This is a genomic window from Candidatus Nitrotoga sp. 1052 (assembly GCF_927312905.1).
Lineage (GTDB): Bacteria > Pseudomonadota > Gammaproteobacteria > Burkholderiales > Gallionellaceae > Nitrotoga.
The window spans coordinates 1-57671 of record NZ_CAKMHQ010000053.1 but is presented as its reverse complement, the minus strand read 5'-3'; the positions used below and the strand labels follow the sequence as shown (position 1 = coordinate 57671).

General features: G+C 48.8%; 45 protein-coding genes, 3 tRNA genes and 4 pseudogenes (1 of these 52 running past the window's edge). 18 read left to right on the top strand and 34 right to left on the bottom strand.

Features of this window, described 5'->3' with window-relative positions; all coding sequences use genetic code 11:
* Positions 1-2382: the 5' portion of an alanine--tRNA ligase gene (gene alaS, locus MJ768_RS11345; protein ID WP_239291915.1), read on the bottom strand. Its footprint begins 312 nt before the window's first position; 2382 of the gene's 2694 nt are visible here — the first part of the coding sequence; its start codon is at positions 2380-2382; its stop codon lies beyond the left edge, outside the window.
* Between the two features lie 374 nt (positions 2383-2756).
* Here alaS and MJ768_RS11340 point away from each other — a divergent pair, with 374 nt between their 5' ends.
* Positions 2757-3866: a DUF3616 domain-containing protein gene (locus tag MJ768_RS11340; protein WP_239291913.1), complete on the top strand. Its 1110-nt coding sequence runs from the start codon at positions 2757-2759 to the stop codon at positions 3864-3866.
* A 191-nt stretch (positions 3867-4057) separates the two neighbouring features.
* Here the strand turns inward: MJ768_RS11340 and MJ768_RS11335 are convergent, their stop codons facing one another.
* The 3 genes from MJ768_RS11335 to MJ768_RS11325 are packed head-to-tail and all read right to left on the bottom strand — an operon-like array spanning position 4058 to position 8482.
* Positions 4058-6505: an EAL domain-containing protein gene (locus tag MJ768_RS11335; RefSeq protein WP_239291911.1), complete on the bottom strand. Its 2448-nt coding sequence runs from the start codon at positions 6503-6505 to the stop codon at positions 4058-4060.
* The gene (locus MJ768_RS11330) at positions 6502-6954 is read right to left on the bottom strand and encodes a response regulator (protein WP_239291909.1); all 453 of its coding nucleotides are present in this window, start codon (positions 6952-6954) and stop codon (positions 6502-6504) included. Before MJ768_RS11330 ends, MJ768_RS11335 begins: the two co-directional genes overlap by 4 nt.
* 31 nt (positions 6955-6985) lie before the next feature.
* On the bottom strand, positions 6986-8482 hold the full coding sequence (locus tag MJ768_RS11325; protein WP_239291907.1) for an ATP-binding protein: 1497 nt from the start codon (positions 8480-8482) through the stop codon (positions 6986-6988).
* A 415-nt stretch (positions 8483-8897) separates the two neighbouring features.
* Between MJ768_RS11325 and MJ768_RS11320 the strand changes: the two genes are divergently transcribed.
* A complete protein-coding gene (locus tag MJ768_RS11320) occupies positions 8898-9593 on the top strand; it encodes a VIT1/CCC1 transporter family protein (protein WP_239291905.1) in 696 nt (231 codons plus the stop codon).
* Between the two features lie 8 nt (positions 9594-9601).
* Here MJ768_RS11320 and MJ768_RS11315 read toward each other — a convergent pair whose 3' ends face one another.
* The 6 genes and pseudogenes from MJ768_RS11315 to MJ768_RS11290 form a co-directional block, all read right to left on the bottom strand.
* Positions 9602-12874, bottom strand: coding sequence for a UvrD-helicase domain-containing protein (locus MJ768_RS11315; RefSeq protein ID WP_239291903.1), 3273 nt, complete (start codon positions 12872-12874; stop codon positions 9602-9604).
* Positions 12875-12905: 31 nt separating this feature from the next.
* Entirely contained in the window at positions 12906-15704 is a 2799-nt protein-coding gene (locus MJ768_RS11310) for a PD-(D/E)XK nuclease family protein (RefSeq protein WP_239291898.1), read from the bottom strand.
* Between the two features lie 268 nt (positions 15705-15972).
* Positions 15973-16293 (bottom strand): annotated as a pseudogene (fdxA, locus tag MJ768_RS11305) (ferredoxin FdxA); the annotation flags it as partial.
* 105 nt (positions 16294-16398) lie between these two features.
* Positions 16399-17118: a transposase gene (locus tag MJ768_RS11300; protein ID WP_239291897.1), complete on the bottom strand. Its 720-nt coding sequence runs from the start codon at positions 17116-17118 to the stop codon at positions 16399-16401.
* A complete protein-coding gene (locus tag MJ768_RS11295; RefSeq protein WP_239291896.1) occupies positions 17102-17734 on the bottom strand; it encodes a hypothetical protein in 633 nt (210 codons plus the stop codon). The genes MJ768_RS11300 and MJ768_RS11295 overlap by 17 nt, the downstream gene beginning before the upstream one ends.
* 1264 nt (positions 17735-18998) lie before the next feature.
* On the bottom strand, positions 18999-20624 hold the full coding sequence (locus MJ768_RS11290; protein ID WP_239291895.1) for an alginate export family protein: 1626 nt from the start codon (positions 20622-20624) through the stop codon (positions 18999-19001).
* A 344-nt stretch (positions 20625-20968) separates the two neighbouring features.
* Between MJ768_RS11290 and metX the strand changes: the two genes are divergently transcribed.
* From metX to ald, 4 genes are read left to right on the top strand one after another with little or no spacing between them, the layout of a single operon-like run.
* On the top strand, positions 20969-22108 hold the full coding sequence (gene metX, locus MJ768_RS11285; protein WP_239291893.1) for a homoserine O-succinyltransferase MetX: 1140 nt from the start codon (positions 20969-20971) through the stop codon (positions 22106-22108).
* Positions 22105-22719 carry a methionine biosynthesis protein MetW gene (gene metW, locus MJ768_RS11280; protein ID WP_239291892.1) on the top strand — a complete coding sequence of 205 codons (615 nt, stop codon included), beginning with the start codon at positions 22105-22107 and terminating at the stop codon, positions 22717-22719. The genes metX and metW overlap by 4 nt, the downstream gene beginning before the upstream one ends.
* 3 nt (positions 22720-22722) lie before the next feature.
* A complete protein-coding gene (locus MJ768_RS11275) occupies positions 22723-23982 on the top strand; it encodes an AmpG family muropeptide MFS transporter (RefSeq protein ID WP_239291891.1) in 1260 nt (419 codons plus the stop codon).
* Positions 23983-24027: 45 nt separating this feature from the next.
* Positions 24028-25143, top strand: a complete 1116-nt coding sequence (ald, locus tag MJ768_RS11270) for an alanine dehydrogenase (protein ID WP_239291890.1) — start codon at positions 24028-24030, stop codon at positions 25141-25143.
* 8 nt (positions 25144-25151) lie between these two features.
* Here the strand turns inward: ald and MJ768_RS11265 are convergent, their stop codons facing one another.
* The 6 genes from MJ768_RS11265 to gshA all read right to left on the bottom strand — a co-directional run bounded on the left by MJ768_RS11265 (position 25152) and on the right by gshA (position 31178).
* Positions 25152-25979: a class II glutamine amidotransferase gene (locus MJ768_RS11265; RefSeq protein ID WP_239291889.1), complete on the bottom strand. Its 828-nt coding sequence runs from the start codon at positions 25977-25979 to the stop codon at positions 25152-25154.
* Between the two features lie 207 nt (positions 25980-26186).
* Positions 26187-27914: a phosphoenolpyruvate--protein phosphotransferase gene (gene ptsP / locus MJ768_RS11260; protein ID WP_239291887.1), complete on the bottom strand. Its 1728-nt coding sequence runs from the start codon at positions 27912-27914 to the stop codon at positions 26187-26189.
* Positions 27911-28180, bottom strand: coding sequence for an HPr family phosphocarrier protein (locus MJ768_RS11255; protein WP_239291885.1), 270 nt, complete (start codon positions 28178-28180; stop codon positions 27911-27913). Before MJ768_RS11255 ends, ptsP begins: the two co-directional genes overlap by 4 nt.
* Positions 28152-28577 carry a PTS sugar transporter subunit IIA gene (locus MJ768_RS11250; RefSeq protein WP_239291883.1) on the bottom strand — a complete coding sequence of 142 codons (426 nt, stop codon included), beginning with the start codon at positions 28575-28577 and terminating at the stop codon, positions 28152-28154. The genes MJ768_RS11255 and MJ768_RS11250 overlap by 29 nt, the downstream gene beginning before the upstream one ends.
* A gap of 115 nt (positions 28578-28692) precedes the next feature.
* Positions 28693-29772 carry an FAD:protein FMN transferase gene (locus MJ768_RS11245; RefSeq protein ID WP_239291881.1) on the bottom strand — a complete coding sequence of 360 codons (1080 nt, stop codon included), beginning with the start codon at positions 29770-29772 and terminating at the stop codon, positions 28693-28695.
* Positions 29773-29906: 134 nt separating this feature from the next.
* Entirely contained in the window at positions 29907-31178 is a 1272-nt protein-coding gene (gene gshA, locus MJ768_RS11240; protein ID WP_239291880.1) for a glutamate--cysteine ligase, read from the bottom strand.
* 117 nt (positions 31179-31295) lie between these two features.
* Between gshA and MJ768_RS11235 the strand changes: the two genes are divergently transcribed.
* Entirely contained in the window at positions 31296-32894 is a 1599-nt protein-coding gene (locus MJ768_RS11235; protein WP_239291879.1) for an ABC-F family ATPase, read from the top strand.
* Positions 32895-33176: 282 nt separating this feature from the next.
* Here the strand turns inward: MJ768_RS11235 and MJ768_RS11230 are convergent, their stop codons facing one another.
* Positions 33177-34442 carry a hypothetical protein gene (locus MJ768_RS11230; protein ID WP_239291878.1) on the bottom strand — a complete coding sequence of 422 codons (1266 nt, stop codon included), beginning with the start codon at positions 34440-34442 and terminating at the stop codon, positions 33177-33179.
* A 497-nt stretch (positions 34443-34939) separates the two neighbouring features.
* Positions 34940-35521, bottom strand: a complete 582-nt coding sequence (locus MJ768_RS11225; protein WP_239291877.1) for a redoxin domain-containing protein — start codon at positions 35519-35521, stop codon at positions 34940-34942.
* A gap of 340 nt (positions 35522-35861) precedes the next feature.
* On the opposite strand from MJ768_RS11225, the gene MJ768_RS15240 reads away from it, so the two are divergent.
* The 3 genes and pseudogenes from MJ768_RS15240 (at position 35862) to MJ768_RS11195 (ending at position 38925) form a co-directional block, all read left to right on the top strand.
* On the top strand, positions 35862-37328 hold the full coding sequence (locus MJ768_RS15240; RefSeq protein ID WP_305855927.1) for an SEL1-like repeat protein: 1467 nt from the start codon (positions 35862-35864) through the stop codon (positions 37326-37328).
* Positions 37329-37712: 384 nt separating this feature from the next.
* Entirely contained in the window at positions 37713-38027 is a 315-nt protein-coding gene (locus MJ768_RS11205; protein ID WP_239291876.1) for a hypothetical protein, read from the top strand.
* 362 nt (positions 38028-38389) lie between these two features.
* Positions 38390-38925: pseudogene (locus MJ768_RS11195) on the top strand (flavin reductase family protein).
* 48 nt (positions 38926-38973) lie between these two features.
* Here the strand turns inward: MJ768_RS11195 and MJ768_RS11190 are convergent.
* From MJ768_RS11190 to mltB, 4 genes are all read right to left on the bottom strand, one after another.
* Complete coding sequence (locus MJ768_RS11190; protein ID WP_239291873.1) at positions 38974-40335, bottom strand: sigma 54-interacting transcriptional regulator; 1362 nt, start codon at positions 40333-40335, stop codon at positions 38974-38976.
* Positions 40336-40349: 14 nt separating this feature from the next.
* Positions 40350-40904: a dihydrolipoamide acyltransferase gene (locus MJ768_RS11185; protein ID WP_239291868.1), complete on the bottom strand. Its 555-nt coding sequence runs from the start codon at positions 40902-40904 to the stop codon at positions 40350-40352.
* Positions 40901-42484 (bottom strand): sensor histidine kinase, encoded by a 1584-nt coding sequence (locus MJ768_RS11180; protein ID WP_239291866.1) that lies wholly within the window; start codon positions 42482-42484, stop codon positions 40901-40903. Before MJ768_RS11180 ends, MJ768_RS11185 begins: the two co-directional genes overlap by 4 nt.
* A gap of 245 nt (positions 42485-42729) precedes the next feature.
* A complete protein-coding gene (gene mltB / locus MJ768_RS11175) occupies positions 42730-43683 on the bottom strand; it encodes a lytic murein transglycosylase B (RefSeq protein WP_239291864.1) in 954 nt (317 codons plus the stop codon).
* 387 nt (positions 43684-44070) lie between these two features.
* Between mltB and trxB the strand changes: the two genes are divergently transcribed.
* Entirely contained in the window at positions 44071-45030 is a 960-nt protein-coding gene (gene trxB / locus MJ768_RS11170) for a thioredoxin-disulfide reductase (protein ID WP_239291862.1), read from the top strand.
* A 7-nt stretch (positions 45031-45037) separates the two neighbouring features.
* The gene (locus MJ768_RS11165) at positions 45038-45595 is read left to right on the top strand and encodes a Smr/MutS family protein (protein WP_239291861.1); all 558 of its coding nucleotides are present in this window, start codon (positions 45038-45040) and stop codon (positions 45593-45595) included.
* 300 nt (positions 45596-45895) lie between these two features.
* Here MJ768_RS11165 and MJ768_RS11155 read toward each other — a convergent pair whose 3' ends face one another.
* Entirely contained in the window at positions 45896-46147 is a 252-nt protein-coding gene (locus MJ768_RS11155) for a hypothetical protein (protein ID WP_239291860.1), read from the bottom strand.
* 501 nt (positions 46148-46648) lie between these two features.
* On the opposite strand from MJ768_RS11155, the gene MJ768_RS11150 reads away from it, so the two are divergent.
* Positions 46649-47215 (top strand): lytic transglycosylase domain-containing protein, encoded by a 567-nt coding sequence (locus MJ768_RS11150; RefSeq protein ID WP_239291858.1) that lies wholly within the window; start codon positions 46649-46651, stop codon positions 47213-47215.
* A 134-nt stretch (positions 47216-47349) separates the two neighbouring features.
* Here the strand turns inward: MJ768_RS11150 and MJ768_RS11145 are convergent, their stop codons facing one another.
* Both MJ768_RS11145 and MJ768_RS11140 read right to left on the bottom strand, forming a co-directional pair.
* The gene (locus MJ768_RS11145) at positions 47350-47529 is read right to left on the bottom strand and encodes a TlpA disulfide reductase family protein (protein WP_239291856.1); all 180 of its coding nucleotides are present in this window, start codon (positions 47527-47529) and stop codon (positions 47350-47352) included.
* 43 nt (positions 47530-47572) lie between these two features.
* Entirely contained in the window at positions 47573-48814 is a 1242-nt protein-coding gene (locus MJ768_RS11140; RefSeq protein WP_239291854.1) for a YihY family inner membrane protein, read from the bottom strand.
* Positions 48815-48878: 64 nt separating this feature from the next.
* On the opposite strand from MJ768_RS11140, the gene wrbA reads away from it, so the two are divergent.
* The 4 genes from wrbA to MJ768_RS11120 all read left to right on the top strand — a co-directional run bounded on the left by wrbA (position 48879) and on the right by MJ768_RS11120 (position 52102).
* The gene (wrbA, locus tag MJ768_RS11135) at positions 48879-49481 is read left to right on the top strand and encodes an NAD(P)H:quinone oxidoreductase (RefSeq protein ID WP_239291851.1); all 603 of its coding nucleotides are present in this window, start codon (positions 48879-48881) and stop codon (positions 49479-49481) included.
* A 78-nt stretch (positions 49482-49559) separates the two neighbouring features.
* Positions 49560-50255, top strand: a complete 696-nt coding sequence (locus MJ768_RS11130; protein ID WP_239291850.1) for a HugZ family pyridoxamine 5'-phosphate oxidase — start codon at positions 49560-49562, stop codon at positions 50253-50255.
* A 123-nt stretch (positions 50256-50378) separates the two neighbouring features.
* On the top strand, positions 50379-50990 hold the full coding sequence (locus tag MJ768_RS11125; RefSeq protein WP_239291849.1) for a DUF938 domain-containing protein: 612 nt from the start codon (positions 50379-50381) through the stop codon (positions 50988-50990).
* Positions 50987-52102 carry a GNAT family N-acetyltransferase gene (locus tag MJ768_RS11120; protein ID WP_239291848.1) on the top strand — a complete coding sequence of 372 codons (1116 nt, stop codon included), beginning with the start codon at positions 50987-50989 and terminating at the stop codon, positions 52100-52102. The genes MJ768_RS11125 and MJ768_RS11120 overlap by 4 nt, the downstream gene beginning before the upstream one ends.
* Positions 52103-52447: 345 nt before the next feature.
* On the opposite strand, the pseudogene MJ768_RS11115 reads toward MJ768_RS11120, so the two are convergent.
* A pseudogene (locus tag MJ768_RS11115) lies at positions 52448-52831 on the bottom strand (transposase); the annotation flags it as partial.
* Positions 52832-52976: 145 nt separating this feature from the next.
* On the opposite strand from MJ768_RS11115, the gene MJ768_RS11110 reads away from it, so the two are divergent.
* Entirely contained in the window at positions 52977-53231 is a 255-nt protein-coding gene (locus MJ768_RS11110) for a hypothetical protein (protein WP_239291847.1), read from the top strand.
* Positions 53232-53338: 107 nt separating this feature from the next.
* On the opposite strand, the gene MJ768_RS11105 is transcribed toward MJ768_RS11110, so the two are convergent.
* The 8 genes and pseudogenes from MJ768_RS11105 to MJ768_RS11075 form a co-directional block, all read right to left on the bottom strand.
* Positions 53339-53415 (bottom strand) — tRNA-Pro (locus MJ768_RS11105).
* A gap of 66 nt (positions 53416-53481) precedes the next feature.
* Positions 53482-53555, bottom strand: a tRNA-Cys gene (locus MJ768_RS11100).
* Positions 53556-53612: 57 nt separating this feature from the next.
* Positions 53613-53688: transfer RNA gene (locus MJ768_RS11095), tRNA-Gly, on the bottom strand.
* Positions 53689-54430: 742 nt separating this feature from the next.
* Positions 54431-54877: a hypothetical protein gene (locus tag MJ768_RS11090; protein WP_239291845.1), complete on the bottom strand. Its 447-nt coding sequence runs from the start codon at positions 54875-54877 to the stop codon at positions 54431-54433.
* The gene (locus MJ768_RS15485; RefSeq protein ID WP_445082994.1) at positions 54855-54953 is read right to left on the bottom strand and encodes a hypothetical protein; all 99 of its coding nucleotides are present in this window, start codon (positions 54951-54953) and stop codon (positions 54855-54857) included. Before MJ768_RS15485 ends, MJ768_RS11090 begins: the two co-directional genes overlap by 23 nt.
* A gap of 295 nt (positions 54954-55248) precedes the next feature.
* Positions 55249-55380: a hypothetical protein gene (locus MJ768_RS15175; RefSeq protein ID WP_256449857.1), complete on the bottom strand. Its 132-nt coding sequence runs from the start codon at positions 55378-55380 to the stop codon at positions 55249-55251.
* A gap of 178 nt (positions 55381-55558) precedes the next feature.
* Positions 55559-56140 (bottom strand): hypothetical protein, encoded by a 582-nt coding sequence (locus tag MJ768_RS11080; protein ID WP_239291844.1) that lies wholly within the window; start codon positions 56138-56140, stop codon positions 55559-55561.
* A 241-nt stretch (positions 56141-56381) separates the two neighbouring features.
* Positions 56382-57605, bottom strand: a pseudogene (locus tag MJ768_RS11075) (IS3 family transposase).
* Positions 57606-57671 lie beyond the last annotated feature (66 nt).

Here is a 57671-nt window from a genome sequence, read left to right as displayed (position 1 = left end):
CTTGACGCCATTAATTTCTATAGCCTGACTTGCCAAGTCTTCACCTTGCGAAGAAGCCAATTTAGATTTCAAGGTAGTGAGTTCTTTTTCCAGCGCCTTTATCGCATCCTGCATTTGCGCAACACGCTGGGTTAGTTCGTGTGGCTGCACCTTAAGCGTGGTGGCGACTTCATGCACTCTCGCATCTAGCTGTTGCACCCAGTTCAGCGCGCCCTCCCCGGTGACCGCCTCAACACGGCGGATGCCAGCAGCCACACCGCTCTCCATCACAATTTTGAATAAGCCAATGTCGCCGGTGCGTTGTACATGCGTGCCGCCGCATAGTTCAGTGGAAAATTCGCCCATGCCTAACACGCGCACTTCATCACCATACTTTTCTCCGAACAATGCCATGGCGCCGGACTTGAGTGCATCGTCATAAGTCATCACCTGCGCGCTCACCGCGGCATTCGCCTGTATGGCATGGTTCACACGACTTTCCACCTCGCGGATTTGCGTATCGGTCATCGGTGCATTGTGGCTAAAGTCAAAGCGTGTTTTTGTCTGATCAACCAGCGAACCCTTCTGTTGCACATGCGCACCCAATACATCACGTAACGCCCGGTGCATCAGGTGCGTGACTGAGTGGTTACGGATAGTGCGCGCGCGCGCAGCTTCATCGACAATTGCTTCGACCAAGTCGCCCACCTTGATAAAACCACTCTTTACCTGCCCGTGGTGACCAAACACGTCGGGTTGAATTTTCTGTGTATCTTCTACAACAAAAAGCGTTGGATTATTGGATAATATCTGCAGCACGCCTACGTCACCCACCTGCCCGCCAGACTCCGCGTAGAACGGCGTATTGTCTAGCACCACAATACCTGTATCAGCAGCGGAAAGCTCTTGCACAGCCACGCCATCCTTGTACAACGCCACTACCTTGCCCTGCGTAACTAGTTTTTCGTACCCGTGGAATTGTGTTTTCACGCCCTCGTATTCCAGCCCTGCCGCTATCTTGAACTTTCCCGCCGCGCGCGCCTGTTCGCGCTGGCGTGTCATGGCATCATTAAAGCCAACTTCATCAACTATGACACCATGCTCACGACATACATCCTGTGTCAGGTCAAGCGGAAAACCAAAGGTGTCATGCAAAGTAAAAGCAATATGTCCCACAAGGATTTTTGGTTGAAGTAATTTGCCTTCACCTCGATCCTTTCCACTGCCCGATTCGGCATCAAAACCAAGACCACTTGATACGATTTTATCGAGTGCTACTTCAAGCATTTTCATACCATGCTCAATAGTCTCAAAAAAGCGCTCTTCCTCGATACGTAGAACATCAGTTACCCGCGTTTGCGCCGCGACCAACTCGGGATACGCCCCGCCCATTTCCCTGATAAGATCAACTACTATCTTATGGAAAAATGCTGCACGACAGCCCAGTTTATAACCATGCCGGATGGCACGGCGAATAATGCGACGCAACACATAGCCGCGCCCTTCATTGCCGGGAATCACTCCATCCACAATTAGGAAGGAACAAGCGCGAATATGGTCAGCGATCACCTTGAGCGAGTTGTTGGTAAGGTCGCTGGTGTTCGTTTCGCGCGCCGCCCCGCAGATAAGATTTTGGAACAAGTCAATATCGTAGTTGGAATGCACGTGTTGCAGTACTGCCGCGATGCGCTCCAACCCCATGCCAGTATCCACCGATGGCTTGGGCAACGGGTGCAGCACACCGCTCTCATCGCGGTTGTATTGCATGAATACCAAGTTCCAGATTTCAATATAGCGATCACCATCGGCCTCCGCACTGCCCGGAGGACCGCCCCAAACATCAGGCCCATGGTCGTAAAAAATTTCCGAACATGGACCGCATGGACCAGTGTCTGCCATCTGCCAGAAATTATCGGAGACATAGCGTGTGCCATGATTGTCACCGATACGCACAATGCGCTCTACGGGCACGCCCACTTCATTAAACCAGATGTCATAAGCCTCATCATCCTCGGCGTAAACTGTAACCCACAGCTTGTCAGCTGGCAGCTTATAAACCTCAGTGAGCAATTCCCATGCATATTTAATGGCACTGTGTTTAAAATAGTCCCCAAAGCTGAAATTACCCAACATCTCGAAGAATGTATGATGCCGCGCGGTATAACCCACGTTCTCCAGATCGTTGTGCTTACCACCCGCACGCACACAGCGCTGCGAAGACGTAGCGCGTACATACGGACGCTTGTCATGGCCGAGGAAACAGTCTTTGAACTGCACCATGCCGGAGTTGGTGAACAACAACGTAGGGTCATTGCCCGGCACCAATGGACTGGAAGGCACGATAGTGTGCTCTTTGGAGGCAAAGTAATCCAAAAATTTCTGACGGATTTTGCTGCTGTTCATCTGTTAGCCAATCTTAAAAAAAGCAATTATTCTTATGTTTCATAAGGTGCGAATAATACCATCCGACACTACCAGGCTGCACCTCCCATTTCTTATAGCAAGCAGCTGGTGTAAGCGGCGAAGCAATTTTTAGAGGAATAATGATGGGGCTATCTAATAACAGTATCAAACGAGTCATCTTAGATGGCGTTTGCCATGGAACAAAATATATTGTTAAATCTTAAAAACATAAGTGGTTTCATTGCTTAGTCCGCAAAGATTGTAGTGGGATTAGAGCACATCTGATTAAGCAATTTTGGCGGGGAAGATATTATCGTGTTTGTTTGCATGAAATATTCTGCAGCTTTATCGGATGATTTATGTAATGAGGCCACATGACTTTAATAACTGATGTTTCACAATCCCTTCTACTGCGCTTCGATCCGCGTGCCGACAATGCTAACGGCGAAGACAGGCTTCACGGTCAGATCTCGGCAGTGGTCCAGGCCGAGGGTTACCTTTGGGTCGCGTCCGATGAATCGAACAGCATCGAGCGTTTCTCCCGGACAGAGTCCGGAATTTACGCACAACACCAAACTTTTCGCCTCACCAACTTCCTGACGCTCCCGGGTAACGAGAAAGAAGAAATTGATATTGAGGGGTTAAGCTATGACAGCGGCTATATCTGGGTCGTCGGATCGCATAGTGTCAGGCGGCGGAAGGCCGATAGCAAAGAAAAAGTGGCAAAGCAGATTCGCCGCCTTGGCGAGTTGCGCACTACCGACAACCGTTATCTGTTGGCGCGCATTCCCTTGGCACCAGATACAGCAGGAGAATGGACGCCGCGTAAACATGTCGAAGGAGCGAAGAAGACTAGTCGCACGGCCGCACGGCTAATGGGTGATGATGGAGGGAACCTTCTCACGAACGCACTACGGTTAGATGAACACATCGGGCCTTTTCTTTCGATCCCCAGCAAGGACAATGGCTTCGATATCGAAGGGCTCGCAGTCCACGACAACCGGGTATTCCTCGGTCTGCGCGGACCTGTACTGGGCGGTTGGGCGATAGTAATCGAGATATTGGTCAAGAATATTGCGCCTGGCATTATTGGACTCGCTGCAATCGACGATGATGATCGGCTATATCGTAAACATTTTCTTGATCTGCGGGGATTAGGAGTGCGTGACCTTTGCTTCCATGGCTCTGATTTGCTTGTCCTTGCTGGTACTACCATGAGCCTCAACGGCCCCGCTGCCATTTTTCGCTGGGCTGGTGCTTTGGACGCCACAGGGGAGACATTACTGACGCGCGCTAAGTTGCCTGGGGTAGTAGAGCTTCCCTACAAGACTGGAACGGAAAACGTAAACAAGCGTCCGGAAGGGTTTACGATTTATTCCAACGATAATAAATCCACAGCGCTGTTGGTGGTCTATGACTCAGCGGGAATAGTCGGGAAGCCGGAAGAAAATGATCTTCAGGCTGACCTGTTTCCGCTTAAGTGAAGCATCAATTCGCCCATGCGGCATAAATACGGCCCAAAATAGAATCAGAATACTGTGACACCAGATCAAGCTTCCGACATAAAATTTTTTATAAAACAATTAGTTACCATATAATCTTTCGAGGAATCGTTTTAACCAAAAATTGGGGGACCCCATCCGTTTGGCAAGGTTGCTCTTAGAAAATACAACTTCTATAGCTCAAATAACCCACTACCTGAAGAGAGAAGCTTGGTGAATTGCTCAGCGCTTATCGGTTGACTGAAGTAATAACCCTGTATCTCGTCACATCCCTGCTGTTTCAGGAAAGCCAATTGTTCGGCGGTTTCCACCCCTTCGGCGATAACTTTCAGCTTGAGACTATGAGCCATTGAAATAATGGTGCTTACAATCACTGCATCGTCCGTGTCTGTCGTCAAATCGTGCACAAACGATTGATCAATCTTAAACTTATCAATTGGAAATCGCTTGAGGTAGCTTAAACTGGAATAGCCCGTGCCGAAGTCATCCACCGACAGCTTGAGCCCCATCTCCTTCATCTCCTCCAGCAATAAAATTGCGGCTTCCGCATCTTGCATGACGACACCCTCGGTAATTTCAAGCTCCAGGCCGGATGGAGCCAGGCCGCTTTCATGCAGAATAGCCTTAATTATTTCGCCGAGATTTTTCTGGCGGAACTGCACTACCGAAAGGTTTACCGCCATGGTAATTTTCATCAACCCCAGCTTGCGCCATTCCTGGTTCTGACGGCAGGCCTCGCGCAACACCCATTCACCAATTGGAGGGATCAGACCATTCTCTTCCGCGATGGGGATGAACTGCGCTGGCAAGACTTTTCCATACAGGGGATTATCCCAGCGAACCAGCGCTTCCGCACCGATGATGCGACCGCTTTGCAAATCCACTTGTGGCTGGTAAAGCAGAAATAATTCGTTCCGTTCCATGGCGTGACTCAACTTATTCTTGATCAATATCCGTTCAAGTGTACGTCGGTTCATCTCATGAGTGAAAAACTGGTAATTATTTCGCCCGTTCCCCTTAGCCTGATACATCGCGGCGTCAGCATGTGCTATCAGAGATTCACTGTCGTTCCCATCTTCCGGGAACACACTGATTCCGATGCTGGTTGTCACTTCAATTTCGTTGCCATCGATTACGCAAGGGCCGGCAATGGACGTCAGGAGCTTTACGGCAATTGTGGCAATATCATCCGTATTTTCTATATACGGCAACATGATGGCAAATTCGTCGCCGCCTAGCCGACTTACCGTGTCACTAGTGCGTGCAACACTGCTAATGCGGTCGGCAACAATCTTTAACAGCTTATCACCAACAAGGTGGCCCAATGTGTCGTTGATAGCCTTGAAACGATCCAGATCAAGGAACATAACGGCCACCTTGCGCTGTTCACGTCCAGCATGGGCAATCGCCTGTGTTAGGCGATCATGCAGCATCATGCGATTTGGGAGATTGGTGAGAAAATCGTGCTGCGCAATATAGACCATGCGTTCTTCTGCCGCTTTGCGCTCGCTAATGTCGGAAACCACGGCAATATAGTGACTAGATTCGCCCCGTTCGTCCTTCATCGTGCTGATGCTCAACCACTCGACGTAACTCTCCCCGTTCTTGCGGCGGTCTGTTATTTCGCCCTGCCAGCGGCCAGTTTTTTTGATACTCTGCCACATCCTGTCGTAAAACGCCTTGTCCATCAAGCCGGAATGAAGAATACGCGGGTTCTTGCCAATCGCTTCAGTAGCGCTGTAACCGGTAATAGCGGTAAAAGCCGGATTGACGAACATAATATTATTCTTATCTGCATCCGTCACTACTACGCCTTCATTGATAGTATCGAATATACGCGCGAACAGTCGGAGCCGTTCCGTGGCCTCTTTTCGTTCGGTAATATCCTCAATCACCTCAATAAAATAATCCGGCTCACCGGTGGAAGTGCGAGTAAGCGACCACGTAAGATTGACCCACACCAATGAACTGTCCTTGCGCACATAGCGTATTTCCTTGGTAGAGCTAGGAACCTCGCCGGCCAGTAACTGCTGCATACTGTTTAGTTCGTCGGGCATATCGTCAGGGTAAGTGATGCTCGGACGATTGCGTGTCAGGAGTTCTTCCTCAGTATAACCAGTGATGACGCACAGCTTGTGGTTGACGCGCAGCCAGCGCCCATCCAGCCCGACATGTGCAATGCCAACCGCGGCTTGTTCGAACGTCGCGCGGAAGCGCTGCTCGGACTGAAAATGGGTGCGCCGCGCCTGTGCTGCCTGCAACTCGCGCTCAATGGCGGGAATCAGACGCTTCAAATTGCTCTTCAGCAGGTAGTCATGCGCCCCAGCCTTGATCGCCGCCACAGCCAAGTCTTCACCAATGGCACCGGAAACAATAATAAATGGCAGATCACGTCCACTTTGCTGCACAATTTGTAACGCAGCGAATGAGTCAAAGCCAGGCATAGCGTGGTCGGAAAGCACCAAGTCCCACTCACCCTGTTGCAGGGCCTGACTCAAACCGTCCGCGCTGTCTACCCGTATATGAATGAGTTCATATGTTTGTTGTAAATGGAGCGTCAATAGTAGTGCATCATCTTCCGAATCCTCAATGATCAGCGTACGCAATATCGGCTTGTTCATTTCGCGCGCCTACCTCCTGGAGGAGTTTCGTTGATTGCCAACCAATATATCCCGAGGTTGCGCACCGCCTCTGTGAATTGATCGAAGTCCACTGGCTTAAGGATATAGCTATTGAGACCCAGTTTGTAGCCCGCTATCAGATCATGCTCTTCGCGCGAGGAGGTGAGAATCGCCACCGGCAACAGTGCGGTTAGAGGGTTCGCACGCAGCTGCTTCAATACTTCGAGGCCATCCACTTTAGGCAATTTCAAATCGAGCAAGATTAGCGCTGGCATCGCATTCAGGTCACGCCCCGCATATTTTCCTTTGCCAAACAGATAATCAAGTGCTTCCGCCCCATCGCGCGCCACTACCACTCCGTTTTCGATACGGTTTTGCTTGAGCGCACGTAGGGTAAGCGCTTCGTCATCAGGATTATCCTCGACCAGCAAAATAAATTTATTACCCATGCGGATTCCTTATTTATCGAACACTAAAATTCTATGGCAAAGTAAAATAAAATGTCGCGCCCTTGTCTGGCTCCCCTTCCGCCCACACTCGACCACCGTGGCGGTGAATGATGCGCTGCACTGTAGCCAATCCAATCCCGGTGCCAGGAAATTCGGTCATGGCGTGCAGCCGCTGAAACGCAGCAAAAAGTTTGCCGACGTATGCCATGTCAAATCCTGCTCCATTGTCACGAACGAAGTACACAGATGCTCCGACTTGGTGCGTGACACCGAGTTCTATACGTGCTTGTTCGCGTTTAGAAGTAAATTTCCATGCATTGCCCAATAGATTCTCCAGCGCTACTTTCAGTAAGTGGGCATCGCCCCGCACTGTCATTCCTGGCATACAGACAAATTCCACGCGACGTTCGGGCTGTGCCTGTTGCAATTCGTCGGCCACCGTCTGTGCCAGCATACTCAAGTTCACCGTCTCAAAATTCATTTCGCTGCGTGTGACGCGCGATAGCTTAAGCATATCGTCAATCAACTGCCCCATGCGCTGGGTAGCAGCGCGTACCCGTTGCAGATAATCTTTGCCCACTTCATCCAGCTGCGCACTATAGTCGTCGAGCAAGGCTCGGCTGAAGCCGTCTATGCTGCGTAGCGGTGCGCGCAGATCATGCGACACTGAATAGCTGAATGCCTCCAGTTCTTGATTGGCCGCAGCCAGCTGGGTGGTGCGCAGCACTACTTGATCTTCCAAATCAACTGACACACGCCGTAAGCGCGTAACTACCAATGCAAGCGCCCCCAACCCCAGCGCCAGCAGCATGCCAAAGAGAATGAAAATGTCGCGCAGATCGGCTCGACTTTGCGCTACTACACTGTCCAATGGTCGAACAATCTCTAGCACACCGCGCACATCACCTACTTTCCAGTCATGCTTAGGGCTGTCCGGGCGTGCATTGTGGCAGCTTATGCATTCCGCGCGCATTACATCCGCCGTGGCGTAGCGTAACGATGCGCGTCCCTGGAAGTCTTCAAAACGGTAGTAGGGCTGTTGCGGATGCGCCTGCAACGCTGCCAAAGCCTGCTGCTCAAAATCATCATGCGCACCGCCATCCTTGCGCCAGGGAAAGGGGTAATTGCTGTATAAACGCACCACCATGCCGGAACCGCGCAAGCTAATTCTTCTGCCGAGTTCCATACTGAAGGTAGCGGGTAACGGGATAGCCCCCGGCTTGAGTAGGTAGTCGTGTGTTACTTCAATGTTGTGGCCGCTCACACGATCCACAACTTCAGAAGTGTATAAGTTACGCAGTTCCATTAGAGACGCTGCATGCAGAGTAATGCCCTGTAGTGCGGCGGATTGCACCAGCGTGGTCGTGGCGTGGGATAAGTACCACAAAGCAAGCAGCGTACCGCTACAAAAGATAATGCTTAACACCAGAATGGTGTGCTTATAGAGCGGAAGCAGGAACGCTGCCCACAGCCTTTTCAATTGTTGACGAAAGTCGGATGAAATGAATGATAAGTTTGCTGATCGCATGGCGCATTCCCCTCCAGACATACAGCTAGAATAATTGGGAACATACTATAAACTAAACGGTTTTTGCTACAACCTTACCACCTAAACTTAATATGGATTCTATGTAAATTTTCATAAACCTTGTATAGGACTTTACGCTGGCAGAAGCGGTTGGGCAAGCGGTTGATAATTTTACGGGATCAAAATGGTCACCCAATTGCTTAGTTGGCAGTTAATTGACAATTGGACACCCCATGTATGAACATAGTGCACAGATTAGGCGTTGCCATATATATTTCATCAGTTGCCACTTCTTAGCTCGCCTGCTTATTTTGCCTGACAACCCTAAATTAAAATGCTTAAATTTTCCATGGGCTAGTGCTATCGTTATAAATTTTTTGATTTAGCATGCATCACTATCACGGAAACATTAAAAATGCGCTCACGCCACATGGAACGACACCTCACTGGACAAATCGGCTGGCTCCGCCCCGCAGTATTAGGCGCGAACGACGGTATCGTTTCCACAGCAAGCTTGGTACTGGGAGTTGCAGCTGCACATGCAACCCACGACAACATATTGCTCGCGGGAGTTGCCGGTCTTGTCGCAGGAGCCATGTCAATGGCTGCAGGCGAGTATGTATCCGTCCACTCACAAGCAGATTCCGAACAGGCTGACATTGAACGTGAACGAAAAGAACTCGAGACAGATGATCCTGGCGAGCGCAAAGAACTGGTAGCGATCTATGTCAGTCGCGGCCTTAATCCTACGCTTGCGAAGCAGGTAGCCGATCAACTCATGGCGCATGATGCGCTTGGTGCACACACTCGCGACGAACTTGGGATATCTGAAGCGCTTAATGCACGTCCGCTTCAGGCTACCTTTGCTTCAGCAGCCAGCTTTGCTGTTGGAGCAGCCATGCCTCTTGTAGTCACAGTACTAGCTCCCGAAGCAAGCCTGATTCCCCTCATCTCAGTTACTTCACTTGTATTCCTCGCACTCCTGGGTGGTGTGGCTGCGCGCGCCGGTGGAGCGCGAGTGGCTGTTGGTGCAATACGCGTCACATTTTGGGGTGCTCTAGCCATGGGATTGACCGCCGGCGTGGGCGCACTGTTTGGAACAGTTGCATGAGTGTAACTCTATATCTCGCATAACGTTCCATCCGAAAACAGCAATGCGCAGCGAACTATTTTTCCAGCATAAACGGCCTGCATTGCGACACGATATTCCTGCATCTGCACACTATGCAACATAGAATCTGACGTTGCGCCGGTCTTGTAATCGAGTACCCATACTTCGTCGTCAAACTCCACCAGTCGGTCGATACGGCGCAGTTCGCCGCGCGCATTGACATAAGACATTTCATTGCAAGCCCCACAATAATGCTGCGGATCGAAGAAACGTTGTAATGCCGGCAGTGTCAACAGGTGTTGTGCCTGTTGCCAAAGTGATTCCATGTCGCCGGACGAGATGTCGAACTGCAATTGCAACGCCGCCTTGTCAGTCATCTCTCTCTTCTTAATTCCATCTGCTGTAAGTAGGACGGAGGTGCCTGGCAGAGCTGGCGAAGATGCGCTTAAATGTTGCAGCAACGTGTGTAACAAAATGCCTTGCCGCTGAGCAGCGGTGGAGCGCATTGCGCGCTGACCAGTGGGTAATGGCCGCAATAATGCTGCATCGATTTCAGTATCGACTTCAGGCAAAACATAAGCAAGATTATCGACCGCAATCAGCAAGGGATTATCGCCCTCCTCCACCGCCGCCGAAATGCGGCCATACCAGGAAGTTTCTTTCAATTCGCCATTCCCGCTCACTAGCAGCGCTTGTTTCGCACGCGTCATGGCGACATACAGCAAATTCATTTCTTCACGCCGCATATAATTTTCATCGGCATCAAAATAAGCCGCTCGCTTGGCTCCGCGTCTACGCTTATCAGTAAAAAGCGAGAAATGCACTGGTTGCGGTGCGTTGGGTGGCCAATCGAGCAGCACGCCATAGTTGTCTGGTTTACGATGCGTATCGTTGGCATCAAGCAGCCACACGATGGGTGCCTCCAGCCCCTTGGCCTCATGCACGGTGTAAATACGCACGGCATTACCGACCTCACCTACCTTGCCCTCGTCCGGTGATTCATTGTTGTCAGCTGTGCGAAGCTCTCTCAGCTCGGCAAGGAAGCGTGGCAAGCTGGGGTAGCGTCCGGCATCCACATTCAGCGCAATCTCCATAAAGGCTTGCAGGTTGGCGCGTATCGTTTCATACATTTCGACAGGCAGCGCAGCTTCATACCGATGCAACAAATCACCCTCAAAATAGATACGATCAAGCAGATCATGAACTGGCAATTTGTCGGCGCGATCCAGCCAGTTATTCAGCAAGCGGTGCGCACGCGACAATTCGGCAGATGCTGCGCCGCCCTGTTCACAGCGTTGCAGCCGTGACCACCAGCTACCACCGATTTCGTCTTGAACCAATTGCATTAAATCGCCATCGGAGCAGGCGAAAATGGGGGAACGCAGAACTTGCGCTAATTCCAAATCGGCAAATGGAGTGATCAGAAAGGTCAGTAAAGCCTGTATGTCTTCCGCTTCCAACGTGTCCAGCAGCCCGCCGCGTCGCGAAGTTAAAAAGGGAATGCGGTGCGTACGCAAGGCGCTCTCATACACGCGTAAATGGGTGCGCTTGCGTACCAATACCATAATGTCACGGTATTCTGCGCGCCGCACCGTGCCATCTGCATCGTGCACACTCCAGCGCGCCATGATGTCGGCGATGCCAGCGGCAAACTGCTGCGCCTCAGCTTCACGCTCGCCGGTCGCTTGTTCGATACGCGCTTCCTGCAAAGGGTTACGCAACCAACCCGATCTACTCAGCGCGTCAATCTCGGCCGAATTTTCAATTAACGCTAACGGCAAGGCATTGACGAAACCAGGTAAATTCGTGTGATGCGCGATGTGAGTTTCAAAATCCACGAAGCCATCCGGCTGCGAATCAAACACACTATTTACCACTTTCAGCACTGCCGGGGCATTGCGCCGAGTGATATTCTGATTAAGGGGGTACGCGCCAAACTCTTGTTGCAGCCATGCACTCACTTCTCCGAACAGGCGCGCATCGGCACGACGAAAGCGGTAAATGGATTGTTTTGGATCACCCACCACAAAAACGGTTGGCCGCGATTCCACTGCAGCAGAAGCAGCAAACCAGGCTTGCAGAATCTGCCATTGCACCGGGTTGGTATCCTGAAACTCGTCCAACAAAACATGTTTGTAGCGGCTATCCAATTTGTACTGCATATACTCGGCACAATCGCTCTGACTGAGCAGGCGGCACACCTGCCATTCCACATCAGTAAAATCCATTACCTGCTGACGCAGTTTCAAATCCTGATAGTGTTGCAGCAATGCTGCCCCGCAATGCAACGCGGCCTGGTTCATACGCAGCGCTTCGCGCTCTGTCAAAGCGTCACGTACGGACTGCATAACTTCGAATAGCGCACAACAAAGGCTGGCATAGCGCTCTGCATCCTGCCCTTTATTCGCCTTGAATTTGCTGCGCGGATCACCCTTGTCGGTATAAAGCCCGTCACTTAGTGCTTCGAAACGCGCACGTGCATCTTGTAAACGTAAAGCATCAACCAGCATGCGCGCGTCTTTCTGTTGCGCTGCCGAGCCGCTTTGCAACAAACTTGCAAATGCCTGTACATTGGATTCAAAATTTTTATCCAGCAACGCCGCCAGCGGGGCCTCCTCGGGATCAACGTCAAGTTTGATACGGAGTTGCTCCATCGCATAGCCCACTGCGTCTTCCTGACCGCTGGTATAAGCCCACCATTCGGCTCGCTTCTGTACAAAATTCTTCAGCAGTGTGCGCGTACTGTGCAAACCATATTCCGCAAACAACCATTGCATCTTTTGCGCAGTTACCTCGTCGGGTGCGGCACGCAGGCTATCGGCAAACATTTGCCATGCTTCCTCTTGCAGCACCGAAGTACGCTCCAGCAATTGCATCCCTATAAGCAGACCAGAATTCAAAGGGGCGCGCTGGATGATCTGCATGAACCAACCGTGAAAAGTATTGATGGTAATAGCAGGTTGCGCCATTAAGCAGTCGCGATACAGACTTCGCGCGCGCGCCAACAAGTTGTCGTTTACATCGTGCAGTTCGCGCTCCATAAGAAAAGCACGTACAGCAGTGTCATCTTGCGTGGCAAGAAAATGTAACCATTCATGCAAGCGCGCCTGCATTTCCTGCGCAGCTTTTCGAGTGAAAGTGATGGCTAAAATTTCTCCAGGCTTAACACCGGCCAACAGCAAGCGCAGAATTCGCGACACCAGCAGCCAAGTTTTGCCGCTGCCCGCGCAAGCTTCCACGACAACGCTGTGCTGAGGGTTGAGAGCAATGAAATTGTTCATTGCATGCTCCCCATTCCTGGCATCTCTTCCATTAGCGCTCATTCCATTCTGATTTCCGGCATAGCCCGCGCATCTCGCAATACTGGCATGCCTCTTCAGCCCCATGCGCGGGCAATGCTGCACCACTGCGCATCTGTGCAAACACTTCCAACAGACGTGCGATATTTGCCTGCGCCAGTTCAGCCACGTCCTGTGGTGGTGCAACTGCAATCACCTTGTCTTTTTCGATACTGATAAATGCGGCTTCATCAGCCTCATACACGTAGGCATAGCAAGCCAGTTGAACGTCCTCGCCTGCTTCTTTGAGCTTATTGCGTAGCCTGGCCGCATCCATCATCTTGTAATCTAGCACGCGCACTGCGCTACCCCCCTTGGCCAGCACATCTACACGATCTAACCGTCCATGCATAAGCAAATCAGCGGTCAATGGCAATTCAAACGGCACTTCTCCATTTTGATATTGCCAACCTTCCGCTTCATTTTTTAACTGTGTCTCCAGATATTCGGGGATTGCTTGCTGCCAACGCAACAGCCAGGCACGCGCTAAATAATCGCGTTGCACAGCGGGCGCAAAAATCTCGACACTGATGCGCCGCAGGGCCGCATCCAGATCAGCGCGCAGATGATTGCCCAGCACCTGATATTTCTCATGGAAGCGTCGCAAAATGTCATGCACCCATTCACCATAATCGCGTTTCTCCACGTCTTCACGCACCTCATCCATTTCATTGAGGTGCAAAATATGGCGGGCATAAAATTGATAGGGACAAGCCACCAGACTGTTATAGCCGCTAGCTGAAATACGTTTCGGAATAAGGCCTTGCAGCGCGACTGGCGCAGGCATTGCAGCCGCCGGTGGCAGTGAAAACTCTGCACTGCGCACTTGCGTACTTTCAAGCATCTTATCCCATTCCCCCTGCTTTATCGTTAGATCGTCGCCATAAGCCAACTCGTGCAGGGCACGCAGCATTTCAAAACACGGGCTTAACAGATTTGCTTCGCCGCTTTTGCTGGCTTGCCAAGTAACCAACATCGTGTCATTCATGGCGAGCAATGCCAGTAAGTCATCGCGCTGCTGTGCCAAATACACTTCACGCGTTGGCAAGCCAAGTGTGGTGCGCACCGCATCATTGAACCACCGTCCGCTGTTGTCAGTGCCCGGCAGATGTGCAGCATCACAACCAAGCATCAACACTGCATCAAAGCTGCGCCAGCGCGTTGCGGCAAGATGGGTGAGTAAAACCGGGCTGTCGATCGTTAAATCAAGGAAGGTGTGCTCATCGAGTTGTTGCGCCAACCAATGCCGCCACTCGGTCAGGCTGACGCGCGTGGCATCGACATGCAGTTCACGCTGCCAGTTTTGCAGCGCCTGCAGCAACTGTATACCGGCATAATCCATCTTCAGCCCCTGCACTATGCCGAGAATCTCCAGGCTGGCGTAAAGCGCGCATAGCCAGCCGGACAGCGTATCGTTTTTTTTATGCAAAACCTCCGCCGCCTGACGCAACCGTATCAGTGCCATCCGCATCTCAACATTACCCTGCGTCAAATCGAGAACTGTATCAAGATGCGCCACCACACCATGCTTGCGCACCAGTTGTTCAAGCTGATGCACCGTCTGCTTACGCTCGCACACGGCTTGATCGGCAAAAATGAATGGCGATTTGAGCAGGTCGAGTAAATCCTGATAGTAGAAATCACTTTGCAGCGCATCCAGCCAGCGCATTAACACCGTGCTTACGGATAACGTGGAGAACTTCCAGCCTGTTTCGTCGCATACCAGTACACCAGCGCGCTCCAGCAAAGCACGCATACGCCTTGCTACTATGCGGTCTTGTGCGACGATGGCTATATTCTTCTTACCCGCAAGCAACCAGCGCCGTATCTGTACCTCGGTAGCACGCGCTTCTTGTTCCAAACCATGAGCGCCAAAAAAACGCAGGCGTTGTCCCAATGCAGCGTGAGGGAAATGTTTTTGCAGGTGATTGGCTTGCTCGCGCAATGACAGAGCATCCATCTCCTCCACTCTCTCCTGCGTGCGCAAGTTATCGTGCACCTCTCTCTCATTTTCCGTTGGAATAGGGTCAGAAAAGCGAGGTCGGCTAGAGGCGATGATGCGCATCGCTGCACATTCTGGCTGTCGTGATGTCAACTCGCGCAAATCAATAATCATCACCGGCGCGCGTTTATGATATGCCTCCAGGAATCGGGCTTCAGTCGCAGCAAGTGCGGAAGTCAATAACACATACAGTGGTAACTCAGCTTGCTGCGCGAGTTGTGCCAAACTTTGCTGATAAGCGCGTGCGGTATCGAATTCGCCGCTATTATTCATCGCATACCATAGCTCATACACTACGCGTGCTTCGAACTGCATGGCGATGCCACGCTTGGACTGATACCCTTGTTCCAATTGCGATAGAAAATCTTCGGCATTTTGTGGCAGCGTGACATGATTTTGTGTCAGCTCATCCAGCAAAATCAACAGTTCGTGCGCGATGCTCCATAGATCAGCATCGGCAAACCAACGCCGCACACGCAGTGCCTGATACAAAGTGGTGATACGGCAAGTGTCGGGAATAACAGATAGTGCGAGGGGAACGGACTGAACCCAATCATTGAGCGTGACCATCTGCGGCAATAAAATCGCAGGCAAGTTGGCTACACGTGCCAAGCTTTGCGCCAATGGTTGTGACACATGGTAATTGGGCAACAATACCCTGGCACGGCGCAGATCAGGTATTTCGTGAGAGTGCTGCGTCAGAATGACGCGTGCGACAGAATCAAAAAAAACAGCGGCGGTTGATGTATTACTTTGCGGTATCGGGTTCAACGCTTATTACCTCTATCGTCATTCCCGCGCAGACGAGCGTCATCAATACTTATCGATTGAAAGATACATAAGTTACGTCCACTGATGTATTGCGCGGAAATAAAGAACTAAGAGCCTTTGGTGATACCACTGAAGCAATAAATACGAAGGGAGCGGAAGAAGCATTTCAGCGCATCAGCAGCTTATCCATTCCGGTCAAGCCATCCTCATCTTTCCCATCCTTCGATCCACCAGGATAGTTTCGTTCCTCTTCGCCAGGAGCATATTCCTTCTCCAACAAATGTAGCTTGTCCTTCACTTCTTTCCACTCATCTGCATCGGCGGGCGGCTCTTTTTTCTCGACGATACACTTCCATACCTTACACAGCTCTGCATTCAGCGCGCTGAATTGCCGCTGGTCTTCTGGCAAATCGTCCTCGGCATAAATTGCATTGACTGGGCATTCGGCAACACACAAGGTACAGTCTATGCATTCATCCGGGTCAATCACCAAGCTATTCGGCCCTTCGTAAAAACAATCCACCGGGCAAACTTCAACACAGTCAGTATATTTACATTTGATACAAGCTTCGGTAACTACGTAAGTCATGGGTTCAAACTCCTATTGAAATATGTTTGTCATTTTAAACAAAATACAGGTTAGTGTCAGCTATAGCGACCTAATTATTCAGAATAAATTGGGGTCAGACTCGATTTAATCTGCCACCTCACGTTTCGGTCTGCCACGTGGCAGAGGCATTGCCCGTCGCTCCGCGAGTGCTGCCACCTTCGCGCCAAAGCGGCTATCGCCCAAAACCCACCCTTTGTTTGTTGCATTACGGATAGCCTCCACATCCGCCTTAGCAACCTGTGCCCGGAACAACTGCCGATAAGCAGACTGACGCTCCTCATCCGTGCGACCAAGGCTTTGGTACAACTCATGCGGAACAATCAACCCATCCGCATTCCCTTGCCCATTGCCACGATAACTCGACCAAGAATAATCGCCAGGATGCGCCACCATCTCAGCGCGTACAGGGTTCATCTCAATGTAGCGCATACATGTCAGCAGATAACGCTCACTATCAATCAACGTGCTTTTATAACGCCCCTCCCACAACGTCCCTGTGCGCTGATAGGTGAAATTGAAATACTGCACATAACGTCGCCCAATCGACTGCAAGGTTTTAGATAGGCTGGATTCCGTGGCGGGTGTAACCAACAAATGCACGTGATTCGTCATCAGCACATAAGCGTGAACGGTGAGGGCATGCATGTTAGCCGCCTCGTGCAGACAACGTAGATAAAACTGGTAATCGGCATCCGCCGCAAAAATGAGATCGCGGTTATTACCGCGTTGGATAACGTGCAAAGGTTGGTCGGGTAGATATAAGCGGGGAAGGCGAGCCATCATGCAATTACTGGTTGCAGGCATGGAGTAAGTGTATCAAATTAAATCGAGTCTGACCCAATTTCGTCCAATTTCGTCTTCCAATGCCTGTCCAAGCCACATCGCCACAAGCATGGTGACAAGAATTGAGAGTATGCCGCTCAGTAAGGAGCAGTGAAACTCGCTGCCTGCCTATGTGAAAGCCGAAATGATCCATTGCATCCAGGATTTCAGGGAGATACCCTGTGAGATACAGGGCGAACCCAACCCAAATTGTCATGGCAATGAAGTGTTCAGAGCCTTGAAGCCAAGTCCTCGAAACAAAGACTTGGCGGATGATATATACGACAAGGCGAATCAGCATCAATGCAAACAGGAGGGGCACAACAATATTCAGAATATTGATGGAGTACCAGTTTTTGAGTACGGCTCTTCCGATCAGCACCATCAACAACGCCATCAACGGAAAAGCGACTCGGGATATGCCACCCAAACCGATTTTCGACACCCATTCCGACTTGGAAAGTCGGCCCAACAACAAGTGGTTTATTCCCCACGCAAGTACCAAGCTCAGTGCCAGCAGAGCTATCTGCCAAAGAATTGCGGTTTGCTCCAAGTCGGAAAGAAAATCAATGAGCAGATTGCGGCTAGAACTGGACATAAGCCGAATTCAGTATCAGATAAACGGCTTGAATTTTAGCATGCTCGGGGTGATGCAATTAAACAACATCGGTCAAAAACTGGCTTATGTGACCAGCAGATACGTGCCATTTTCAGATGGCCGATATGTCATGGGGGAATGACCGATTGAATCCGCAGGCCATAGCAGTCACTCAGGATTTTCTTGGTAGTGCCGTGTTAAAGCTGTCTGAACGTCAGCTTTCAAAAACTCTAATGTGTACTCCCCACCCGTTACGGTCATTCGTGCACGGCTGCAATTTGAGTGCCTGATTGGTGATGTGGCTAAGTAAAGCTTTACTGAAGCCGATATAGAGTTCATGTAACTTCACTCTAGATTGGTGATGGATTATGGACAAGAAACAATTACCCGCCAGACTGCCCTCTAGGCTTCCTTATAGGGTTGAGCCGAAGCACCTGATAATGCAATATGTCAACGATGATAACCTCCAGGGCAAGTTCGATTGGGATGTGGATGATCCCTTTGTGATGGTAATCCGCGAATATCTGAGATACATCGCTTACAAGTCGTTCAGATGAAATATATCTCGCAGCGACCAATGCTCAAGTTGTCTTGCGACACATTACCTCCGACCACAACGCCCTAAATGTCTGCGGACACCGTCGGCTCCCGATTCTAATGCGACATACCCAAATAGCAGGTATCTGGAAGGCTGAGTGAGTGTGTTTATTGGTCTTTTTCGAGTCGTAGGCTGTCGCTCGATGATTAAAGAAACGGACACTCGCAGCAAACTGAATTAGATATCCAGCCACCGACTGCTATGACCGAAAAAACGCCTCTCGTGGCAAACAAAATAACCGTCTCCAATGTGTCAGATCCGGTCTCTGCAAGTAACTCTCATATCATTTGTAGGAGAAAAATTTGGTAGCTCACGAATAAAATTATGCTACCTCTCAAGTTTATCTAGCTATGGAATTTATTAAATTATATTTTCTGAGAAACTTTGGGGGCGATTTACGACTTCAGCCCGATATCCCTGCTTTACCTCATGCCCACCAAGACTATGCTAGCAAATTGTTTATTCTTGACTTAGTAAAATCCTACTGAATGGATACAAAAATGGGCGATAATTTTTGCTATTCATAAGTTAAGGCTACGTTGAACAAGTCCCTCCGTTCGGGCTGAGCCTGTCGATGCTATTAGCAACTTATTGATTTACAAGGAGTACGTTTCGACAGGCTCAACGCGAACGGACTTGTTCAGCATTGCCTTAGAGCCTTGCCACTTAAAAGGCATAGAACGAAGTTTCAACATACAAAAAGCTTGAGTTATCTTTACGACCAGGCTCAACTAGCTGAGACGTCTTTTTAGTAAAGTCGCCCGCCATGAAATACGCATAGCCTACATTCAGCCCTATGAATTTGCTGATCGGATACCGTACGCGCATATCGAATTCCTGGCCTATATTTTTTCCACTTTTACCAGTTTGATCGCGCAGGTTCGCTCCACCACTCCAACGGTCTGTGGCGCTGTCCAATTCATACCAGCTATAACCAAAGTCAATTTTTAACTTACTGGTAGGGTTAAGCTCAACTCGAACTTTGGAGGCATGGATGTTTTCCATCTGGATATAGTCATTATTAGACCAGGGTCTGGCAAAGCCGAATAAACGTTCAAAACGTTGGCTGGTGTTGTCTTTTGGGTTTTTATCACCACTGGCAAAGCTTATAAGGCCACTCAGGCGGGGCTTCCATGAATGGTTGGCGGTATAGCCAGCTTCCAGGCTATAGGCATAGGCATCGTGATCAAGTCCGCCATCCTCACCCCATTGCTTGGCATAGTTTGCATCGTAATCCAGGCCGGTATTCCCTACCACTCCATATCCTCGCAAGCCAGCGGTATAAATTTTACGATTTATATGGGCGCTTGCCGGTGCAATGGTTCCATCCGAAGCATATAGAACTTTGTTGGCATCTTGCTGAAGCAGGTAATAATAGGGTTGCAGGGTGACAGCTTTGGACCATTTTCGCCACTCTCCGCTAGCACCATTGAACCATTGTGCTTGATCGGCTTTATCCCCCTGGTCAATTAAGCGAACTACAGGCTGCAAGGCAAATAAATCTGCCTGCCAATCACTTTTTGGCTGGCCCAGAGTCGTCCGTAACCCCAGGAAGTTATTCGTTGTGTTGCGCCATTCATTACGTGCAACCAAACGGCGGTCTGATAATTCAAAGGCCATGCGTCCCGCTTTTATGCTGATGGGCCGGTCATTACCCAAATCATCTTTACCCAGCGCATCTTTAAAATACAGCTCACCGTAGCCCTGCATTACATTCACCTTATTAATATCCCGGTTATCAGGCGCAAATACGCTGTCAAAACGGCGGGAATCCTGAAGTTCAATGGTGGCGCGTAGTGGGTCAAATTTACTTTTTACGGCAGCATAAATACGAGTACGAAGTAAAAGTGGTTCATCCAGAACATCTTTATTACGCCGAAAATCATTGTCACGGTATTCATAGCGAAGCCGGGATTCCAGCCCCAAATCCACCCAGTCCACATCTTTAAGACTTTCAGAATCTTTCAACCATGTCTTATTGAGTTGCTTGACATATCGGGGTGGCTCAGTTTCACGCTGCAACCCGTAACTACGTACTGGAATATCATAACCGGGGTTAGCTTCTGTGGCAGGCGACTCTTTTATTTTAAGGGAGGCTTTTTCATTTTCTATCCCCTGTAACCTGTCTGCTATACGTCCCTTTTGATCCAGTTCCTGTTCCTGCGGGCTTAACTCCGATGTATTTACCTGCGCAACGGCAATAAGTGGCGTTATTAATACGGTACCAGCCAGCAGGCTGGCTATAACCCGTAACCGGGAAGCTTTATTCTTGTGTAACTGCAATACTTTCATTTGTTCAACTCCAGTTCGTTGATGGAACGGGGGATAACTGGAGTTACCGTACCAATTTGCCGCGAATGTTCATGAGCGAGGCACGCATTCTAAAGAGGTTCTTTTCCTGGATGAAATAATTAATTATTATTTTCATATCTGTTATTTGCATATGGAAGAAAATGAAAAATGAGATGGGCTACACAACGAACCATGCAACGAAATTGACAGTCCCATGCAAAACACGGAAACTACATACCAGTGCCGATTTGACATCAGCTTGCGGGGCACTTTAAAAATTCCAGCTAAAGCGAAGCAACCCGCTCCGCTCAAGCTGAGCGGGTTTTGTTTTTGGGGATTCTTAATTGAACGCATCAAATAGCATCGGCATCGTCAGTGCACAGCACGCGCATTTCAACACCCCTTTTTCATGTAAAAGCGGGGCTGTGTTGCCGAGCTACGAACTGGTGTATGAGACTTACGGCACATTAAACAGCGATAAATCCAATGCCGTCCTGGTCTGCCATGCACTTTCCGGCCATCATCATGTAGCGGGCTATTACGCGGATGATCTAAAAAACGTCGGCTGGTGGGACACTATGATAGGACCCGGCAAGCCTATCGACACTGAGAAATTTTTCGTTATCGGATTAAATAATCTTGGTGGCTGCCATGGTTCAACGGGGCCCATCAGCATCAACCCGGCAACTGGCAAACCTTATGGTGCGAGCTTTCCCGTGGTAACAGTTGAAGACTGGGTGGAGTCGCAGGCGCACCTGGCCGATAAGCTTGGCATTAATCAATTTGCTGCAGTGCTTGGCGGCAGCTTGGGCGGGATGCAAGCGCTGCAATGGTCGCTGGCATATCCTGGACGTGTGCGACATGTACTGGCGATTGCCTCGGCACCTCGCTTGACCGCACAAAATATCGCGTTCAATGATGTAGCTCGCAATGCGATTTTGACTGATCCTGATTTCTACGGCGGTAATTATTATGAACACGGCGTGGTGCCTACGCGTGGCTTACGCTTAGCGCGCATGCTGGGGCATATCACCTACCTTTCCAACGATGCAATGGCGGATAAATTCGGGCGTGGGCTGCGCTCCGATAAATACAGCTACAGCTATGATATCGATTTCGAAATCGAGTCTTACCTGCGCTATCAAGGCGACAAGTTCGCCGCATATTTTGACGCTAACACCTATTTGCTTATGACCAAGGCGCTGGATTATTTTGATCCCGCCCGGGAATACAATGATGACCTGAATAAAGCTTTCGCCGCTGCTCGCGCAAATTTTTTAGTATTGTCATTTACCACCGACTGGCGCTTTGCACCGGAGCGTTCGCGCGCCATCGTCAAAGCACTGCTTCATAACCGCCTTAAAGTAAGCTACGCTGAGATTACCTCGACGCATGGGCATGATTCTTTTCTGATGCAGCATACGCATTACCATAATGTGATGCGCGCTTACTTCGACAATATTGCCAGCGAGTTTACTGCATGAGCACGCACGATCACTCCACTCTCACCGCGACCCGCCCTGACTTTGCTGCAATAGCGGCATGGATTCCGCCGGGCGCTTCAGTTCTGGACTTGGGTTGCGGTGATGGCAGCCTGCTGCGTTATTTGCAGGGTACGAGCAAGGTACAGGGCTACGGAGTGGAAATCAGCGACGATAACATCGTGGCATGTATCCAGAATCAAGTGAATGTCATTCAAGGCGACTTGGAATCGGGACTTTCCGGCTTTGAAAGTAATGCCTTTGATTATGTCATCCTGTCGCAGACGCTACAGGCCACTCGTCACACGGAACCTCTGATGCAGGAAATGCTGCGCGTGGGACGTGAGGGCATAGTCAGCTTTCCCAATTTCGGCTACTGGCGGAACCGTATGAACATATTGCAAGGCAATATGCCAGTGTCTGAAGATCTGCCCTATCAGTGGTATGACACACCCAATATTCATCTGTGCACGCTGCATGACTTTGAGACATTCTGCCACGATAACAAGATGACCATTCTTGACCGTCGCGTCATGACAGGCGATAGCGAGATAAAACTATTACCTAATCTGTTAGGCAGTACAGCGGTGTATCGCTTCAAGCGTGCTGTTTAATCCATGAGTGTGATCGCGCAGCTGTTCACGCGGCGCATGTTGATTTGTGTATTCACAGGCTTCAGCTCCGGCCTGCCGTTGTACCTGTTGTTCAATTTGGTACCCGCCTGGCTGCGTAGTGAGCAAGTTGATCTCAAAACCATCGGGCTATTCGCGCTGATCCAGTTTCCCTATACCTGGAAATTCCTGTGGTCGCCACTGCTGGACCGCTATGTCCTGCCTGTCCTTGGGCGCAGGCGCGGCTGGATGCTGCTCACCCAGCTGGGTTTATTGGCAGTAATTGCCTCGATGGGTGCGTTTTCACCGCAAAGCGATTTACGAACTATTGCCTACATTGCAACGCTATTGGCATTTCTGAGCGCTACTCAGGACATCGTGCTCGATGCCTACCGGCGCGAATTGCTGGAGGAAAGTGAACTGGGATTGGGCAATGCAGTGCATGTAAATGCCTATCGCATCGCTGGCTTGGTGCCGGGTTCACTGTCACTGATCCTGGCAGATTTCATGCCGTGGAGCATAGTGTTTATCATCACAGCGTTGTTCATGTTGCCCGGCATGGCGATGACGCTAATGGTGAAAGAGCCATTAAATATTAACCCGCCGAAATCCCTGCGTGATGCGGTTGTCGAACCTTTTCACGAATTCATCACTCGGCATGGTTGGCGCAGCGCGCTGCTAATCCTCTCCTTTCTGTTCTTTTACAAACTCGGCGACAGCATGTGCACCGCGCTGGCCACCCCGTTCTACATGGATATGGGATTCTCTAAAACACAGATCGGCCTGATCGCCAAGAATGCGGGACTGTGGCCCGCTGTAATTGGCGGTTTGCTTGGCGGATTATGGATGGTAAGGATCGGCATCAACCGCGCCTTGTGGTTGTTTGGGGTAGTTCAAGTGGTATCAATCTTTGGTTTCTTCTGGCTAGCATCGGTTGGGTATCATGCCGAAATTACCACCGTGGAACTCACTCAACTCGCCATAGTGATTGGCATAGAAGCCTTGGGCGTGGGGCTAGGTACAGCCGCATTTGTCGCCTTCATTGCGCGCACCACCCATCCCGCCTACACCGCCACGCAATTCGCGCTGTTTACCAGCCTCGCAGCTATGCCACGCACCTTCGCCAACGCAGCGACTGGCTGGTTGGTGGAAGCAATCGGCTGGACGGGATTTTTTTTGCTGTGCGCACTTCTGGCACTGCCAGGAATGGTATTGCTATTAAAAGTGGCGCCGTGGAATGGGTCGAATTCATTACGGATACCTTGAGCCCCAAAAATCCATCTCATACGATCAGTTTAGTGAGGCAATCACATGAAAATCGGCATACCCAAAGAAATCAAAGCTAACGAAAGTCGTGTCGCACTGGTCCCATCCGGCGCAGAATCGCTTATTGCGGCGGGGCATTCTGTGCTGGTCGAGGCAGGCGCAGGATTGGGTAGTGATTTCAGTGACGAGCAGTATCTTGCTGTAGGTGCTTGTATCGTCCCAGATGCCGACACAATATGGGCGGATGCCGATCTGATTGTTAAAGTTAAAGAACCGATTGAGCCAGAATGGCAGTACCTCAAGCCTGGTCAAACAGTGTTCACCTATTTTCACTTTGCCGCTGATGAAAAACTAACCCAAGCGCATCTGGATTCTGGCGCAACTTGCATCGCTTACGAAACGATTGAATTGCCTTCACGCGAATTACCACTGCTTACACCAATGTCCGAAGTCGCCGGACGCATGGCCGTGCATGAAGGGGCCAAATATCTCGAAAAATTATATGGTGGACGGGGCGTTCTGCTAGGTGGTGTCCCCGGTGTGCCACCCGCGCATGTTGTCATCCTCGGCGGCGGCGTAGTGGGTATGAATGCCGCCAAAATGGCAGCAGGTCTGGGCGCGAGCGTCACCATCCTCGACATTTCACTGGAGCGGCTGCGCCATCTTAGCGATGTCATGCCCGCTAACGTACAATTGGTTTTTTCCAATCGACACAATCTGCTGGAACAAATTGCCACCGCCGATCTTGTCATCGGCGGGGTGTTAGTCACCGGAGCCATTGCGCCCAAGCTGATACGCTACGATGATCTCAAGACCATGCGCCAAGGCTCGGTGATTGTGGATGTTGCAGTGGATCAAGGCGGCTGCATTGAAACAACCCATCCCACCACGCACGAGAACCCTATTTATATGGTCGAGGGTGTAATTCACTATGCTGTTGCGAACATGCCCGGCGCCGTACCACGCACCTCTACGCTGGCGCTAACCAATGCAACTTTGCCTTATGTGCTGCAATTGGCAAATAAAGGCTGGAAGCAGGCACTTAAGGATAGCCCTGCGTTGCGCAAAGGACTCAATATCGTGAATGGAAAAATTACTCATCACGCTGTCGCGAAGGCATTCGGAATGCTTGCCCACGCACCGGAAAATTTCCTCGATTAATTCCTCAATTAATTCATGGCTCGCCAGCCTCCAGCCAGCGATTTTATCGGGCTGGGAGTCGTGGCAAGTTGTGCGACGGCCTCACCCTCATGGAACATCCACAATGTGCCCGGCATCATGGCTTGCCAAGGCTCGTTGTCAGTCAGCGGCACGGTGGCGATGATGGCCACGCGATCATTAGGCGTGGTCACGTGGCTGAAATCAACTGTCATATCCTCATCCTTGAGATGCGCCACATTGAATGGGCTGTGGCGGATAAGGTAGTTTAATTCGGTAGCGCAATGCGCAAAAAGGCATTCGCCGTTAGACAATAGATAGTTAAAGATGCCCATGCCAGCAAGTTGATCTGTTAGCTCATGCAATGCAGCAAACAGAACGTCACGTGTTGGCGGTGTGTCATTAAAACGAATTCTCAGACTTTGCAGCAACCAGCAAAAAATACGTTCACTATCAGTATTTCCCACAGGAACAAAGCCACCATATAACTCAGGCTGGAATTGCGGTAAATTACCGTTGTGCGCAAAAACCCAGTACCGACCCCACAGCTCGCGCACAAACGGATGGGTATTTTCCAACGACACCAGGCCTTGTGTCGCCTTACGAATATGCGCAATGACGTTAAGGGAATGGATAGGATAGTTTCGCACCAGTTCAGCGATAGGCGATTGGGCTGAAGGTTTTGGATCCAAAAATAGCCGCACCCCCTTGCCCTCGAAAAAAGCGATGCCCCAGCCATCAGCATGTACGCCCGTTTCTCCCCCCCGTTTCTGGAAGCCGGTGAAGGAAAAACAAATATCAGTGGGGACATTGCAGTTCATGCCGAGCAGTTCGCACATATCTCAACTCCTGACCTAACCAGGTTGTAAGTGTATTGCATCTCAGCGCATCGTGCTTATTCCAAAATAAGATAAGGAAAGCTGAGTTTATGATTTTTATGAGGGCACTGGCATCTGTACACTGTTCCGAGCTCAAATTTTTTACTCGTGCCTTGTCTTGCTTAGAAACTTGAATTTTTAGAGGCGCCCTATATATTGTTCAGCTCACTAAGCAGCGTTCAGTTTTTCCAGCAACTCACGTATTTTTAGCGGATCGTTAGCGCGCAATATCCTTTGCGTCAGCGTTACAATATCTGGCAAGCTTGTGGTAAGAACGCACTGTTTAACGCAGAGCAGTTGCGCTGAATTCATGGAGAATTGACGCAAGCCGAGGCCGAGCAGCAGACGAGCGTATTCGACATTACCAGCCATTTCTCCGCACACCGAAATCGGAATGCCAGCCTTATTGGCGTTACCAATGACGTGCGCCAGTAGGTATAGAACAGCGGGATGCAACGGATCATACAGGTGGGCCACTTCCTCATCTGTGCGGTCTATTGCCAGCGTATACTGGATCAAATCATTGGTGCCGATGGAGAGGAAATCCAGCTTCTTGATAAACACATCGAGCACCAGAGCGGCTGCAGGAATTTCTATCATGCCGCCAATTTGTATTTCACGATTATAAGGGATGCCCTCATCATCCAGGCTTTGCTTGGCATTGACGATGAATTGCAAGGTCTGGTTAATCTCCGACACACCGGAAAGCATTGGAATCAGTATTTTTACGTTGCCATAGTGCGAGGCGCGTAGCAATGCACGTAATTGAGTGCGAAACAATTGCGGCTCAACCAGGCACAGCCGGATAGCACGCAGCCCCAGTGCGGGGTTGCTGGCAACGCGTTGGACACCCTCAAGCTGTTTGTCCGCACCGAGGTCGAAGGTGCGAATGGTTACAGGCAGTCCTTTCATTCCTTCTGCCACAGCGCGGTAAGCTACAAATTGCTCTTCTTCATCCGGCAGGATGTCACGATTGAGGAACAGAAATTCACTGCGAAATAACCCTATGCCGGTGGCGCCATTTTCATAAACTTCCGCCAAGTCGTTTGGAAGCTCAATATTCGCGTGCAGCTCAATGGCGGTGCCGTCAAGTGTGTTGGCGGGCGTGGATTTGAGGCATTTAAGTTTTTTCCGATTTTCTTCCCATTGGCTCTGAAGCAGTTTGTATTCGACAAGAACTTGCTCGTCCGGGTTAACAATAACGACACCTTGCCCACCATCCACAATGAGCAGATCATTCTCACGTATCAACTGGCGCGCACGATGCAAACCTACCACACATGGCGTACTCAGGCCGCGCGCTATAATGGCGGTGTGCGAGGTGGCACCGCCCAAATCAGTAAGGATAGCGGCAAATTGATGCGGTTTGAGCTGAATCAAGTCAGCCGGACTGACATCATGCGCTATCAAAATCATTCTCACGTCAGGCCTGGCGGCAGGCGGCACACTGCCCGGCTGGCCGGTAAGCTTTTTAAGCACGCGCTCCACCACCTGCACTACGTCAGTTTTGCGCTCGCGCAGGTAGGAATCGTCGAACGCCTCAAACTCAGCCACCAGCGCATCCATCTGCATTTTGAGCGCCCATTCTGCATTGCACTGCTCGCGCTCTATCATTTCGCGCGATGCCAGGTTGATGTGTTCGTCGGCCAATATCATCAGGTGCAGATCAAGAAAAGCATCGAACTCGGCAGCTGCGTGCAGCGGACGATTCCCGCGCAACCCGGCCAGTTCCTGACGTGTGCTTTCCATCGCAGCGTCGAAGCGCGCAACTTCCTCATGCACCAGCTGCTTGGGCATCACATAGTGCACAACTTCCAGCACTGTGTGCGAAAGAAGATGAGCATAGCCGATGGCGATGCCACTGGAGACTGGAATGCCATGCAGGGTGAAGCTCATTCGGCTTCTCCAAAATAATCATTAATCAGGGCAACGATTGCATCCATCGCCTCCCTCTCTTTTTCGCCGCTGGTTTCGATGTTGATGGTACTGCCCTTGGCAGCGGCCAGCATCATTACACCCATAATACTTTTTGCGTTCACGCGCCGACCTGCACGTGACATCCATACCTCGCAGGGAAACTTTGAGGCAAGCTGAGTCAGCTTGGACGAGGCGCGTGCATGTAACCCCAACTTGTTAATGATTAGTGCATCTTGGTTCAACATGACATCCCTCATCAGCATCCATTAAAACAATACATTCGCGCCCGCCTTCCAGCGCCTTCTGAGCAACTTCGGCCAGCGGCTTATGGCTATAGCAAACTGCGCGCAACAGCATAGGCAGGTTTACTCCAGTCACACCTACTGCTCGGCCAGGCTGAAACAGCCGTCGTCCGATATTGCACGGGGTCGAGCCACATAGGTCGGATAACACTAACACACCTTCCCCTGTGTCCAATTGCGCCATAAGCGCCCGTCCTTCGTCTTCTTTACGCTGAGGGTCGTCATCTGCCAGTACCGACAATACCTTCAGATTAGGCGACACATCGCCCATGACATGCCGTACGCAATCCACCAGGCTATCACCGAGACCATTATGGGTTATCAATAAAATTCCGATCACTTCAAATAACTCCTAAACGATAAACTTATAATAAGAGAAAACAATCAGCAGAAACGCCCCAATAATAAATTGCACAATAGCTTATATCGGGATACGGTTCTGCATATCGTCGTAATCATGGCTCAACCTTCGTGAGAGTGGTTTTGGCTGTGAATTCTAGCCGCTTCTGTAGTTCGGCGGTAAGATGCACCGTGCCACTGTCATCAATCAACAGCGCTTCCGTTAAATTTATTTTTTTCGCTGCACTACGCCAGCCTTGGCTTCCCGAGATAAATAATGGTTTGGATGTGGCATCAGATAACACACCGGCACGTGCACCATGCGTTAGCACGGTGACTGCCTGTACCCCCTGCACCGGCCTTCCGTTGCGCGGGTCGATCAGGTGACAATAGCGTTTATTGTCCACCATAAAATAGCGCTGGTAATCACCAGAGGTGCCGATAGCCTCTCCGTCATGCAATTCCAGAGTAGCAATCGGTCCCGGCTGACGCGGATGCTGGATGCCGACGCGCCAGGAACGTGAGCCATGCGTGCCTATCGCCAGCACATTGCCGCCGATATTGATCAGCGCATTGCGAATTCCCTGCTGCTTCAGCAACGTCGCGGCACGATCCAAAGCATAGCCCTTGGCATAACCACCTAAATCGAGCTGCACCGCAACATTGCGACTTCCAATCCGCCCTCCTTTTCCGCCTGTGGGAAAGGGACTGATGGAAAAATAAATATCGCTCATCTGTGGATGTGCTGAAACTAGTGCAGCAAGCTGATTTTCATCCGGTAGCATGGGCTTGAATTCGTTGGCGTGAAAGCCCCATAACTTCACCATGCTTCCAATGGCGGGATTAAACAGCCCATCGGACTGCGCGGAAAGTTGGACAGCGTCCGTCAGCATGGAGGTAAGTTCAGTCGCAACTTCACTGCTCTCTCCTTTAGCAAAGGCAGCATTCAATTCGCTTAACGCGCTGGGTTTCCAGGCGTGCAGAAGATCATGCAGTCGCTGAAATTCATGCATCACAGACGACACGGACTGTTTGGCACGCGCCTCGTCTTCGCCATACACGCTAACTTCAACAAGCGTGCCAAACACATAACCTTGTTCCTGATATAACGGTTCCTTACCGCAGGCGGAGAGGAAAAATACCACCGTAATCGGAAAAAAAAGTGCAACAAGCCATCGCGCGCAAAAAGTAACCATACAAACACAGAAACGCAGAGATCTGCCTAAGTAATTAGCAGATTTTTTCACATCTCTGGGCCAACAAAAGACCTTTAACGTTTGCCCTTGTTTTTCTCTCTGTCTCTGCGCTTTTGTGGTGAAAGTATCTTGAATCACGCTTCCATTTCTTCCAACTCTAACGCCGCCGCCAGCAGTGCAATTCTAGCCACGACAGCGTATGCGTAGAAGCGGTTCGGCGTGTCGTCCGGTGCACAATCCGGATTAGGCAGAATGCAGCTGGTATCAAACGCCAGCGGAACAAAGTGCATGCCCGGTGCATTGAGATTTTCATCCACGGCACGCCCGGTATGCACGCGATAAAAACCGCCCACCACGAAATGATCGACCATATACACCACCGGCTCGGCTACTGCATCATTAATGCTCTCAAAGGTATATACACCTTCCTGCACCAGCACGTCGGAAACGTGCATTCCTTCCTTCACCACAGCCATTTTGTTGCGTTGTTTGCGGTTGAGGCTCCGTACTTCGCTGGCGTCCTTCACCGTCATGATGCCCATGCCGTAAGTGCCGGCATCGGCCTTGACGATAACAAACGGGGCTTCCTTGACGCCGTATTCAGCATACTTCACTCGCATCTTCTGCAGAATGCTGTCCACATGTGTGGCCAAACATTCCTCACTGGCGCTCTGCTTAAAATCAACCTGACCGCAGCTGGCAAAATAGGGATTAATCAGCCAGGGATCTATGTCGAGTAGCCGGGCAAACTCGGCTGCAACGCGGTCATACGCGCTGAAATGCTGCGACTTCCGCCGCGTGGTCCAACCCGCCGCCAGTGGTGGAAGCGTGGTCTGCTCCAGATCTTTCAGTATGTCCGGCACCCCGGCGGAAAGATCATTATTGAGCAGCACCACGCAGGGGTCGAAATTGTCCAGCACCAAGCGATTGCCTTTACGCTGCAACGGTTCCAGCGTGAGCGCGCTGCCATTGGGCAATGCCAGTTTGGTGGGCTGAGTAATTTCCGGCAACATGCTGCCAATACGCACATTCATACCCGCCCGTTTAAGAATCAGGGCGAGCTGAGCCACGTTTTGCAGGTAAAACATGTTACGTGTGTGGTTCTCGGGGATCAGTAGTACTCCGCGAGCTTCCGGGCAAATTTTTTCAATTGCACTCTGTGCAGCTTGCACACACAGCGGCAAAAAATCTGGATTAAGGTTGTTAAAGCCGCCCGGAAACAAATTGGTATCTACCGGCGCCAGCTTGAAACCACTATTGCGCAAATCCACCGAGGCGTAGAACGGAATGGTGCGCTCTGCCCATTGCGAGCGAAACCAGTGCTCGATAGTGGGTTGTGCGTCGAGCATGCGCCGCTCAAGATCAAGTAATGGGCCATTCAGGGCAGTAGTAAGATGTGGAATCATAGTGTCTTTATGTGAACTATTAAGAAGAAATGCAAAGCGGGCATTGTAGCCCAGCCGCCCTGACCGGTGTGAGCCGCACACATGGTAGAATGTGCGCCTTAATTTTTAGAGTACGCCATGTTATCCACCGCTAATATCACTATGCAATTCGGCGCCAAGCCGCTGTTCGAAAACGTTTCCGTAAAATTCGGCGATGGCAATCGCTATGGCCTGATCGGCGCAAATGGCTGCGGCAAATCCACTTTCATGAAAATTTTGGGCGGAGATCTGGCGCCAACTTCCGGTAACGTAATGCTGGACAAGGGCGAACGCCTGGGCAAGCTGCGCCAGGATCAGTTCGCCTTTGAGGACAATACAGTATCAGAAGTAGTAATGATGGGGCACGCCGAAATGTGGGAAGTAATGGCGGAACGCGATGCAATCTATGCCAACCCGGATGCCAGCGAAGAAGATTATATGCACGCCGCCAACCTTGAGGCGAAATTCGCCGAATTCGATGGCTACACTGCCGAAGCGCGCGCGGGCGAATTATTGAACGGTGTGGGCATACCGCAAGAACTGCACAATGGGCTAATGCGTGCGGTAGCGCCGGGTTTTAAATTGCGTGTGTTATTAGCTCAAGCGCTGTTTGCCGATCCTGAAATTTTGTTGCTGGACGAACCGACCAACAACCTCGACATCAACACCATACGTTGGCTGGAAGACTTGCTGAACGCCCGCAAAAGCACCATGGTGATCATCTCGCATGATCGCCATTTCCTGAACAGCGTATGTACCCATATGTCCGATCTGGACTACGGCAAAATCACCACTTTTCCCGGCAATTATGACAATTACATGCTTGCCTCCTTGACAGTGCGCACGCAACTTGCCACCGATAACGCCCGCGCCAAGGAAAAGGTTGCTGAGTTAAAAGCTTTCGTGGCTCGTTTCTCGGCAAATGCATCGAAGTCAACCCAGGCGCAATCCAGGGCGAAACAGATAGACAAAATAAAAATTGAAGACATTAAGCCATCTAGCCGCCAGTATCCCTTCATCCGCTTTGACTATGATGAGCGCGAGAAACTGCATCGCGTTGCAGTGGAAGTACAACACATGAGCAAGGGTTTTGATCGCCCGCTATTTTCTAATTTTAATTTCCGTGTTGAGGCCGGTGAGCGAGTCGCCATCATCGGCCCCAACGGTATTGGAAAGACTACGTTACTACGCTGCCTGGCGGGCGATCTTGAAGTAGATAACGGCACCATTAAATGGACAGACAAGGCCAACGTCGGGTACTTCGCACAAGATCACGCGCATGAATTCGCCAAAGATGTCGTCCTTACCGATTGGATGACCTATTGGAGACGCGAGGGAGATGACGACCAAAAGGTACGCAGCGTTCTCGGTCGTTTGCTGTTCTCCGGCGACGATGTCAAAAAAAGCGTCAAAGTTCTTTCCGGTGGCGAGAAGGGGCGCATGATGTTCGGCAAACTAATGCTGCAAAGACCCAACGTATTGTTGATGGATGAGCCAACCAACCACCTTGACATGGAATCCATCGAGTCGCTCAACACCGCATTGACTGAGTACAAAGGCACGCTGATATTTGTCAGCCATGACCGCGAATTTGTGACTTCACTCGCCACACGCATTATCGAAATCACCCCACAAGGTGTATCCGATTATCATGGTACCTATGAGGAATATCTACGTGATCAGGGCGTGGCAACATGAATCCACTCGTAGCGTTACACTGACATACCCTGCCAAAATGAAGAAGATTCACGTTATTTCGGCCAGACATGCACAGAAAGGGGCGCTCAATTTATGAGCAACAACTTAAACCAGTTCCAGCATTTGCCAATGCGGCGAAAGAGCAAGCCTTGCACAAGAGCATCGGTGCCGCAGCTTTCTTACTGATTCTGAAGGAACAACTCCCGCCTCTTTACGTTTGTTCAAAACCTTCAGCTCTATAAATCTGCGCATACGGTCTTTTTATGTGGCAAAACTTCAAGGTCATGCAATAAATTTTTTAACCAGCTTCAGCCTTCTTATTTCGTCGTCAATTGCTGAAACCTCAGTCTTCGATGATATGAAAGTCAATAGTTCATGATGTTTTTCATACTTAAATGGATTTTGCAGGAAAAATCTAAGCAAATGTTCAATATACTGACACATTTGAAAATTCTTCAATTCAACATTAGGTCGCCTTTCCCCAGCATGAACATTGATATTTCTCGCGCTACGCAGTGACTGAAGAATTGCTTTCTCGACTGCTCGATCCTTATAAAAGAAAGACACCCTTTTTATAATAGTCTTAGCGTCATCTGCATCCGTAATTAGCTCTAATGTCAGCCAAAGTTTCATGAACCGAAACTCATGATCACTCTGATCTAAAGCATTTATGTAGCTCACAAAAATTTTATGAAGAAAATCCCTATACTTAATGTTTTTATTATTTAATAGATTCAAAAACTTCCCTATGTGTAAGTCAGCTGTATCGAAATTCTTTATCTGGATAGCTATATCATTTGATTGCTTCTGCTCATACCACAAGCCATCCCAAGCGCTCTTCCCATTTGATAAATGAAGTGTGTGAGCCAGACCCAATGTAACAACGCTATCTGATGGAAATTTCTGTGAGTTGTTGTATGCAAAAATATTCATGTCCTTTTGGACTTGTAGCTGCCAAATAGATCTAACCAAATCTACGGCTTTCATGGCTTTCATGTAGGCTGTTTGATAGTTTGCAGCCTCTAACGATACGCTTAAAAAGGTGAAATCCTTTTCGTCGGATAAGCCACTATTTGGGTTAGGATACTTTTCAAGCAAATTTTGTCTACTAGACGCATATTTTCTCGGAATATCTTTACTAAAGTTCAAAACATAGCCATTTACATATCTTCTTCTTGGCAGCGAAGTGCTATTTAAACCAATTGATGTAATTAGCGTGTAATGAATTTTGTTTTTAAGATGGAAATTACAGTTTTCCTCAAACTTTCTCAAAATTGCATTTCGGTTTGCCAATTGCTGATCAGTCTTATATGCGCTGAACACCGCATTTTTAAACTCTCTAAATAGGACATCATGATCGAGAATAAAACTATGGCTTATGTTGCCAAAAAGAGCGTCAACGAGAAAATCTACGTCTATGGTGTGACTAACCTTGCCATCGTTGGTCAGACTGAGGAAGGCTTTTATCTTTTCTATTAAAACTTTCGCGTCCATGTCAGCATTATCAGTTTGCGGCTTCGGGACGATCGATACCCATTTCGCGTTCATCAGTTACCTCTCATCCAACATTTTATATAAGACTGACATTCTTTGACTTTACGAAAGAGGCACCAATAACCAGCACCAATAACCAGCACAATTAAGCTCTGCTCATGGCACGAGCTACGGACGAGGAGCTACCCAGCCGATAGGCCACCGTCTATCGTTGAAGGTTTAAAAAAATCATGAGTAACTGCTCTTAGCGGTTAACGGACATCGTCTATCTGATGTTGCTATATCAAGACTCAATTTTTGACACACACAGTCAGTTTATTATCGTCGCGCGCTGGTCCCTTGCATCGAATTATTCAAAGACTATTGTGCCAGCCATTTTAAGGAAAATTTTTCCAACTCAGCATCAACCATTTTGTTTTCCAAGTTGGCACAGCAGGGCTAACCCAGCTGCGTTTTGTAAATCTGCCGATCGACTAATTGCTGAAATTTGCTTGCGCGGACAGCTGCTATTAATTGTCCGAACATTAGTGTTGACCGCAAAGCTAGGCGATTCATGCACTCGCCTGTCCCAGATTTTCCGAAATAGCACACTCTTCGCCGTCACAACCAACGCGCCCTTCAGCGTTTTGCTCTTGATATTGATTACTATTGGGATCGATCGCAGTCTCACTCACCAGTTGGCCAATCGTTGCTCCAACACGCAAATCATCTATACGACCGAAGTGGTTGAGTCGGATGCACCCTTGTCGGTCCAGAATAATCAGCGTGGGTGTGCCCCTCATATTAAATGCTTCCATCGTATGTGGAATATTGCCTGTTGTTGATGGTCGATCCACAGCAACTGGGAAACGGATACGGTATTCATAAAGAAACGCCTGTAAAGCCACGGGGGTCATTGCGCTATGGTGCTCAAAGACACTGTGAATACCGATCACGGCAATATCTGCTGCCGGAAAAGTTTCATGGATAGCCGCAGCCTGTGGCAGACCATGTGACACACAACCGGGACATAGCATCTGGAATGCGTGCAGTACGACCACGCGTCCACGTAATTCCGCAAGCGTAATGGAACGTAGCGTATTAAGCCATTGAGATACTTGTAGTTCTGGAGCTACTGGGTTGATATTAGTCATACAATTATTCCTGAGTTAGGCAATTTACTCGGCCATTAAATAGTTTCAAGCGGCATATTTTACGCGTGGGTCTTGAAAGATAAAAAACGACGCGTCTTAGGTTGCTTTCCAGCATCATGATGTGATCCGTAGTTCCGCTGCTTGTGAAAGGTTACCCTCTTTAATTCGATGCATTATTGTCTTGACTGAGGGGTCCACTATAGATTTTTTTATCTATTTTAAAATTTTAGCTTCTATAGAATATCGTTCTAAGGCTATGCGCTGCAGATTATCTCTAAGTTTGTAAGTTCTTGATGGGCAAAACCAAGCCACCGCTAGCTGCTGCACGATGAGGTGATAAATGAAACAACTGCTACTTTCTATATTTACTGTTCTATTGCTGAGTGTTAGTACTGCGTGGGCGGAGCCGTACGAAGATTACAATGCTGCTCATGCTGCATATAAGAGAGGTGACTACACAGAAGCTCTCAAATTGTACCGGTTATATGAATCTCAGGGGAATACAGATTATCAAAACATTATTGGCTTGATGTATCAAATGGGAAAGGGCGTTGAGCAGGACTATGGACAGGCTCTTGTCTGGTTCAGAAAAGCAGCATCGCAAGGGGATGCAGATGCACAATTGAATCTCGGCGACTTGTATAACAAGGGCAAGGGCGTTGTGCAAGACGACACAGAAGCACTCAAGTGGTGGCGCCTGGCAGCAGTACAAAGGGTTGCAATTGCACAATACAATCTTGGTGTGATGTATAACAATGGTCACGGTGTTACGCAGGACTACGCAGAAGCAGTCAAGTGGTATCGTCTGGCAGCAACGCAAGGGTATGCGAAGGCGCAATACAATCTTGGCTTGATGTATTACAAAGGTAAGGGCGTTGCGCAGGACTACGCAGGAGCACTCAGTTGGTATCGCCTAGCAGCAACGCAAGGATATGCAAAGGCGCAATACAATCTTGGCTTAGTTTATGACAACGGGCAGGGCATTACGCAGGACTACACAGAAGCACTTAGTTGGTATCGCCTAGCAGCAACGCAAGGATATGCAGATGCACAATTGAATCTTGGCTTGATGTATAGCAAAAGTAAGGGCGTTGCGCAGGACTACGCAGAAGCACTCAAGTGGTGGCGCCTGGCAGCAGTACAAAGGGTTGCAATTGCACAATACAATCTTGGTGTGATGTATGACAATGGGCACGGTGTTACGCAGGACTACGCAGAAGCACTCAGGTGGTATCGCCTAGCAGCAACGCAAGGTTATGCAGATGCACAATTGAATCTTGGCGACTTGTATTACGATGGGAAAGGCGTAACGCAGAATTATGGTGAAGCACTCAAGTGGTATCGGCAAGCTGCGGCGCAGGGAGATAGGAATGCTCAATACAATGTTGGTGTGATGTACGACAATGGGCACGGTGTTGCGCAGGACTACGCAGAAGCAGTCAAGTGGTATCGTCTGGCAGCAGTTCAAGGGGATGCGGATGCACAATTGAATCTTGGCGACTTGTATTCCGAAGGAAAAGGCGTTGCGCAGGACTACGCAGAAGCAGTCAAATGGTATCGATTAGCAGCAGCACAGGGGGATGCAAGTGCTCAAAACAACCTCGGGGCCATGTATGACAATGGGCATGGTGTTGCGCTGGACTATATTCTCGCACACATGTGGTTCAATCTTGGCGCTACATTGGGCGATGCAAATGCGATGAGGAATCGCGACCTTGTTGCAGAAAAAATGTCATCACAGCAAATTACAAAAGCACAGAAAATGGCAAGTGAATGTCAGCAGAAAAATTTCAAAGGATGCGATTGAAGAATTTATCAGCTCGATGCAGTTCGAGAATAACTAATGTACGATATTGTATGCAGCACAGCCCCGTAAAACGAGTTTGAGACTTGCTCGTGCAGCGACCGAAACTTACCCGTGAATTCATTTTATTTTCTCTCAAGGACTAACAGCACAAACGAATTTTTGACAGAAATTTTCTAATTCGACAGAATTTAACAAATGAGATACTGTCATATAGCGAGGAGAGGGCAGAACAAGGATTGTTGACAAATGTAGTGAGACAGAAAAACTCACTCAGGAATTGAGGCAATAACGGGGCAGCGCCGATCCGCTGCATGTAAATGGTTACCCTCTTAAACTAGATACATTATTGTCTTGGTTCAGGGGTTCACGGTAGGAGGAATGTCAATGTACAGAATTATATTGGCTTTACTCAGCATAATTGCTGCTTCAGCCTCGGCACGGACTATTCCGCAGACCATTACTCCTAATGTCACATCGAGATTGTTGTCTACCCCAAATATCACACAAGGACTGCTGTCCACCCAAAATATCACACCAGGATTGCTGTCTACTCCCAATATCACATCGGGCCTGCTTTCGTCCCCACAGTTCTCTACTCCTCATCCTATCTTTATTCCTCACACTTTTTCTACTCCAGGAAATTTAAATCAAGCTATTCCGATTCCAGAGACTTCTACTCCATTTATTCCAACACCATAGATTTTTGTAAATAGTGGTGTAAAAACATGTTATTGAAGCATACTTACTTTCGCGTCGGTCGCGGAATAAAAGTGAATCAACTCAATGCCTATAAGCTGACGCATTTTGCGTCCTGCGAAAGGCAGAAAAAACGTACAGTAAACTCTATGTAAATATTAGATGTGCGGTGATGGTGGAAGGAAAAAAACGAACGCAAAAGTATAAGCTTTATTTATGGATCAAGACAGAAACGCTTCGTGATTTTCATCTGTAAAAGAATATTTTTTGCACTGATTGCCGCGCTGTTCAAGTGATGCGGAAAGTAAGTAAATACTATTCAGGTTAATGTGAACATAACAAGGGACTAAATACATATCAAGAATATGGCCAAGAAATCCTTTCCACTGTCCAAGGTCTATGGCTTACTTGAGCCTGGGCCAGTCGTCATGGTCACGATCGCCCGCGGTGGGCATCCAAACATCATGACCATGTCGTGGCACACCATGATCGAGTTTGAGCCGCCGCTATGGGTTGCGTCATCAGCAATCGCAACTATTCCTTCGGTCTGTTGAAAGCAACCAAAGAATGTGTCATTAATATTCCTATGGTGGAGATGGCTGAAAAAGTCGTGGGCTGCGGCAATACATCAGGTGCGAACATAGACAAGTTCGATATGTTCAGCCTCACGCCCAAACCTGCTGCACGAGTCGGCGCACCTCTCATCGATGAGTGCTATGCAAATCTCGAGTGTCGGGTGGCCGACACAAGGATGGTGGCCAAGTATTGTTTATTTGTTGTTGAAGTCATCAAGGCATGGATCGACCCCGCGGTGAAAGACCCGAAAACAATTCATCATCTTGGGAGCGGCAACTTTATGGTTGCCGGTGAAAAGATCAAGCTAAAGTCAAAGATGAAGTAACGCCAAGATGTCTCTTCTGGACTGCTTGCTGGTTAGGCGTTTAAATATTTAATTTTGTGACTGTTTAAAAATGGAGGGATCGAGCTGGTGTCTCTGGAGTAATTTATAAAACTCGGTTCGGTTGCGTTTGGCTAAACCCGCAGCTTTAGTCACATTACCTGCCGTAATTTTTAGCACACGTACCAGATAATCTCTTTCGAAGTTCCTGCGCGCATCTTCGAACGAAACTAACCCTTCTTCTTCTTTTTGCATGGCATCGTATACCAGCACGGGTGAAATGAGTGGAGCAGTGCTTAAAACAACGCATTGTTCAACAATATTCATCAGTTGTCGCACGTTGCCAGGCCAAGAGGCGCGTACCAGCATTTCCATTGCATCAGGAGAAAATCCATTAATCTCTTTATCGTATTTTGCGCAAAGCAAGCTGAGAAAATGGTTTGCCAGCAAAGGGATATCTTCACGCCGTTGTGACAATGCTGGAATTGTCAGCGCTACAACTTTTAGTCGATAATAAAGATCTTCGCGAAAGCTGCCTGTACCGATTTCAGCCAGAAGATCACGGTGGGTAGCAGAAATAATGCGTACATCCACTGGAATTGTCTGTGCCGATCCTACAGGGCGTACTTGTCTTTCTTGGAGAACTCGTAGTAACTTGACCTGGAGCGGAAGCGGCATATCGCCAATTTCATCAAGAAGAAGCGTGCCCCCCTCTGCCAATTGAAATAATCCCTTGTGATCTCGAACAGCGCCGGTAAACGCGCCTTTGACGTGCCCAAATAATTCTGATTCCAATAACTGTTCGGGAATTGCAGCACAGTTGACGGCTACAAACGGCCGATGATGGCGCTTGGATGCATCGTGAATGGCATGGGCAAACAATTCCTTGCCGGCACCACTTTCTCCGTAAATAAGCACGCTTGCATCGCCTTTTGCGACGAGCTCTGCTTTTGTGAGGATATCCTCCATCACGGCGCTTTGTGTGATGATATCTTTGCGCCACGGCGCTTGAAATTCTTCTTTTTGGAGCGCAGTGCCAGGTACCAGTCTGAGAGCCTGAACAACCTGGGCCAGCAGAATTTTACTATCGAAAGGTTTGGTCAGATAGCCAAACACACCTCGCTGCGTTGCAGCAACGGCATCAGGTATAGTGCCATGTGCCGTCAGGATAATTACGGGCAAAGTAGGTATGGTGCGGTGAATATGTTCGAACAATTTCATTCCATCCATGCCGCTCATTTGCATATCGCTAATAACCAGTTGCGGGCGCGACACGTCCAAATAATTAAGGGCTATCTCGGCGCTTTGTGCCAATTCCGTTTTATATCCAGCGGCCGTCAAACGAATGGAAAGCAGTTCTAGCAGGTCTGTATCATCGTCGACTATGAGGATTTTTTGATTAGATTCAGTCATTTTTTGTATTGTACTCAAGGCTTATCCCTGAGAATAAGATTTCTTTCCATATTCTTGATGTCATCAATCTGATTTTTCAAAACCTCAGAGTGTTTTTGCTCTTCTTTCAACTTTTGCGATAGCTCATTCACACTGCCGTTAATACGCTGCTGTTCAGCAAGTAGCGCTGACAGTAAATGTTTGAAGCTACGCATGCTGGTGGGCAATTTCGCATCCTTCGGAAATTCATTGAGCAGATTAAGTGCGGCGCCAGTATCGCGGAAGGATGTATTGGGCAATATAAGAAGCAGTGCCAATTCTGCTCGAGTAGTATCGCTCTTGGCCAAGATTAAATTTTGCTTCGCTTTGTCATGCTCTTTAACCAATTCTGTTGCGGGCATTTTTCGGATGTATTCGTAATATTGCATTAATACTTCCAGTTGGCTGGGTGTGATAGCAAGAGGTTGAGGAGGCAATATTACTATAGGTGGCTGGTTCGCTGGTATGTTCGCTGGTATGGTTGAACAAGCGTTCAGGGCGACCAATATCATTGTTAGAAGAACCCATGATTTTTTTGGGATAATACTCATGAGCAACTTTCTGGATCATGGATGGGCAAGGTAAGGCGGAAATGGGCGCCTGCCTTAGTCGGTTGCACTAGATCAATATTTCGACCATTAGCGAGAGCGTATTCACTATCGCTCCGCCGTTCAGAAGAGCGGTTTGCCTTGAGCTCAATATTGCCACCGTGAGCAAGAGCGTATTCACGCGCAATGGACAATCCCAATCCCGTCCCTTTAACATGGCTTTCAGGCATTCTTCGCCCCTGATAAAAAGGCTCAAATACTTTGTCCTGGTCAATTTCGTCTATGCCTGGACCGGCGTCCATTATGTCCAGTTGTACCGAATCGTCAACCTTGTTTGTCCATATTTTGATACGGCCGCCGAGTGGGGAATATTTCACGGCATTTGATAAAAGGTTGTCAATAATGATTCTGATTTTTTGTTCGTCACAGTCAATCATCAATTCCGAGCAAGCTAGATCGATTTTCAGGTTTTTATTCATAATGGCGAGGTTCTGATCTTGCAATACGACACTCAAAATGCCCGCCAAATTCGCTTGATGTTTCATAAGTGCAGATTTCTCGGTCTGCAGCGCGCTGTAATTTAATAAATCTTCGATGCGTTTTTGCAATTGTATGCTATTGCTATGGAGGATATTTGCGATCTGCTGTTGTTTTACGGTCAGTACCCCAACCACTCCTTCAGCAAGCAAGTCCGCGCCTTCGCGCATTGATGTGAGGGGTGTTTTGAGTTCGTGAGAAACGTGTCGAAGAAATTTTGTTTTTTGCTCTTCCAGTTTAAGCAAGCGCCGACGCATCCAATCCAGGCGTTCGCCAAGGTACATTAAATCCTGTGGACCATCGACCCGTACTGTTTTTGATAACTCACCCTGTCCCATGTTGCGAATAGCTTCATCAATTTGACGAATTGGACGTGTAATCAACAAAGAGAATCCAAGTGCCAGCAAAATCGCGAACGGGATCAAAGCGAACAACTCCCAAACCATAATGGTTTGCGCATGCTCCGCCATATCCTGCATTTCATCCACCTCTAGTTCTATTAATGCATAACCGACGGCAGAAAAGCTGCGCGCATAATCCAACAGCGGCACGAAGCTTTGAACCAGCTCGCGTAGCTTTTCCGGAGCTTGGCTCGCAGCCGACACCTTCTGAAAAATCGCTGCTTCCAGCGATTGCAGCTGCTCCAACATCTGCTTCTGCTCAGTACGTGATGAGAGTTGGAAAAGGTTTGTGGCTGTTTTCCCGAATTTCGTGTGTGCTTGAAAATATCCCTCAAGCAAGGATTCATCACCAAGAATAAGCGTCTGCCGCACGCTTCGTTCCATTATATTAATTTCATTTGTTAAAGTATGGCTGGCAAGCGTGATTTGCACTGCCTGATATACAGCCTTGCGACTTTGGTCTGCCAAGCGGTCGATGGAAATAGCACTATGAATAAGCGCAACAATGAGCGGCAGGCCAACAAGCGTAAATCCGAGCAGAATCAGCTTCAGGAAGGATTTTGGATTGTGCCGAAATCGTCCTAAGACGGTGGCGGCAAGCCTACCCTCCGTTCCTGCAGTCTCAGAGGCTATGAAAAAACCCATTATTTATTCAGTATCAGTAAAATAACTATGACGATATAAATGCATGGCCGGAGTCGGCTAGAGAAAAGGTTAGTGCACCAAATTTCAGGTAATCCATTTCCCAGCACTGTTATTCCTGCATCCCTTCATTCGAATCAAGAAAGAACCAACCTCAACATGTTTTGCATCTAGATGCTGTATCGAGAAAACTAATGGGCTACTTTAGCCTTAAATTGTATTGAGTCGCAATAACTATTTTGATTGATTTAATTCAGGATTCGCGCATAGTGGAGAGCATCGGCAAGTTGGTACACTGACATAGCGTAGAAGATGTTGTTGTTGTAAAGCATAATGACTTGAAAGTTTTTGAATGCCAGCCAGAATTCCTTGCCCTCGGAAACAGTAAAGTCTAGCAGCCACGCAGATTTAAGGTCTGCGGTTTGTGCCACTGGAATCACTCCCAGCTCAGCCCAATCTGCCATGCTGCGCGTTTCTTTAATGTTCAATTCAGTCTTCTCGTTTAACTTGACACGAGCAGCTACAGGCTCGCCACTCTGCCAGCCATATTGTTTGAAATAATTTGCCACGCTGCCAATGGCGTCCTCCGGATCATTGAATAAATTAATTATTCCATCGTTGTTATAATCCACCGCATGTTTTCGGTAACTGCTTGGCATGAATTGCGGAATGCCCAATGCACCGGCATAGGAGCCTTGTATTTTGAATGGTTCGAATTTTTGTTCGCGTGCCAGTAGCAGGTATTGCTCCAATTCGTTGCGAAAAAAATCGGCACGACGCGGATAGTCAAAAGCCAAGGTAGTAAGTGTATCCAACATATTGAACTTACCTGTATTGCGGCCGTAATTGGTTTCCACACCAATTACCGCGACGATCATTTCCTGCGGCACACCGTATTCCTTTTCCGCACGTTGCAGCGCGCTTATATGGTTTTGCCAAAACTTTAGTCCATCGCTTATGTGCTTATTATTGATGAATGCGGCTCGGTATTGTGGCCAAGGTTTGATAGTAGCTGGCGCGGAAATCATATTGATGACCGCTTGGCGGTATTGCGCGCGTTGAAATATCAGCTCCAGTTCGTCACGCTTGAACTGATGTTTAACCACCATTTCGTCAATGAATTGAGGTATGCCTGGTAGTTCTATCGCACCCAAGCTTGGAATAGAAAGCAGTAGCAGAGCGAAACATAGCCAATTCATCATATCGTTTGTATTCTACCCTGTTTGAAACAATGAGACCGGCTGGAAATATTGAAGTTCAACGGGCAAAGCAGCTTCTGGCTATCCACCTTATGCAATCGCATTGCCCACTCCTGAAATTTCCGTGCGTAAATCATTTTGGCTATTCGTTCCATCTTCACCCTCTGTTTCCAGCATTTTTTAGAAACGTTGGTCTCCATTTTTTTCAATCTCATACGTTAAAAAACGGAATCCAACAGATTGAGGGCTGAGTTAAATTGGGCAAATCATGTGCTACAAGTCCAGACAGCTTATTTGGTCGCTACATGTTTGTATTTTACCCTCGACAATCAGGTGCACCACTGTTAAATTTCATTCCCCGATTGCATTTGACTGGATAATTTTATTTTTATGGAAAAACCAACACAGCATCACCGTCTACTCATTCTTGGCTCCGGTCCCGCCGGTTATACTGCCGCCGTCTATGCTGCACGTGCCAACCTTAAGCCCATGCTGATAACCGGCATGGCGCAGGGTGGCCAGCTGATGACTACCACCGATGTAGACAACTGGCCCGCCGATGTGATGGGTGTGCAAGGCCCTGAACTGATGACACGCTTCCAGCAACATGCGGAACGCTTCGATACACAAATTACTATTGACCACATTCATACCGCCAAGCTGCAACAGAAACCATTCACTTTGATTGGCGATGCTGGCAGTTACACTTGCGATGCACTTATCATCGCCACTGGTGCTTCGGCACAGTATCTGGGTTTGCCTTCTGAAGCAAAATTCATGGGTAAGGGTGTGTCCGCTTGCGCCACCTGCGACGGTTTCTTTTATCGCGGGCAGGATGTGGCAGTGATAGGGGGCGGCAATACTGCAGTGGAAGAAGCACTGTATCTTTCTAACATTGCGCGCCATGTCACGCTCGTGCACAGACGCGATACCTTCCGCGCTGAACGCATCACTGTAGATCACTTGATGAAGCAAGTTGAGCAAGGCAAGATTACGCTGCAATTGCATCAAGTAATAGATGAAGTGTTAGGCGACGACAGTGGCGTGACTGGTATGCGTCTCAAACATATGCAAACTGGTAACACGCAAGACATCTTGCTGACCGGTCTATTCATCGCTATCGGCCATAAACCTAATACAGACATTTTTTCCGGTCAGTTAGAAATGGAAAATGGCTACATAATTACACGCGGCGGGCTGAATGGAAATGCTACAGCCACTAGCATTTCCGGCGTATTTGCGGCAGGTGATGTACAGGATTATATTTACCGCCAAGCGGTAACCAGTGCCGCTACTGGATGCATGGCAGCGTTGGATGCAGATAAATATTTAAGCGCACAGAGCCTTTGAAGGAGCAATGAAGAAAAAGAAGGATCAGCCTGCACCAGTGAATGCTGAGTTATTCCAGCAGGCACTGGATGGTGTTATTCCATTGCCGCCATCCAATCGCATCTCCTTGGCTCAACAATTACGTCATGCATCGCCACGTAGCACTGAAATTTCCACCCACTTAATCGAGGACACACTTTCCGACAATGATACTGGGGGTGATGTTCCGATCGAGTTTCTGCGTTCTGGGATGTCGCGCATGACCTTGCGCAAGTTGCGGCGTGGGCGATGGCCGATGCAGGACACCCTGGATTTACACGGTTTTCAAAGTGATGCGGCGCGCAAGCTGTTGCTTGAATTCTTGCGCGATGCGGTGCAGCATAGTCTGCGCTTTGTGTGCGTGATACATGGCAAAGGATGGCAAGCAGGTGGCAAGGAAGGTGTACTAAAAAGCCGTGTGCGCCATTGGTTGTCCCAATATTCTGAAGTGCTGGCATTTTGCGAAGCGCCGCAAAATGCGGGGGGTAGCGGCGCGGTTTGGGTATTGCTTAAGGCAGGCGGCCAAAGCAGCGACATTCCTGGGTAAATGAGAATCGGCAGAATATAAAAATTGGATATCCCCTTCACGCACGTATTGATGACTTACCATAAATAATGGAACTGTAAGATGCTGGGTTAACGGCAGCAACTTGTTTGGCCAAGCGGTAAAAGAACCGTCCGCGGGCGTTTGATCGACGGCGGTTGAAGCGGAACGTGAATTCATCGATGTAATAATCGAGATGCTGTTGCTGAACGCCGCTCTGGAGGGTTCCGAGCAGCCATCGCTTGAGCAGAAAAGCAACATTATGAATGGGGGATCCGGGATTTTGTGTAAACGGGGTTTTGATTAACCCAGTAAAATCCGTTCATCAAACTGGATGGCCGCCTCCGCCAAGGCATGCTCTTTGCGCACTAATTCACGCTTGAGTTGCTCATCCTCGTCTTTCAATACCCGAATTTCACTCGTGCCTGGCACGACTTTCCCATCGGCACAAAATGCCGTTTTCCAACTGGTCAGATGATGGGCAAATACCCCATTTTCATGAAACCACGTCTGCAAGGCATCGCCTGATAAGCCATGCGTTTCAGGCAATGCCACCAACTGTTCCTCAGCATTCCAATCCTGCGGGCGCTTCTATGTTGTTGTCGACACAGTGACTTTATCGATCAGTTGCACGGGCGGATAGCCGCGATTGGATCATGGATCTGGCAACTTCCACTGCGATGCTGCTGCACGAAAGTACATGCTGCTAACATTCTCTTCATTAACCTCCTCATGCACTGACTTCACGCAAGGTGAATTTAATCTCGAAGGGGTGATGAAGCTTTCCGATGCTTGCGCCATAAATTCACCTTATTTTATTGCCAAAAATTACTTTATATAATTGATTACATTTAAAAATGTTAGCTTTAAGCTCATTTAAGAATACCTTAATTCTGCTAATGTATTATTTGGGTTGAATGCAAGTGTCACTTAAAGTATTTATGTAACTTGCCGTTAAACAACTATCTTAAGGAGCATGAAATGTGAAAGTGGGTTTTTTTAGAGTCATCCTTAAAAACTATGCGACTGATTCAAAAATATTATTCAAATTATATTATGCTACTCTTGCTGGCAGTGGGATTGCTATTCGCCCACGCAACATACGGCGGCGCACAAACTTATCAACCGCTATCTGCCAGCGTGCAAATCTCGTTGAACCACTCCGTTTCTGATCAAGCGCCACCTAAGCTGACATTTGCATCGCAACAGGAATTCGACACTTGGCTGAATGACACATCACGCCGCTTGGAGAGACGCATTCCAGACGCGGGCTATCGCGCAGACTTCCTCAAGACTGTATATTACGAAGCTACGCGCGCCGGATTAGATCCGCAATTGGTATTGGGACTAATTCAAGTAGAAAGTGGTTTCAAGAAATATGCCGTGTCCAGCGTGGGGGCGAGAGGGTATATGCAAGTAATGCCGTTTTGGTTGAATCTCATCGGCCAACGTGAAGGCAATTTGTTCCACCTGCGCACCAACCTGCGATATGGTTGCATTATCCTGCGCCACTACCTCGATATGGAAAAGGGTGACCTCTACCGCGCTCTAGGGCGCTATAACGGCAGTCTAGGCAAACCGGAATACCCCAATTTAGTCAATGCCGCATGGCACAAGCGCTAAGACTTATCAAACCGCATAGCCAGCCCCTATTCTAAGGTTGAAAAACCGGCAACCCCAGCACCTCACCAGTCTGATCCGCAATTTTGTAATCACCCAGTACGATGGGAGAGCTTATAGCGTGTTTTTAACGAAATTTAGCACCAACTTTTGGGCGAGGGATAATCCATCGACACACCTATTACCACCAGATCGGTGTTTTTGTGTGCACTGTGTAGCGCGATTAGATCAGGGATCTCTTCCAGACAAGGAGAGCACCAAGTCGCCCAAAAATTCACCAGTACCCACTTGTAAGCATTGAAACGTAAAAAGTACATATGGAGCAAGCCACTTTGAAGGTCAGGATAATTTAAAACCTTATCACTCGCGGGAAACAAGAGGATGGTCATTTTGTTCGCCCTTCTCACTAAAAAGATCACGCAGCGAAATATCTGTCATGTCCGCATGACACTGCCCCAAGCGCGCCAACCAGGCACGAATTTCTGCGTCGTTATGCTGCTCGGCCAACGTTGTCTGATCGAATATGAATAAACGATATAAGTCTCCAACATGCACATGCTCCGCATCACGTATCATTACCCAATCATTGTCCGCAAGTTTGCTCACCACGTTGATCTGCGCCAGTTTTTCCAATATTTGCTCGATGGAATCAAATCCAATATTCAATTGCTTGGAAAGCATTGGCAAGGTATTAACTATACCGCTATGCATCCCTTCGCTCATTATTTTAAGAATTCTGAGGGCAAAATAAAGTTGTACTGCCGGAAGAATATTCTTGGAGGAGCCGCTATTCCAATGCGACAATGACGCTGCTATCAGCGCACCCAACAAAATAGTCAACCAGGATAGATAAATCCATAGCAGAAAAATTGGAATACTGGCGAATGCGCCATATACCAGCTCATAAGTCGGAAAATAGGCAATGTAAAATGCAAAAGTGCGATTCATGTATTCAAAAGCCACGGCCGCCACCAAACCACCAATGAGAGCATGACGTAATGGTACATAACGGTTCGGCACCACTCGAAATAGCAGGCTGAAAGCCAATGTCGCAAGTATTACTGGCGTCACCTTCAGCATCACCACGCCAAAAACCGGGATTTGTTTGGTATAACCCATAGACAGACCAGCTAGCCAGGAAGTGAGCGATAGACTGCCTCCTATCAGCAATGGTCCTAGCGTTAGCACCACCCAGTAAACCAGAACGCGCTGCACCAATGAACGCGGTCGCGACACCCTCCAAATGGTGTTAAAAGCATCCTCAATGGTAAGCATCATTAACATCGCGGTTAGCGCCAAGGATATGATGCCCACAGTGGTCAACTTGGCGGCACTCTGGGCAAACTGCTCCATGTAGCGAGAAATCATTTTGCCGCCAGTTTCCGGCATCATGTTGGCAAGCAAGAATTTTTTGATTTCTTCAGAAAATTCAACAAAGACCGGAAATGCCGAAAACAATGTAAGGGCTATGGTAATCAGCGGCACCAATGACAACAACGTGGTAAAAGTCAGGCTGGCCGCCATCTCCGCACAGCGATCCTGTCTGAAACGGTCTGTGATGAAGCGCAGAAAATGTAGCAAATCCGTCCAGAAAATTTTCATGGCTCATTCTTTTGTGTGATAAAACAACTTTTTTGCATAATGTGACAATTTCAATACAAAGCCCATGATAACCGACAAAGAAATCCTAATACTGTACTACAGCCAGCACGGTGCAGTGCGTCAAATGGCTCAACTGGTGGCGCGCGGCGTGGAACAGGTGTCTGGTGTGCGGGCGCGGCTGCGCACCGTAGCTAAAGTTTCCACGGTATGTGAGGTGACCGCGCCCGGTATACCGGAAGAGGGCGCCCCCTATGCCGAGTTATGCGACCTTAAGGAATGCATAGGCATTGCTGTTGGTAGCCCCACGCGCTTTGGCAACATGGCCGCACCGATGAAGTATTTCTGGGATGGCACTGGCTCGCTATGGATGCAACACACCTTGGTCGGCAAGCCTGCTGCCTTTTTCACCTCGACTGGTTCCATGCATGGTGGACAAGAAAGTACACTGCTGTCTATGATGTTACCGCTGATGCATCATGGGATGATTATCGTTGGCCTGCCTTATTCCGAGCCAGAACTCGCCACCACACAACAGGGCGGAACACCTTATGGCGCCAGTCATTTCGCGGGGATGGCTAATGACCAGCCCATCAGCGAAGGCGAAAAAAGACTGTGCATCGCGCTCGGCAAGCGGCTCGCGCAAACTGCATTGAAGTTGGCCGCATAAAAATGGGACAATAAATGCCTTTAAGTATTTATTCCCGCTTTCCCAGAAATAATGCATAAATAATTTTCAGGAATATTCATGAATAATGCGCGCGAAGCTCGCCAAATGTTACGCGCTCATCGTTACGGCGCGCTATGCACGCTGTCTAAAAAATTTGATGGCCATCCGTTCGGCTCTATCGCGCCCTATCTGGTTGACCATGATGGCAGCCTGCTCATTCTGATAAGCACATTAGCGGAACACACCAAAAACATCCAGTATGACCCGCGTGTGAGTCTAATAACGCATAACCAAGATAGCCCACACATTCAGACACAAGGACGCATCACAGTGGTGGGCACAGCGCAAATAATTACGGATAAAGACAAAGCTGGCGAACGTTATTTGCGCTACTTCCCTGAAGCGCAAAGTTACTTTGACATGCATGATTTTTCGTTCTACCGCATCATGCCGCAGTCATTACGTTACATCGGCGGCTTCGGCAAAATCCATTGGATCGAGGCGGATAGCTATTTAGTGCCACTTTATCCTTTAATTCAGCAAGAAAATGACGTGATTTCGCACATGAACACGGATCATCACGACACAATGTGTCACTACTGCCAACACTTTCATAAAATCGAAGTGCTGCATGTGAAAATGTTAGGCATCGACTGCGACGGTTTCGATGTACGCGCCGATGAAAAAATATTGCGTTTTAATTTCCCCGAAATGGTGCTCGATGCGCAACAGGCTCGCCATGCTTTAGTCGCAATGTCACGAGAAGCTAGATAAATGTCCATGGCGAAGCTCTCAAATAACAGGAGATTCAAATAGGTGCCTCATAGCTTCAACCTGATCACGAAGGTAAGTTTGCAAAAATTAAAACACATCACGTATTAATGCTGCCTATCACCTATGAAACCCTACTCAGAATCATGCGCACAAAACCAGTTTCCTATACTTGAAACTTTACAAGAAATATTTGTTAATCAACAGCATGTATTAGAAATAGCCAGTGGGACCGGCCAGCATGCCGTCTATTTCGGGCGTGCGTTACCTCACTTGACTTGGCAGACCAGCGAATTAGCGCAAAACCATGCGGGCATCCTGGCCTGGCTGGATGAAGCTAAACTGATCAATGTACTTCCACCCGTGGTTATCGACGTGAACGATGGCCAATGGCCAATCGAAATTGTAGATACAGTGTTTAATGCCAACACGGTACACATCATTTCGTGGCCGGAAGTAGAACGAATGTTTGCGGGCATAGCACGCATTTTAAGCGCGGGTGGCATTTTGTGCCTGTATGGACCCTTTAACTATGAGGGTAAGTTTACCTCCGAAAGCAATGCGCGTTTTGATGCATGGCTCAAATCACGCGACAGAAACAGCGGTGTGCGAGATTTTGAAGCTATCAATCGGCTCGCCGAAACGCATGGCCTGTTTCTTGAGAGGGATGTGAGCATGCCCAGCAACAACCGAACCTTGGTGTGGCAACGCGCACCAAACACCCTCGAAGCAACATGAGCATAAAAATAATCGAATCAATAGCGGATATTTCCGAGACACAATGGAACGCTCTCGCGGGAAGTAATCCGTTTCTTTCCCATGCCTTCTTACGGGCACTACAGGAAAGTGGCTGCACCACCCCGCACACCGGCTGGGAAGCGCAATTTCTAACGGTCTGGCAAAACAACCTTCTTGCTGGTGCCATGCCAATTTATCGCAAGCATCACTCCTACGGCGAATTCGTTTTTGATTGGGCATGGGCCGAGGCTTATCAGCAACATGGGCTGAACTATTACCCAAAATTATTATGTGCCGTACCTTTTACGCCTATTACCGGGGCAAGACTTCTGGCGGCAACCCCCGAAGTACGGACACAGCTCATTCGTTCCGCTCTACAAATGGCGCAGGAGTCAGGCGTATCCTCCCTGCATTGTCTATTTCCCGACGAAAACCAGGCGCTTGAAATGCAACAGGAAGGAATGATGTTGCGTCGCGGGGTGCAATTTCACTGGCAAAATCCTGGATATGCCGATTTCGATGCTTATCTTTCCAGCCTGCGTCAAGACAAGCGCAAAAAAATAAAACATGAGCGGCGAAAGGTGAAAGAAGCCGGCATTAGCTTCAAGCGCATCCGTGGAGAAGAAATCTCTGAAGCACAGTGGAATTTTTTCTTCCAGTGCTATACCCATACGCATAATCAGTACAACTCTCCGCCGTCATTAAATCTGGATTTTTTCAGACGCATCGGCGCAGCCATGCCTGAAAATATTCTACTGATCATTGCATCGCGCAGCGGGATGCAGATTGCCAGCGCACTCAATTTATTCAGCCGCGATGTTCTTTACGGACGCTCATGGGGTACGCTGGAGTATCATCCTGGTCTGCACTTTGAAACCTGCTACTACCAGGCAATTGAATTTTGCATCGAACATAAAATCACCACCTTTGAAGGTGGTGCCCAAGGAGAACATAAACTTGCCAGAGGATTTTTGCCCGTCACAACTTGGTCGGCGCATTGGCTGGCGCATCCGCAATTCTCACGAGCAGTGGAAGATTTCTTAAAGCGTGAGACAGGAAACATCACCCAGTATGTGGATGAGCTAAACGACAGCAATCCCTTCAAACGTTAGCCTAGGAGCTTGTCGGACTTCTCGCGTAACTCATTGATTAAATTGATGCGCCTATTATTTAATCAAATTAATTTATATATAAAAAACAATATGTTATGTTGCCACAAAACTTGAAGTCCGACAGTCTGCTAGTAGCAATAAAATAGATTTATCCGGCTTTCAATACTTAGACTTAACTTTAGGGCACCTCTAAAACCCGTAGCTTTCAAACCTTCCGGCCTGAACTTTATGAACGCGGCCAAACCCGCGTTCATATTCTTCGATGGATTGAATCTTTTTGCGCAGTTCCACCCATTTTTACCTTGAATTGTCCATATTTTAAGCAAATTCTGCCTGCTGCGAACGTCAGAAGGCCTCAATTCCAGCCCGCTTGAGATAAACCAACGCTTAAGGTTGTAGCTGGCCGCCATCATGGTCATGACAAAATTCGCCCGTGCCCTGACCGATAGTGCGAATCAGCTTGCCGCCCATCTGTTCAATGCCGGCTAAGATGTGCTAGACCCGGGCACAAATTTTGGCAATGCGCTTGTTCCGCATTTCCTGCCGTGCCAAAAGGAGATTGTTGCGCACCCCTTTGCGCTGAATGCGGTTGCGGCACCCAGCTTCTTTCAATTGTGCTTCCCGCGCAGCATTGGGGTAGCCCTTATCGGCATAGACCTCCCGGCATGCGTTGGCCGGATCCAGCACGGCATTAAAGTGCTGGCTATTATGGGTACTTGCCGTGCCGGTCCCTCGCGAGAGGGGTGAGGTTATATTTTGACTTCGGCCCGTCAAAACTGCATCCTCCGCGTAGCGGCTTCGTCCAACAGGGCATATAAGCGGGGCAATCGGGCCGAGGCAGCAAATCGCTGGAATTCGCTCATTAAAATTCATTATGAATCAACCGCCTAGTGGGAGCGACTTGAGAGGTGCCGCACGGCAGCAATTGCCCTTTCGCGACTTGAATTATAGATACGGGGCTACCGTAAGAGATGAAAGCTGCACAGGAATTGCGCGTGAGGAACCTTACCAGACACGCCACACCTACGCCACGCTTAGCCTAATGGCTGGCGAACCCTATGTGGGTGACCAAGCAGTTAGGACACGCCACTATGACAATGGTGCTGACTGCTTATTCGAAGTGAATTGACGGTGCAGACAAAAACAGAAAGCGGGAAAAATCGACTCAATGTTTGAAAAACGAAAAACATGGGCATATATTAAATCCAAATAAAACGTATAACTATTTTATTTAGTTGGTCGGGGCGAGAGGATTCGAACCTCCGACCACTTGGCCCCCAGCCAAGTACGCTACCAGGCTGCGCTACGCCCCGAAGATGCGAATTATAACAGAGCAAAAATATCCACGGATAAAAGTTTTGGCTAAGTACATTTGAAGATGGAGGCGGGGGTCGGAATCGAACCGGCGTACACGGCTTTGCAGGCCGCTGCATGACCACTCTGCCACCCCGCCATGTTGCGCATGCTTTAAGAAAAAATAAGGGAAAGCAAGATACTATCCCAAGTAAGGTGGAGCGGGAAACGAGACTCGAACTCGCGACCTCAACCTTGGCAAGGTTGCGCTCTACCAACTGAGCTATTCCCGCAAAAAACGAAGTCCGCATTATAGAGATATTGCTATCAGTGTCAAGAAAACGGCATAAGTTCGTAGTAAGCAAAGAAAATGTCCGGGCATGTGGCACATGATTTGCCCGGTTTAACTCAGCCCCAGAAGGGCAAGATAAACCGGGCGAATTGCTACAGAAGATATGAAAAGTGATATTTGAAGGAGGCCCAGTATAGACAGGCAGGACAACTTACACAGGAAGATGCTACGCGTTTACCAAGTGCTTGCAGGCGAACCTTCCGACAGTATCTGGCTCGCCATGAAACAGATGAGCTGGATGGAATAGCTGATTAAGATGCGTAAGAATATTTGTTCGTGTAACAACTACAGCAACTGCGCAAGTCTACCGTTGTAACTCAGAAGGATAAGGAATCAAAAGCGGACCGTTTATTTGCTGCAATACCGAACAAATCTATTTTTTACTGACCGAAAACGGCAAAAGTTAACTCACCAATTATCCGATTTGATTGAGGAAAACCACGATGTTTTTGCTAACGTGACAGGCATCTCTGTATAATGCGCATTATGAAATGAGTCTGTTGGTATCACTCATTTCAAACTTGCTTTATCTCGCCCGGGTGGTGAAATTGGTAGACACAACGGACTTAAAATCTCCTTTGTCAAGTTTTTTTTCATCAGGGATGTAGGTGCATAGCTTGAAATGGCGCGGGTTTCCCGGGCTTTAGTGCAAATGGCACCAACAGTCCTCTGGCTGCTAGGTGTCATGTGGGGCCAGTAGAGGAGTACAGTTGAAACAAGCCTAGCGTAGCTAGGCGAAACATCGGTTCGGCAACGAGCCAAGCTAGCCCGAGTGGTGAAATTGGTAGACACAAGGGACTTAAAGCAATTTGAGCCCTCCAAGGGAAACCCTGGAGGTGAAGCCCGTCAAATTCGGCGAAAGCCCTGGATGCTGCAAGCATCCGAGCCAACACCGAGCCAAGCCCCGGATCGAAAGATTCAAGGGAAGGTGTAGAGAGCAGACGGCGGGCACCTACGGCCGCAAGGCTATGGTGAAGGCGTGCTCCAGACCACGAACTGCGTTCGCGCTGGCGGCGAAAGCCGAAGTGGTAAGAAAATCCCTCGACTCGAAAGGGTCGTGCCGGTTCAATTCCGGCCTCGGGCACCAATTTGGAGAGCCGTCCTTGTTCAACCAAGGGCGGTTTTTTCATTTCTTTGCGTAGCGGCGGTACGCAGTAGCGCTGCTCGCTTAAACCCCCGATCCTGCGCCATGAACGCTTCAAGCATGTGCGGGATCAGCGTCGCGGCATCAATCGGCCGCCGAAGGTCTGAGCATGCAGCGCGGCGTAGCGTTCCAAATCGGCCTTCAACACGCTGGTGAGTGCAATGAGGAGAAGCCGAAGAAGACGGTTGAAAGCAATCCTCTTTTAGCGGCTAAAAAAGAAGCCACTCGCTTTCAGAATAACGGAGGTGGGTGGCTTTTTGTTTATTGAAGAAGAACAACAAGAGGGATTGTGCTACTTGGCTAGACCCTGTGTTTTACTTGTGATGTTGGGCTTCGCAAGCTCAGCGACAACCTATGCTAGCCCAGGCTACGCTTGCTGATTGTGTAGGTGTAGCGCGTGGCGTTCCCCAGCGCATCGGTATTATTCAGCATGTGGCCCGTGTTTGCCCCTGTTAATTTGCCTGCTCCGTACGGAATACGTCTAGCCATCGAGGTGTTGTTAATTGGCTCTGTTCATCCGCAATCTGTGATGTTGGGCTTCATTTTATTGAGCCTAACCGGCTATTTGTTGAAGGAGAGGAAGAGAGAGCAACCGGTGCATTGACGATTGCGCCGCGTACACCACGAATCAATATGTTTCCGTTTTACTTACTCACATGGAGACGATTTAATTCTTTAGCAATTCAATTGATATAATCGACATGAGGTTCCAATACGGATATTTTTTCACCTCATCGGGCCACTGATCTTCCATCCTTTTCATTTCCTCTTCGCTCATCCTGACCTTTGCTTGGTAAATATAGGAGAGCTTGTTTCCTTCTGATTTTGATGCTTTTCCAAAGACCTCTTGTAACTGTGCACGTGTCATTCCAAGCTTTAACATACCTGCAGTAAGAATAGACTGGGAGAGTATTGGCGATTTAATACATTCATCTCTTTCAGGAATCTTTGATATATCTGACGTAACGGTAAAGGCCAACAGACTAGCGGTTTTAGTCATGGCCTCGAATACAACAAAGATTTCAGGCTGTTGATTTGAGACATAACAAATTTTGAATGGCTCACCTTCTCTCGGTGAGATTGGAACAGACCTGCCGAGCTTCGCTTGTACATCTTCAAGTGTGTGCTTTCCAAGTTCAAAACCAAGTATCGACTCATTTAATTTGTATGGTCCTTCAGTTTCAGCAATGGATGGCGTTGCCAACGCAAGCCATGCGCACCCAAGAATACATGCTATTGAGTAACGCAAAATATTTCCCTTTTTTTAATATCGGTGCGGCTTAGCGGCAATATGGGGCAACCATTGGAAGCCTTCCCCTGTCTATTCGGATCTAATGCATCACCGTGAATTAGGAAGGAGTTGTTATCTCTAAATGAATTAGATGCATCTGGAGTAAATAAAGGGGTAAGGGGTAAAGAATTTGGGCCAGTATTACAGTGGGCCCCTCCGTCAAGACAATAATGCACCGAGTTTAAGAAGGTAACCTTCTTCATGCAGCATGAACGACGCTGCCCCGGTTTTTGGTTTCTTTTTTTGTTTTTTTGTCTGAGTGAGCTTTTTCTTTCTCGCTGTATTTGTCCACAATCCTTGCGCCGCCGCCACTTGCTGTACGGTATACATGATCCGGTGTTTCGTAGCCCAGTGATTGGTGCGGTCTTTCTGTGTTGTAATGCACGAAGTATTCTGCCAAACCTATCAGCAATTCAGACATCGTGGCGTAGCCATATACGTCTTCGTGTTTGACGCTGCGCCAGAGCCGTTCCACAAAGATGTTATCCAGTGCCCTGCCACGCCCATCCATACTGATGGCGATTTCCTTTTTTAACAGCACGCCAGTAAAAGCTTCGCTGGTAAACTGGCAGCCCTGATCGGTGTTGAATATCTCAGGTGTTCCATATGCCTGTAATGCCTGCTCCAGACAGTCCACACAGAACACACTATCCAGTGTATTTGATAACCGCCACGACAGCACTTTACGCGAGTACCAGTCAATCGCGGCCACCAAGTACCCGAACCCGCGCGCCAGGCGGATGTACGTGATGTCCGTACTCTATACCTGATTGGGGCGGATTATATTCACGCCTCTGAGCAGGTACGGATAAACCTTGTGCCGCGGGTGTAGCCGGCTGGTATTCGGCCCCGGTGCCATGCCGGCAAGCCCCATCGTACCCATCAGCCTCTGCACCCGCTTGCGGTTGATCTTGTGCCCCAAGCCACGCAGGTAAATCTTGATCTTGCGGCTGCCGTAAAATGGATGCCGGGTGTATTCAGCATCAATCAGCGCCAGTAACGTCAATTCCTGCTCGTCTGGTTTTGTCGCCATTTGCGGCGCATAGACCGTGGAGCGGTTGACACCTGCCAGTTCGCATTGCCGGGCAGCGCCAGTGGTTCGACGGTGCTGACCCATTGCTTGCGCTTTTCTACTGGCTGATCCCAGACTTTTTTTTGAGCCAGTTCAGCTCCATCTTCAGTCGGCCAATCTCAGAATACAGCCGCTCCGGACTGGCAGACGGGTCGGCAGGTTTCGGCCCGCGCTTGGCATCAAACAAGCTGGATGCCTGCTCTTGCAGCTCCTTCTTCCACATTCCAACCTGTGTCGGATGCACCCCAATCTCTTGACCACAACGTTCACCGTCTTGATGCCACGGATCGCTTCGAGTGCGACCTTGGTCTTGAAATCACCTGTAAATATCTTGCGCTTCGCTTCACTCATAACCTGCTCCTCAATTACAGCAGGTTACCACCTTAATTTATTGTCTGAATATCGGGGTCCACTATA

Bases quoted from the DNA above. Each gene is read 5' to 3' on its own strand.
- MJ768_RS11340 (WP_239291913.1), top strand. From the start codon at position 2,757: ATGACTTTAATAACTGATGTTTCACAATCCCTTCTACTGCGCTTCGAT.
- MJ768_RS11335 (WP_239291911.1), bottom strand. From the start codon at position 6,505: ATGAACAAGCCGATATTGCGTACGCTGATCATTGAGGATTCGGAAGAT.
- MJ768_RS11330 (WP_239291909.1), bottom strand. From the start codon at position 6,954: ATGGGTAATAAATTTATTTTGCTGGTCGAGGATAATCCTGATGACGAA.
- MJ768_RS11325 (WP_239291907.1), bottom strand. From the start codon at position 8,482: ATGCGATCAGCAAACTTATCATTCATTTCATCCGACTTTCGTCAACAA.
- MJ768_RS11320 (WP_239291905.1), top strand. From the start codon at position 8,898: ATGCGCTCACGCCACATGGAACGACACCTCACTGGACAAATCGGCTGG.
- MJ768_RS11315 (WP_239291903.1), bottom strand. From the start codon at position 12,874: ATGAACAATTTCATTGCTCTCAACCCTCAGCACAGCGTTGTCGTGGAA.
- MJ768_RS11300 (WP_239291897.1), bottom strand. From the start codon at position 17,118: ATGCCTGCAACCAGTAATTGCATGATGGCTCGCCTTCCCCGCTTATAT.
- MJ768_RS11295 (WP_239291896.1), bottom strand. From the start codon at position 17,734: ATGTCCAGTTCTAGCCGCAATCTGCTCATTGATTTTCTTTCCGACTTG.
- MJ768_RS11290 (WP_239291895.1), bottom strand. From the start codon at position 20,624: ATGAAAGTATTGCAGTTACACAAGAATAAAGCTTCCCGGTTACGGGTT.
- metW (WP_239291892.1), top strand. From the start codon at position 22,105: ATGAGCACGCACGATCACTCCACTCTCACCGCGACCCGCCCTGACTTT.
- MJ768_RS11275 (WP_239291891.1), top strand. From the start codon at position 22,723: ATGAGTGTGATCGCGCAGCTGTTCACGCGGCGCATGTTGATTTGTGTA.
- ald (WP_239291890.1), top strand. From the start codon at position 24,028: ATGAAAATCGGCATACCCAAAGAAATCAAAGCTAACGAAAGTCGTGTC.
- MJ768_RS11265 (WP_239291889.1), bottom strand. From the start codon at position 25,979: ATGTGCGAACTGCTCGGCATGAACTGCAATGTCCCCACTGATATTTGT.
- ptsP (WP_239291887.1), bottom strand. From the start codon at position 27,914: ATGAGCTTCACCCTGCATGGCATTCCAGTCTCCAGTGGCATCGCCATC.
- MJ768_RS11255 (WP_239291885.1), bottom strand. From the start codon at position 28,180: ATGTTGAACCAAGATGCACTAATCATTAACAAGTTGGGGTTACATGCA.
- MJ768_RS11245 (WP_239291881.1), bottom strand. From the start codon at position 29,772: ATGGTTACTTTTTGCGCGCGATGGCTTGTTGCACTTTTTTTTCCGATT.
- gshA (WP_239291880.1), bottom strand. From the start codon at position 31,178: ATGATTCCACATCTTACTACTGCCCTGAATGGCCCATTACTTGATCTT.
- MJ768_RS11235 (WP_239291879.1), top strand. From the start codon at position 31,296: ATGTTATCCACCGCTAATATCACTATGCAATTCGGCGCCAAGCCGCTG.
- MJ768_RS11230 (WP_239291878.1), bottom strand. From the start codon at position 34,442: ATGAACGCGAAATGGGTATCGATCGTCCCGAAGCCGCAAACTGATAAT.
- MJ768_RS11225 (WP_239291877.1), bottom strand. From the start codon at position 35,521: ATGACTAATATCAACCCAGTAGCTCCAGAACTACAAGTATCTCAATGG.
- MJ768_RS15240 (WP_305855927.1), top strand. From the start codon at position 35,862: ATGAAACAACTGCTACTTTCTATATTTACTGTTCTATTGCTGAGTGTT.
- MJ768_RS11205 (WP_239291876.1), top strand. From the start codon at position 37,713: ATGTACAGAATTATATTGGCTTTACTCAGCATAATTGCTGCTTCAGCC.
- MJ768_RS11190 (WP_239291873.1), bottom strand. From the start codon at position 40,335: ATGACTGAATCTAATCAAAAAATCCTCATAGTCGACGATGATACAGAC.
- MJ768_RS11185 (WP_239291868.1), bottom strand. From the start codon at position 40,904: ATGAGTATTATCCCAAAAAAATCATGGGTTCTTCTAACAATGATATTG.
- MJ768_RS11180 (WP_239291866.1), bottom strand. From the start codon at position 42,484: ATGGGTTTTTTCATAGCCTCTGAGACTGCAGGAACGGAGGGTAGGCTT.
- mltB (WP_239291864.1), bottom strand. From the start codon at position 43,683: ATGATGAATTGGCTATGTTTCGCTCTGCTACTGCTTTCTATTCCAAGC.
- trxB (WP_239291862.1), top strand. From the start codon at position 44,071: ATGGAAAAACCAACACAGCATCACCGTCTACTCATTCTTGGCTCCGGT.
- MJ768_RS11165 (WP_239291861.1), top strand. From the start codon at position 45,038: ATGAAGAAAAAGAAGGATCAGCCTGCACCAGTGAATGCTGAGTTATTC.
- MJ768_RS11150 (WP_239291858.1), top strand. From the start codon at position 46,649: ATGCTACTCTTGCTGGCAGTGGGATTGCTATTCGCCCACGCAACATAC.
- MJ768_RS11145 (WP_239291856.1), bottom strand. From the start codon at position 47,529: ATGTACTTTTTACGTTTCAATGCTTACAAGTGGGTACTGGTGAATTTT.
- MJ768_RS11140 (WP_239291854.1), bottom strand. From the start codon at position 48,814: ATGAAAATTTTCTGGACGGATTTGCTACATTTTCTGCGCTTCATCACA.
- wrbA (WP_239291851.1), top strand. From the start codon at position 48,879: ATGATAACCGACAAAGAAATCCTAATACTGTACTACAGCCAGCACGGT.
- MJ768_RS11130 (WP_239291850.1), top strand. From the start codon at position 49,560: ATGAATAATGCGCGCGAAGCTCGCCAAATGTTACGCGCTCATCGTTAC.
- MJ768_RS11125 (WP_239291849.1), top strand. From the start codon at position 50,379: ATGAAACCCTACTCAGAATCATGCGCACAAAACCAGTTTCCTATACTT.
- MJ768_RS11120 (WP_239291848.1), top strand. From the start codon at position 50,987: ATGAGCATAAAAATAATCGAATCAATAGCGGATATTTCCGAGACACAA.
- MJ768_RS11110 (WP_239291847.1), top strand. From the start codon at position 52,977: ATGAATCAACCGCCTAGTGGGAGCGACTTGAGAGGTGCCGCACGGCAG.
- MJ768_RS11090 (WP_239291845.1), bottom strand. From the start codon at position 54,877: ATGAAAAAACCGCCCTTGGTTGAACAAGGACGGCTCTCCAAATTGGTG.
- MJ768_RS15485 (WP_445082994.1), bottom strand. From the start codon at position 54,953: ATGCTTGAAGCGTTCATGGCGCAGGATCGGGGGTTTAAGCGAGCAGCG.
- MJ768_RS15175 (WP_256449857.1), bottom strand. From the start codon at position 55,380: ATGGCTAGACGTATTCCGTACGGAGCAGGCAAATTAACAGGGGCAAAC.